This window comes from Nocardia sp. NPDC019219 (assembly GCF_040632645.1).
Classification (GTDB): domain Bacteria; phylum Actinomycetota; class Actinomycetes; order Mycobacteriales; family Mycobacteriaceae; genus Nocardia; species Nocardia sputorum.
The window spans coordinates 1-56,413 of record NZ_JBEYCG010000008.1 but is presented as its reverse complement, the minus strand read 5'-3'; the positions used below and the strand labels follow the sequence as shown (position 1 = coordinate 56,413).

General features: G+C 70.0%; 52 protein-coding genes and 1 pseudogene (1 of these 53 cut by a window edge). 29 read left to right on the top strand and 24 right to left on the bottom strand.

All coding sequences use genetic code 11. The features are described from left to right. Together ABZ552_RS16775 and ABZ552_RS16770 are read right to left on the bottom strand one after the other, a co-directional pair. Window positions 1-2,469, bottom strand: partial view of an SMC family ATPase gene (locus ABZ552_RS16775; protein ID WP_357438114.1) — the 5' portion only. The gene continues 732 nt to the left of window position 1, outside the view; the window shows 2,469 of its 3,201 coding nt (coding positions 1-2,469); the start codon lies at window positions 2,467-2,469; the stop codon falls past the left edge of the window. A 34-nt stretch (window positions 2,470-2,503) separates the two neighbouring features. Continuing rightward, a complete protein-coding gene (locus tag ABZ552_RS16770) occupies window positions 2,504-3,679 on the bottom strand; it encodes an exonuclease SbcCD subunit D (protein ID WP_357438111.1) in 1,176 nt (391 codons plus the stop codon). A 309-nt stretch (window positions 3,680-3,988) separates the two neighbouring features. Here ABZ552_RS16770 and ABZ552_RS16765 point away from each other — a divergent pair, with 309 nt between their 5' ends. Then, window positions 3,989-5,134 carry a DNA recombination protein RmuC gene (locus ABZ552_RS16765; RefSeq protein WP_357438108.1) on the top strand — a complete coding sequence of 382 codons (1,146 nt, stop codon included), beginning with the start codon at window positions 3,989-3,991 and terminating at the stop codon, window positions 5,132-5,134. Between the two features lie 58 nt (window positions 5,135-5,192). Further along, complete coding sequence (locus tag ABZ552_RS16760) at window positions 5,193-6,059, top strand: DUF6542 domain-containing protein (RefSeq protein WP_281917309.1); 867 nt, start codon at window positions 5,193-5,195, stop codon at window positions 6,057-6,059. A 469-nt stretch (window positions 6,060-6,528) separates the two neighbouring features. On the opposite strand, the gene ABZ552_RS16755 is transcribed toward ABZ552_RS16760, so the two are convergent. Continuing rightward, window positions 6,529-7,539: a 4-hydroxy-3-methylbut-2-enyl diphosphate reductase gene (locus ABZ552_RS16755; protein WP_281877666.1), complete on the bottom strand. Its 1,011-nt coding sequence runs from the start codon at window positions 7,537-7,539 to the stop codon at window positions 6,529-6,531. Between the two features lie 296 nt (window positions 7,540-7,835). Between ABZ552_RS16755 and ABZ552_RS16750 the strand changes: the two genes are divergently transcribed. The 4 genes from ABZ552_RS16750 to ABZ552_RS16735 all read left to right on the top strand — a co-directional run bounded on the left by ABZ552_RS16750 (window position 7,836) and on the right by ABZ552_RS16735 (window position 10,436). After that, window positions 7,836-8,504 (top strand): lipid droplet-associated protein, encoded by a 669-nt coding sequence (locus ABZ552_RS16750; RefSeq protein WP_281877665.1) that lies wholly within the window; start codon window positions 7,836-7,838, stop codon window positions 8,502-8,504. Continuing rightward, window positions 8,501-9,817, top strand: a complete 1,317-nt coding sequence (gene xseA, locus ABZ552_RS16745; RefSeq protein WP_281877664.1) for an exodeoxyribonuclease VII large subunit — start codon at window positions 8,501-8,503, stop codon at window positions 9,815-9,817. Before ABZ552_RS16750 ends, xseA begins: the two co-directional genes overlap by 4 nt. A 71-nt stretch (window positions 9,818-9,888) precedes the next feature. Next, window positions 9,889-10,095 carry an exodeoxyribonuclease VII small subunit gene (locus ABZ552_RS16740; protein ID WP_051175542.1) on the top strand — a complete coding sequence of 69 codons (207 nt, stop codon included), beginning with the start codon at window positions 9,889-9,891 and terminating at the stop codon, window positions 10,093-10,095. After that, window positions 10,092-10,436 (top strand): VOC family protein, encoded by a 345-nt coding sequence (locus ABZ552_RS16735; protein ID WP_159843221.1) that lies wholly within the window; start codon window positions 10,092-10,094, stop codon window positions 10,434-10,436. Before ABZ552_RS16740 ends, ABZ552_RS16735 begins: the two co-directional genes overlap by 4 nt. Window positions 10,437-10,457: 21 nt before the next feature. On the opposite strand, the gene ABZ552_RS16730 is transcribed toward ABZ552_RS16735, so the two are convergent. Continuing rightward, window positions 10,458-10,949, bottom strand: a complete 492-nt coding sequence (locus ABZ552_RS16730; protein WP_281877661.1) for a GNAT family N-acetyltransferase — start codon at window positions 10,947-10,949, stop codon at window positions 10,458-10,460. A 200-nt stretch (window positions 10,950-11,149) separates the two neighbouring features. Beyond that, on the bottom strand, window positions 11,150-11,716 hold the full coding sequence (locus tag ABZ552_RS16725) for a DUF4245 domain-containing protein (protein WP_357438101.1): 567 nt from the start codon (window positions 11,714-11,716) through the stop codon (window positions 11,150-11,152). A gap of 129 nt (window positions 11,717-11,845) precedes the next feature. On the opposite strand from ABZ552_RS16725, the gene glpX reads away from it, so the two are divergent. Beyond that, entirely contained in the window at window positions 11,846-12,889 is a 1,044-nt protein-coding gene (gene glpX, locus ABZ552_RS16720; protein WP_043731608.1) for a class II fructose-bisphosphatase, read from the top strand. 908 nt (window positions 12,890-13,797) lie between these two features. Beyond that, window positions 13,798-15,201 (top strand): class II fumarate hydratase, encoded by a 1,404-nt coding sequence (locus tag ABZ552_RS16715; protein WP_281877659.1) that lies wholly within the window; start codon window positions 13,798-13,800, stop codon window positions 15,199-15,201. Between the two features lie 155 nt (window positions 15,202-15,356). Here the strand turns inward: ABZ552_RS16715 and ABZ552_RS16710 are convergent, their stop codons facing one another. The 4 genes from ABZ552_RS16710 to ABZ552_RS16695 all read right to left on the bottom strand — a co-directional run bounded on the left by ABZ552_RS16710 (window position 15,357) and on the right by ABZ552_RS16695 (window position 19,128). Beyond that, window positions 15,357-16,214 (bottom strand): acyl-ACP desaturase, encoded by an 858-nt coding sequence (locus tag ABZ552_RS16710; RefSeq protein ID WP_281917306.1) that lies wholly within the window; start codon window positions 16,212-16,214, stop codon window positions 15,357-15,359. Between the two features lie 101 nt (window positions 16,215-16,315). Beyond that, window positions 16,316-16,918: an esterase gene (locus ABZ552_RS16705; protein WP_281877657.1), complete on the bottom strand. Its 603-nt coding sequence runs from the start codon at window positions 16,916-16,918 to the stop codon at window positions 16,316-16,318. A 189-nt stretch (window positions 16,919-17,107) separates the two neighbouring features. Further along, a complete protein-coding gene (locus ABZ552_RS16700; RefSeq protein ID WP_281877656.1) occupies window positions 17,108-18,493 on the bottom strand; it encodes a PhoH family protein in 1,386 nt (461 codons plus the stop codon). A gap of 266 nt (window positions 18,494-18,759) precedes the next feature. Continuing rightward, window positions 18,760-19,128, bottom strand: coding sequence for a DUF488 family protein (locus tag ABZ552_RS16695; RefSeq protein WP_281877655.1), 369 nt, complete (start codon window positions 19,126-19,128; stop codon window positions 18,760-18,762). Between the two features lie 86 nt (window positions 19,129-19,214). On the opposite strand from ABZ552_RS16695, the gene ABZ552_RS16690 reads away from it, so the two are divergent. Then, entirely contained in the window at window positions 19,215-19,487 is a 273-nt protein-coding gene (locus ABZ552_RS16690) for a hypothetical protein (protein ID WP_159843202.1), read from the top strand. A 3-nt stretch (window positions 19,488-19,490) separates the two neighbouring features. Here ABZ552_RS16690 and ABZ552_RS16685 read toward each other — a convergent pair whose 3' ends face one another. Then, on the bottom strand, window positions 19,491-19,913 hold the full coding sequence (locus ABZ552_RS16685) for a limonene-1,2-epoxide hydrolase family protein (RefSeq protein WP_281877654.1): 423 nt from the start codon (window positions 19,911-19,913) through the stop codon (window positions 19,491-19,493). A gap of 23 nt (window positions 19,914-19,936) precedes the next feature. Further along, a complete protein-coding gene (locus ABZ552_RS16680; protein WP_357438094.1) occupies window positions 19,937-20,653 on the bottom strand; it encodes a TetR/AcrR family transcriptional regulator in 717 nt (238 codons plus the stop codon). 112 nt (window positions 20,654-20,765) lie between these two features. Between ABZ552_RS16680 and ABZ552_RS16675 the strand changes: the two genes are divergently transcribed. The 5 genes from ABZ552_RS16675 to ABZ552_RS16655 all read left to right on the top strand — a co-directional run bounded on the left by ABZ552_RS16675 (window position 20,766) and on the right by ABZ552_RS16655 (window position 25,061). After that, window positions 20,766-21,962: an FAD-dependent monooxygenase gene (locus ABZ552_RS16675; RefSeq protein ID WP_281877652.1), complete on the top strand. Its 1,197-nt coding sequence runs from the start codon at window positions 20,766-20,768 to the stop codon at window positions 21,960-21,962. A gap of 189 nt (window positions 21,963-22,151) precedes the next feature. Continuing rightward, window positions 22,152-22,538, top strand: a complete 387-nt coding sequence (locus ABZ552_RS16670) for a hypothetical protein (RefSeq protein ID WP_281917303.1) — start codon at window positions 22,152-22,154, stop codon at window positions 22,536-22,538. Further along, window positions 22,535-23,113, top strand: coding sequence for a DUF3558 domain-containing protein (locus ABZ552_RS16665; protein WP_281917302.1), 579 nt, complete (start codon window positions 22,535-22,537; stop codon window positions 23,111-23,113). Before ABZ552_RS16670 ends, ABZ552_RS16665 begins: the two co-directional genes overlap by 4 nt. Window positions 23,114-23,133: 20 nt before the next feature. After that, window positions 23,134-24,324, top strand: coding sequence for a hypothetical protein (locus ABZ552_RS16660; protein ID WP_281917301.1), 1,191 nt, complete (start codon window positions 23,134-23,136; stop codon window positions 24,322-24,324). Then, window positions 24,321-25,061 carry an ESX secretion-associated protein EspG gene (locus ABZ552_RS16655; protein WP_281877646.1) on the top strand — a complete coding sequence of 247 codons (741 nt, stop codon included), beginning with the start codon at window positions 24,321-24,323 and terminating at the stop codon, window positions 25,059-25,061. Before ABZ552_RS16660 ends, ABZ552_RS16655 begins: the two co-directional genes overlap by 4 nt. A 21-nt stretch (window positions 25,062-25,082) precedes the next feature. Here the strand turns inward: ABZ552_RS16655 and glyA are convergent, their stop codons facing one another. Together glyA and ABZ552_RS16645 are read right to left on the bottom strand one after the other, a co-directional pair. Continuing rightward, window positions 25,083-26,378, bottom strand: a complete 1,296-nt coding sequence (glyA, locus tag ABZ552_RS16650; RefSeq protein WP_281877645.1) for a serine hydroxymethyltransferase — start codon at window positions 26,376-26,378, stop codon at window positions 25,083-25,085. Window positions 26,379-26,512: 134 nt separating this feature from the next. Beyond that, a complete protein-coding gene (locus ABZ552_RS16645; protein ID WP_281877644.1) occupies window positions 26,513-27,091 on the bottom strand; it encodes a TetR/AcrR family transcriptional regulator in 579 nt (192 codons plus the stop codon). A 93-nt stretch (window positions 27,092-27,184) separates the two neighbouring features. On the opposite strand from ABZ552_RS16645, the gene ABZ552_RS16640 reads away from it, so the two are divergent. Both ABZ552_RS16640 and ABZ552_RS16635 read left to right on the top strand, forming a co-directional pair. Continuing rightward, window positions 27,185-27,649 (top strand): PaaI family thioesterase, encoded by a 465-nt coding sequence (locus ABZ552_RS16640; RefSeq protein ID WP_281877643.1) that lies wholly within the window; start codon window positions 27,185-27,187, stop codon window positions 27,647-27,649. A gap of 11 nt (window positions 27,650-27,660) precedes the next feature. Next, window positions 27,661-28,110 (top strand): nitroreductase family deazaflavin-dependent oxidoreductase, encoded by a 450-nt coding sequence (locus tag ABZ552_RS16635; protein ID WP_281877642.1) that lies wholly within the window; start codon window positions 27,661-27,663, stop codon window positions 28,108-28,110. Between the two features lie 301 nt (window positions 28,111-28,411). Here ABZ552_RS16635 and ABZ552_RS16630 read toward each other — a convergent pair whose 3' ends face one another. After that, complete coding sequence (locus tag ABZ552_RS16630; protein ID WP_281917299.1) at window positions 28,412-29,611, bottom strand: DUF885 domain-containing protein; 1,200 nt, start codon at window positions 29,609-29,611, stop codon at window positions 28,412-28,414. A gap of 181 nt (window positions 29,612-29,792) precedes the next feature. Between ABZ552_RS16630 and coaA the strand changes: the two genes are divergently transcribed. Beyond that, the gene (coaA, locus tag ABZ552_RS16625; protein WP_039800785.1) at window positions 29,793-30,725 is read left to right on the top strand and encodes a type I pantothenate kinase; all 933 of its coding nucleotides are present in this window, start codon (window positions 29,793-29,795) and stop codon (window positions 30,723-30,725) included. Window positions 30,726-30,954: 229 nt separating this feature from the next. On the opposite strand, the gene ABZ552_RS16620 is transcribed toward coaA, so the two are convergent. Then, complete coding sequence (locus tag ABZ552_RS16620) at window positions 30,955-31,734, bottom strand: isoprenyl transferase (RefSeq protein ID WP_159843174.1); 780 nt, start codon at window positions 31,732-31,734, stop codon at window positions 30,955-30,957. Window positions 31,735-31,993: 259 nt separating this feature from the next. On the opposite strand from ABZ552_RS16620, the gene ABZ552_RS16615 reads away from it, so the two are divergent. Together ABZ552_RS16615 and ABZ552_RS16610 are read left to right on the top strand one after the other, a co-directional pair. Beyond that, window positions 31,994-32,632 (top strand): hemolysin III family protein, encoded by a 639-nt coding sequence (locus ABZ552_RS16615; protein ID WP_357438330.1) that lies wholly within the window; start codon window positions 31,994-31,996, stop codon window positions 32,630-32,632. Between the two features lie 673 nt (window positions 32,633-33,305). After that, window positions 33,306-34,928, top strand: a complete 1,623-nt coding sequence (locus ABZ552_RS16610; RefSeq protein ID WP_281877637.1) for an adenylate/guanylate cyclase domain-containing protein — start codon at window positions 33,306-33,308, stop codon at window positions 34,926-34,928. 105 nt (window positions 34,929-35,033) lie between these two features. Here ABZ552_RS16610 and ABZ552_RS16605 read toward each other — a convergent pair whose 3' ends face one another. Both ABZ552_RS16605 and ABZ552_RS16600 read right to left on the bottom strand, forming a co-directional pair. Beyond that, a complete protein-coding gene (locus tag ABZ552_RS16605; RefSeq protein WP_281877636.1) occupies window positions 35,034-37,088 on the bottom strand; it encodes a thioredoxin domain-containing protein in 2,055 nt (684 codons plus the stop codon). A gap of 101 nt (window positions 37,089-37,189) precedes the next feature. Continuing rightward, on the bottom strand, window positions 37,190-37,675 hold the full coding sequence (locus ABZ552_RS16600; RefSeq protein ID WP_281877635.1) for a MarR family transcriptional regulator: 486 nt from the start codon (window positions 37,673-37,675) through the stop codon (window positions 37,190-37,192). Window positions 37,676-37,769: 94 nt separating this feature from the next. Here ABZ552_RS16600 and ABZ552_RS16595 point away from each other — a divergent pair, with 94 nt between their 5' ends. After that, window positions 37,770-38,612, top strand: a complete 843-nt coding sequence (locus ABZ552_RS16595) for an NAD(P)H-binding protein (protein ID WP_281877632.1) — start codon at window positions 37,770-37,772, stop codon at window positions 38,610-38,612. 78 nt (window positions 38,613-38,690) lie between these two features. Here ABZ552_RS16595 and ABZ552_RS16590 read toward each other — a convergent pair. Further along, a pseudogene (locus tag ABZ552_RS16590) lies at window positions 38,691-38,827 on the bottom strand (cation transporter); the annotation flags it as partial. Window positions 38,828-39,246: 419 nt separating this feature from the next. Continuing rightward, window positions 39,247-39,825, bottom strand: coding sequence for a TIGR03086 family metal-binding protein (locus tag ABZ552_RS16585; protein ID WP_281877631.1), 579 nt, complete (start codon window positions 39,823-39,825; stop codon window positions 39,247-39,249). An 884-nt stretch (window positions 39,826-40,709) separates the two neighbouring features. On the opposite strand from ABZ552_RS16585, the gene ABZ552_RS16580 reads away from it, so the two are divergent. Further along, window positions 40,710-42,314 carry a TROVE domain-containing protein gene (locus ABZ552_RS16580; protein ID WP_281877629.1) on the top strand — a complete coding sequence of 535 codons (1,605 nt, stop codon included), beginning with the start codon at window positions 40,710-40,712 and terminating at the stop codon, window positions 42,312-42,314. 48 nt (window positions 42,315-42,362) lie between these two features. Here the strand turns inward: ABZ552_RS16580 and ABZ552_RS16575 are convergent, their stop codons facing one another. The 3 genes from ABZ552_RS16575 to mca all read right to left on the bottom strand — a co-directional run bounded on the left by ABZ552_RS16575 (window position 42,363) and on the right by mca (window position 44,990). After that, window positions 42,363-43,673 carry an FAD-binding oxidoreductase gene (locus ABZ552_RS16575; RefSeq protein ID WP_357438081.1) on the bottom strand — a complete coding sequence of 437 codons (1,311 nt, stop codon included), beginning with the start codon at window positions 43,671-43,673 and terminating at the stop codon, window positions 42,363-42,365. A 157-nt stretch (window positions 43,674-43,830) separates the two neighbouring features. Beyond that, on the bottom strand, window positions 43,831-44,109 hold the full coding sequence (locus ABZ552_RS16570; RefSeq protein ID WP_195085991.1) for a hypothetical protein: 279 nt from the start codon (window positions 44,107-44,109) through the stop codon (window positions 43,831-43,833). Then, window positions 44,106-44,990 (bottom strand): mycothiol conjugate amidase Mca, encoded by an 885-nt coding sequence (gene mca, locus ABZ552_RS16565; protein WP_236566950.1) that lies wholly within the window; start codon window positions 44,988-44,990, stop codon window positions 44,106-44,108. The genes ABZ552_RS16570 and mca overlap by 4 nt, the downstream gene beginning before the upstream one ends. 102 nt (window positions 44,991-45,092) lie before the next feature. Between mca and ABZ552_RS16560 the strand changes: the two genes are divergently transcribed. Both ABZ552_RS16560 and greA read left to right on the top strand, forming a co-directional pair. Further along, window positions 45,093-45,563 (top strand): DUF4307 domain-containing protein, encoded by a 471-nt coding sequence (locus ABZ552_RS16560; RefSeq protein ID WP_281877626.1) that lies wholly within the window; start codon window positions 45,093-45,095, stop codon window positions 45,561-45,563. Between the two features lie 297 nt (window positions 45,564-45,860). Beyond that, entirely contained in the window at window positions 45,861-46,355 is a 495-nt protein-coding gene (gene greA, locus ABZ552_RS16555) for a transcription elongation factor GreA (protein WP_043731660.1), read from the top strand. A 97-nt stretch (window positions 46,356-46,452) separates the two neighbouring features. On the opposite strand, the gene ABZ552_RS16550 is transcribed toward greA, so the two are convergent. Next, window positions 46,453-47,595: a cystathionine gamma-synthase gene (locus ABZ552_RS16550; protein ID WP_281877623.1), complete on the bottom strand. Its 1,143-nt coding sequence runs from the start codon at window positions 47,593-47,595 to the stop codon at window positions 46,453-46,455. 228 nt (window positions 47,596-47,823) lie between these two features. Between ABZ552_RS16550 and ABZ552_RS16545 the strand changes: the two genes are divergently transcribed. From ABZ552_RS16545 to ABZ552_RS16535, 3 genes are all read left to right on the top strand, one after another. Beyond that, window positions 47,824-48,999: an acyl-CoA dehydrogenase family protein gene (locus ABZ552_RS16545; RefSeq protein WP_357438076.1), complete on the top strand. Its 1,176-nt coding sequence runs from the start codon at window positions 47,824-47,826 to the stop codon at window positions 48,997-48,999. A 499-nt stretch (window positions 49,000-49,498) separates the two neighbouring features. Next, window positions 49,499-51,106 carry an HD domain-containing phosphohydrolase gene (locus tag ABZ552_RS16540; protein WP_357438073.1) on the top strand — a complete coding sequence of 536 codons (1,608 nt, stop codon included), beginning with the start codon at window positions 49,499-49,501 and terminating at the stop codon, window positions 51,104-51,106. Between the two features lie 290 nt (window positions 51,107-51,396). Beyond that, the gene (locus tag ABZ552_RS16535; protein WP_357438070.1) at window positions 51,397-51,876 is read left to right on the top strand and encodes a DUF4254 domain-containing protein; all 480 of its coding nucleotides are present in this window, start codon (window positions 51,397-51,399) and stop codon (window positions 51,874-51,876) included. Window positions 51,877-51,939: 63 nt separating this feature from the next. Here ABZ552_RS16535 and ABZ552_RS16530 read toward each other — a convergent pair whose 3' ends face one another. Further along, window positions 51,940-53,328 carry a cystathionine beta-synthase gene (locus tag ABZ552_RS16530; RefSeq protein WP_063021560.1) on the bottom strand — a complete coding sequence of 463 codons (1,389 nt, stop codon included), beginning with the start codon at window positions 53,326-53,328 and terminating at the stop codon, window positions 51,940-51,942. Window positions 53,329-53,431: 103 nt separating this feature from the next. Between ABZ552_RS16530 and ABZ552_RS16525 the strand changes: the two genes are divergently transcribed. From ABZ552_RS16525 to ABZ552_RS16515, 3 genes are all read left to right on the top strand, one after another. Further along, the gene (locus tag ABZ552_RS16525; protein WP_281877618.1) at window positions 53,432-53,893 is read left to right on the top strand and encodes a hypothetical protein; all 462 of its coding nucleotides are present in this window, start codon (window positions 53,432-53,434) and stop codon (window positions 53,891-53,893) included. A 304-nt stretch (window positions 53,894-54,197) separates the two neighbouring features. Next, a complete protein-coding gene (locus tag ABZ552_RS16520; RefSeq protein ID WP_357438327.1) occupies window positions 54,198-55,031 on the top strand; it encodes an SGNH/GDSL hydrolase family protein in 834 nt (277 codons plus the stop codon). 40 nt (window positions 55,032-55,071) lie between these two features. Next, window positions 55,072-56,292: an acetyl-CoA C-acetyltransferase gene (locus ABZ552_RS16515; RefSeq protein ID WP_357438066.1), complete on the top strand. Its 1,221-nt coding sequence runs from the start codon at window positions 55,072-55,074 to the stop codon at window positions 56,290-56,292. The last annotated feature ends 121 nt before the right edge of the window (window positions 56,293-56,413 follow it).

Here is a 56,413-nt window from a genome sequence, read left to right as displayed (position 1 = left end):
GCGGATCTCCGGTTCCGCCAGCACCGCTTCGGCCGCGGCACGGGCACGGTCGGCGGCCACCAGTTCCGCTTCTGTCTCGGCCTGCTGCTGCGGGCTGCGCGACGCGGCGGCGACCACCTTCGCGTAAGCGGTCAAGAGCGCGACATCGTCTCGGGCGGCGGTGACCTGAATGTCGGCCGTGCGGCGCACCGGATCCTTCGCGCCGGTGGCTCCGGATGCGGCGGCTTCCGTGTCGCCCGAACCCGAGATCGAACCTGTACTGGGCGCGTCCGCCACGCCGGCCGCTGCAGAAGCGGACAGCGGACCGCCGAACTCGCCCTCCGGTACGAAACCAGCTGCACTAGCCAGGTTTTCGACTCGGGCGGCGATCGCCGACACCTGCTCACGGGCCGCCACCGCTTCGGCGCGGGCATCGCGCAGGGCGGTCGCCTCCGTGACCAGCGCGGCCAGCCGGGCGCGGCGGCGGTCGATGGTCTGGTCGGCGCCCGCCGCGGTGCGCAGCCGTTCGGTGAGTTCGGCCAGGCGAGTCTCGCCGGAGACGATGGTTGCGGCCACCGCGCCGCGACGGGCTTCGGACGCGCGCAACTCCTCGTGCAGGCGTGCCTCGTCCTCGCGCAAGCGGGTCACTTCGGCTTCCAGTCCGTCGGCGCCGGCGGCCAGTTCCGAGGTGTCCTCGTAACGGTCGGTGGCGGCGCGCAGGGCGGCGGCGAGTTCGACTCGATCGGTATCGCCGCCGCGCGCGACCAGCGCTTCGATCTCGCGCTCGAGCTCGGTGATGCAAGCCAGCGCGCGGTCTCGGGTGTCCTCCGCGGCACGCTCGGCCGCGGCGGCGGCCTCCTCCTCGTCCTTGGACACCGCGGTGGCGGTGGGCCGGGCAGGTGCGGGGTGTTCGGCGGAACCGCAGACCGCGCAAGGGCTGCCGTCGACCAGCTCGCCTGCCAGTTCGGCCGCCATCCCGCTCAACCTGCGCTCACGCAGATCCAGGACGAGTTCTCGGGCGTCGAGATGCGCGATGCGGGCGGCGTCGAACTCGACGCGGGCGTGGTCGAGCGCGGTGCGGCGGGCGGCCAGTTCGACCGCGGCCGTCGCGGCGGCCTGCAGTCGTTCGGTCTCCGCGGTGATGCCCGGCAGGGCCGCCACGGCTTCGGCCGCTTCTCGCAACCTGGCCTCCGCCGCGGTGCGCGCGGCGGGCAGTTCGTCGCGCCGGGCGGTGAGCGCGGTGACGCGCCGGGCCAGCGTCGCGTCCTCGGTGCGCAGCGCGTCGATCTCGCCGCCGAGCCGGGTGGCGGTCGCGGCGTCGGCCCGCACTTCGTCCAGCGCGCCGATCTGCGCGCTCCAGCGCTGGATCGCCGCGTCGAGGTCGGCGTCGTCGCGCACCTGCGCGGCGTCGGAATCCAGCAGTTCCGCGCCGCCGAGTTCGGCGCTCGCCGGCTCGCGCAGCCGCGCGGCGAGATGCTCGGCCGCTGTGCGCTTTTCGCTGTCGAGCAGACGCTGGGTCTGCACCGCCGCACGCGCTTCGTCGATCGCCGCGGCGACCGGTGCGGCCCGGCGGGCGAGGTCGAGCTCGGCTTGCAGTGCGGCCCGGCGATCGGCGCCCGCGGCGTAGTCGTCGAGGTGCGCGCGTGCCGCGCTCATGCGACGGCGCAGCTCATGCAGGCGACGCTGCTGTTCGGCCTGCTCCCGGACGCGCGCCGACTCCCGCTGGCAACGTTCCATTTCCGTGCCGGCGGCGGCCAGATCCGTGCGAGCGGTGGCCAGCAGGTCCTGGGACCAAGCGACGCATTCCGTGGTACCGACCGAATCCGCCACGCCTGCCGCCATGCCCACCTGGGTGATCAGCCGCTTGATCCCCTCGGTGCGAGCATCCAGATCCGCTTCGGCGGCGCGGCGTTTGTCGGCCAGCCACTGTTCGGCGGCGCCGAAACGCCCGGTGTCGAAGAGCTTTTCGAGCAACTTCTCGCGGTCTTCGTTGTCGGCTCGCAGGAAGCGGGCGAAATCGCCCTGCGGCAGCAGCACCACCTGGAAGAACTGATCGGCGCTCATGCCCAGCAGGCGCAACACCTCCTCCCCGATATCCGGTATCCGGGACAGGTTTTCCCCACGGCCGTCCAGCCAGGTCAGCGTCGCCTTCGGGTTGATGGTGCGCATGCCCGTGCCGTCGCGCTTGGGACGCTGGAACTCGGGGCTGCGGGTCAGCCGCAGCCGCCGCCCGCCGAGGGTCGCCTCCAGCATCACCTGCGGCGGCGTGTGCTCCGGGGCATGATCGGAGTGCAGTCGCTTGCTCTCCCCGCGCGCGCCGGGGACCCGGCCGTAGAGGGCGAACGCGATGGCGTCCAGCACCGTGGTCTTTCCCGCCCCGGTCTGGCCGTGCAGCAGGAACAACCCGTCGGCGCCGAGCGCGTCGAAGTCGACGACCGTGGGCTCCGCGTACGGGCCGAAAGCGGTCATCTCCAGCTTGTGCAGCCTCATGCCGCCGCGCCTACGCCCGGCTTCGGCGGGACGCTCATGCGGTCAGTTCCTCGGCGGCGGCCACGGCGGACACCTGCTCCGGCTCGGCGACGGCGGCCGAGAGCGCCCGCTCCAGCCAGGTCATCTCGCTCGAGCTGGGTGCGCCACGGACGTCGCTGAGGAAACTGCGGGCTACTTCGATGTCGCGGCGGCCGTGCACTCGCTCACGGTAGCGCAGTTCCGGGCTCCCCTCGGGCCGCGCCCATTCGACGTGGACGGCGTAGGGGAACCGCTCGCGCAGTTTGCGCATGGCGTCGACCGGGCGGGCGACGTCGGTGAGCACGGCGGACACGTAGTGCTGTTCGGCCGCGCCGTACTCCGCGCCGTTCAACAGTTCGTCCAGGGTGCCGGTCAGTTTGCTCAAGCCCCGGACCGTCGGCAGGTCCCGGCGACGCACCGCCTGCAAGCCGGACGCGTCCAAGTCGACGATCCACACCGCTTTCCGATGCGCGTTCTCGCCGAACGAATACGGCAGCGGCGAGCCGGAGTAGCGGACCTGCTCGGCGAGGGTCTGCGGCGAATGCAAGTGGCCGAGCGCCACGTAGTCGATGCCGTCGAAGGCGGCCAGCGGGACCGTCTCCACACCGCCGACCGAAATGGAGCGCTCCGATCCGGTGGCCTCCCCGCCGACCACGAAGGCGTGCGCCAGCACCACCGTCCGCACCCCCGGACGCCGCGCGATGTCGGCACGCACCCGAGCCATGGCCGCGTCCAGGATCTCGGCATGCGAGCGCGCCTGCGGCACTTCGAGTTCGGCGCGGGTGATCTCCGGTTCCAGGTACGGGATGCCGTAGAACGCCACCAGACCGTGCGCGTCCGCCAGGAGGACGGGGCGATCGGCCTCGGCCACGGTGGTGCGCAGGTGCAGCCCGCCCGCGGCGGCGAAACTCGCGCCCGCGCCCAGACGGGCGGGCGAATCGTGATTGCCGGAGGTGGCGACGATCTGGGCGCCCGCGGCGCGGATCGCCTCGAATCCCCGGTTGCACACCGCGATCGCGTCGGCGCTGGGAATGGACCGGTCGTACACGTCACCGGGTAGCACCACCACGTCGACCGACTCCTCGGCCGCCAGCTCCGCGATCGCGGTCAGTGAACGAGCCTGGTCGGCAAGCAGATCGACCCCGTGGAACGTGCGCCCGATGTGCCAGTCCGAGGTGTGCAGCATCCGCATGCCGCGAAACCGTAGGGCAACCCACCGACAGACTTCAATCGCCCCGCCCGCTGTGTCGGGTTTCGCCCAGCCCGGCGCGGCGTGTCCGTCCGAGCGGGCGCACGTGTTCGGGGCGCCGGGCCGAACCAGCCGAAACCTCGCACAACCCTTGACCTCTACCCACGTCCCGACCTGGGAAGGCCCGGATGCCGGCAGCCGGACAGGTATGTGGAACAGACGGAGATCCGCTGGAAGGGACGGTGGACGACGTGATGCCGGACAGTTGCTCGGTGCTCGTTCTTGTCGGTGACGTACGGCACTATCTGCGCTATGACCGCACCGATGCTCGCCGCACTGCTGCTGGTGTTCGCCGCCGGTTCCGGCCTCGGCTGGCTGAGCCACGCGGCGCGGGCCGGGCAGCGCGCCGCGGCGGCGGAGGCGCGGCTGGCGGCGGCCGCGGACAACGAACGGCTGCTGCGGCAGTCGCTCACCGCGGCGAACGAGGATGCCGCGCGCAGGCATTCGCACGCCGTCGGCGCGATGGTGGAACCGCTGCGCGCGGCCGTCGGCGCGCTGAACGAGCAGATCCAGCAGGTGGAGCGGCAGCGGCTCACCGCGTATTCCGGCCTGCGCGAACAGGTCGCGAGCATGCAGCGCGCCTCCCACCAGCTCACCGGGCAGACCGGCCGGCTGGTCGCGGCGCTGCGCGCGCCGCAGGTACGGGGCCGGTGGGGTGAGATCCAGCTGGAGCGGGTGGTCGAGCTGGCCGGGATGACCAGGCACTGCGATTTCCAGACCCAGGTCAGCCGCACCGGCCGCGGCGCGGACGATCGCACGGTCCGGCCGGATCTGGTGGTGCGACTGGCGGGCGGACGGCACATCGTGGTGGACGTGAAGGTCCCGTTCGCCGCCTACCTGGACGCCTGCGACACCGACGACCCCGACGTGCGCGCCGAGCTGCTCGCCCGGCACGCCAAACATCTGCGCGCGCATGTCGACCAGCTGGCCGACAAGGCGTACTGGGCCGCCTTCGATCCCGCACCGGAGTTCGTGGTGCTGTTCGTGCCCGGCGACCCGTTCCTGGACGCCGCCGTGACCACCGATTCGGAGCTGCTGGAGTACGCGTTCGGCCGCAACGTGATCCTCGCTACTCCGACCACCCTCGTCGCGTTGCTGCGCACCATCGCCTTCGGGTGGCGGCAGGAGGCGCTGTCCAGGGACATGGCCACCGTGCAGCGGCTGGGCCGTGAGCTGTATCAGCGGCTCGGGACGACGGGCAAGCACCTGGACCGATTGGGCGTGCAACTCGGCAGGGCCGTGGAGGCTTTCAACTACACCGTGGCCTCGGTGGAGTCGCGGGTACTGGTCACCGCGCGCAAATTGCACGATCTGGAGATAGCCGAGCAGGAAGTGCCCGAGATCGGGCGGGTGGATTCCCGGCCGCGCGCGGTGGGCTTCGCCGACGCGGGCGAGTAACCAGGACTATGGCCGTGCCGCCACGCCGCCGCGAACGGCGGCAACTAGTGTGCATGTCGTGGCTGCTTCCGAACGTGTGCGATCCCGGGTGCCCGCGCCGCAACGCTCGATCCTGCCGTCGGTGCCGGGGATCCCGGTCGGCGCGGCGATCTCGATCGCGGTTGCCTGCACGTTCCTGGGATTCTTGATCGACGCCGTCGGCGGCGGTGCCGAGCTGACCGGCACGTTCGCCGCCCTGTACGTCCTCGGCTGTGTGGCGGCCGTCTCCGCCGTCCGCTACCGCGGCTTGTTCAGCACGATGGTGCTGCCGCCACTGCTGCTCTTCGTCGCCGTGCCGCTGGCCTATCAGCAGCTCACCGGCCGCGGCACGACGTCGCTGAAGGACATCCTGCTCAACCTGGCGATCCCGCTGGTGAACCGGTTCCCGACCATGGTGCTCGCCACGGTCGTCGTCCTGCTGATCGGTGGCGCCCGGATCTATCTGCACCGCCGTGAAGAGGAGAGTGACCGGCCGCGGACGCCACGCCGCGGCGACAGCTGGGGCAAGTCGCAGGCGAAGAAGAGCAGGCCCGGCCGTTCGTCCCCCGGCGCCGCCGACTCGGCGCGCCGCAAAGCCCGCCGCCCGAAGGACGAGCCGGACGAACCGGAGTCGGATGACCTGAACGAGCCCGCTCCGCGCCCGGCTCGCCGACCCGCCGCGCAGGTCGCCGACACCCCGCCGCGCGTCGCGCCCTCTCGTCCGCGGGAAGGACGAGCTCCCGCACGGGGCGCCCCGCGCCCGACGGCGGCCATGCCGCGTCCCGAAGGCGAACCACCGCGCGGCGCGAACCGACGCCGCGACATGCCGCCGCATCCCCAGCCCAATGTGCGTTACCGGGAACGCGATTCGGGCCGTCCGGAACGGCGCAGGCCGGAGAACTCGTAAGCGCGTTCACCGGTCCGCGAAGTCTGCCCGGCGCCGCCGGTCCGAGCGCAGCATGCCGACACCGTGCCGCCTGATCGGCGAGAACCGTGCTGATCACCACGCGGCGGAGTTCGCGACATCGCGCGAGTCGCCCCACGGCGGAGAGGACCACCGGGTCACGGCGGCCGGTCGCCCGCCTTCGGCGTCCCTGGACTTCTCCGGCACCGCGCTGCCGGATCGCCCGGAGACGGGTGAACACGTTCCGCTCTCCCGGATACGGATCCGAGCGACCCCGCCGGATCTGCACCGCAGTCCACGCGGACCGGCGACAGCCGACGACGAAGTGACCGGTGCAGCGAAGCCCCAGCGCACCTCTTCGCAGCATCTGGACGACCGACCCGTTACGGCCATGGCCCGTTCAGCAGTGTGACGCCGGATCCTCGGGCGGACGACCGGTAACCGGAGCCCGCGCCACCGGCGCGGCCCGGCGTCAGCGACGGGCGTCGCGCAACTCGCGGGGAAGGGCGAAGACGAGGGTCTCGTTGGCCGTGGTGACCGGCTGGACGTCGCCGTAGCCGTGCTCGGCCAGCATGTCCAGCACGCCGCGAACCAGGATCTCGGGCACCGAGGCGCCGGAGGTGATGCCGATCGTGCGGACGCCATCGAGCCAGGCCGGGTCGACCTCGCGGGCGAAGTCCACCAGGTAGGCGGCCTTGGCGCCGGCGCCGAGCGCCACTTCCACCAGGCGCACCGAGTTCGACGAGTTGCGCGAGCCGACCACGATCACCAGGTCGCATTCCGGCGCCATCGCCTTGACGGCCACCTGGCGGTTCTGCGTGGCGTAGCAGATGTCGTCGCTCGGCGGGTCCTGCAGGGCGGGAAAGCGCTCGCGCAGCCGCTGCACCGTCTCCATCGTCTCGTCCACGCTCAGCGTGGTCTGCGACAGCCAGATCACCTTCGACTCGTCGCGCACGCTGACCTTGTCCACCGCGTCGGGCCCGTCGACCAGCTGGACATGGTCGGGCGCCTCACCGGCGGTGCCTTCGACCTCTTCGTGGCCCTCGTGACCGATCAGCAGGATGTCGTAGTCGTCGCGGGCGAACCGCTTCGCCTCCTGGTGCACCTTGGTCACCAGCGGGCAGGTGGCGTCGATGGTGTGCAGATTGCGCGCGGCGGCCGTCGCGTGCACCGTGGGCGCCACACCGTGCGCGGAGAACACCACGACCGCACCCTCGGGGACCTGGTCGGTCTCGTCGACGAAGACCACGCCACGATCGCGCAGCGTCTCCACGACGTGCCGGTTGTGCACGATCTCCTTGCGCACGTAGATGGGCGCCCCGTGCTTCTCCAGCGCCTTCTCGACGGTTTCGACCGCACGGTCGACGCCGGCGCAGTATCCGCGCGGCTCCGCGAGCAGCACGCGTTTTCCGCCCTCGGCGACGGCGTTTCCGGCGCCTGCCGAGCGGGCGATTCCGACGTTCAAGGGAATGGCCGAAGACATGCCCACAGGATACGTGCGGACCGCGATCACGCCACGTCCGGGAGTTGCCCGTCACATCGCCGCGCGAGCCGCCGCGTACGGCCGCGAACTGCGGTGGAAAGCCCGGCCCGGCCGGGTGGCCGACCGGCCGCGGCGAATGTCTCGGACACTCCCGCCGGGACCTGGGTTTATTCTCCGCATTATGAGCACGCCTGCCGCGCAATTCCCGCCGATCGGCCGCGCGCCGGAACCGGCGAATATCCGAACCGCGCGCACCCCTCCTTTGCATAACACACCATTTCGGGCAGGCTAGGACCATGTTTCGACCACCCTTTCTGGCCCGGGTCGCCGCCGGAGCCGCCGTATACGCCCTCGAGGAATCCCGCCGCCTACCCACGGCGGCAATGAGTTTCCCGATCACGGCCATCAGTCAGGTGCTGCAGACGACGATGCACGTCCAGCAGTTCGTGACGAGTCTGGCCCTGAAGGGCGACGCGGTTTTCGACCGTTTGTCCCACCGCCCGGTCGAACAGCCGGAATGGGCCACGTTCGACGAGGACATCGCCGACGACCCGAGCCCCACCACGCTCCGCGCCAGTCGATTCGATCTCTACAGCGCCGACGATCCCGAACCGTTCCGCGCGCCGGAATCGTTCACCGACGACACCCGCACCGGTGCGACCAACGGTCATGTCGCGTCGGTGACGACGATCGCCGAGCCGCCGGCCGAAGATCCGGAACCGGCCGATCCGGAACCGGCCGACCCGGACACCGACCCCGTCGCCGACGCGCCCGCCATCGCCGAGCCGGAGGTCGCCGTCCGCTACGACTACGCCAACATGACCCTGGCCCAGCTGCGCGCCCGGCTGCGCCTGCTGACGATCGAAGACCTCACCGCGCTGCTGGAGTACGAGCAGCACACCCGCGCCAGGGCGCCGTTCGTGACCATGCTCACGAACCGGATCGCCACTGTGCAGGCCCAGTGACCGAACCCCGGACCCCCTCGTCGGCGGCTGGCCGGGAGACCTCCGGCCAACCCGCCGCACCGGCCAACTCCGCCGAGCACCCCTGGCCGGTGCGCTCGGTGTCCATGAAGGTCGCCCAGTGGATCGACCGGCTCGGCAGCATCTGGGTGGAGGGCCAGATCACCCAGATCAATCTCCGTCCGGGCACCCGCACCGCGTTCCTGGTGCTGCGCGACCCGTCCGCCGACATGTCGCTGTCGGTGACCTGCGACCCGGATCTCATCCGCAATTCCCCCGTTCCCCTGCAAGAGGGCAGCCGGGTGGTCGTCTACGGCAAGCTCTCGTTCTTCACCGGACGCGGCACGATCTCGTTGCGCGTCTTGGAGATCCGGCCCGTCGGCATCGGTGAGCTGCTGGCCCGCATCGAACGGCTGAAATCGCTGCTGGCCGCCGAGGGCCTGTTCGATCCCCGGCTCAAGCGCCCGATCCCGTTCCTGCCCGGCACCATCGGCCTGATCACCGGACGCGCGAGCGCCGCGGAGCGCGACGTGCTCAGCGTCGCCCGGAACCGTTGGCCCGCTGTGCGTTTCGAAATTCGCAACACAGCCGTGCAAGGACCCACCGCGGTGGCGCAGATGCTCACGGCGCTCGCCGAGCTCGATCGGCATCCGGCCGTCGAGGTCATCGTGCTGGCGCGCGGCGGCGGCAGCGTGGAAGACCTGCTGCCGTTCTCCGACGAGGCACTGTGCCGTGCCATCGTGGCCGCCACCACGCCGATCGTCAGCGCGATCGGCCACGAGCCGGACAACCCGCTCAGCGACTTCGTCGCCGATCTGCGCGCGGCCACCCCCACCGACGCCGCCAAGCGGATCGTCCCGGACGCCGCCGCCGAATTGGCCTGCATCCGCGAACTGCGCGAACGCACCGCCGCCGCGCTGCGCGGCTGGGTTGACCGGGAGACCAAGGCGCTCGCCCAGCTGCGGTCGCGGCCCGTCCTGGCCGACCCTCTGCGCGAGATCGATCGCCGTCAAGAAGAGATCGAACGCCTGCGCACGGCCGCACACCGCTCCACCGAGCAGCTGATCCGCACCGAGGCGACGGCCACCCGGCACCTGCGCGAGAAACTCACCGCCGTGGGCCCCGCCGCCACGCTGGCCCGTGGCTACGCTGTCGTACAGCGCGTCACCGGCCGGGAACGGCAGGTGGTGCGCTCGATCGAGGACGCCCCCGCGGGCAGCCAGTTGCGCATCCGGGTCGCCGACGGGGCCGTCACCGCCGCCGCGCTCGGCACCCAGGCGCTCGGCGCGCGGCACACCGACACAGGGAGGAACTGATCTTGGCCGAATCCGGCAAGTCCACGGACAAGAACGGGACAGGAGCCGATCCGGCCGACGACGCGGCCGAGATCGCCGGTTTCGGCTACGAACGCGCGCGCGACGAACTGGTCAACGTGGTCAAGATCCTCGAGCAAGGCGGCCTCGACCTGGACGAATCGCTGGCTCTGTGGGAGCGCGGCGAGGCGCTGGCCACTCGCTGCGAAGAGCACCTGGCGGGCGCCCGCAAGCGCGTCGAGGACGCGCTGCACCGCACCGACCTGGAGCGGCAGGAATGACGATCCGCCGGGCCACGCCCGACATCCGCACCACCGACCTGGCCGCGAGCCGTGCGTTCTACCGGCTGCTCGGCTTCCAGGAGGCGATGGACCTGGGCTGGGTCGTGGCGATGGCCTCCCCGTCCAACCCGACCGCCCAGGTCCTGCTCGTCGGTCCCGACGCCGAACAACTCCAGCCGGACATGAGTGTGGAGGTGGACGACGTCGACGCCGTGCACGCGGCGGTGACCGCCGCCGGAGCCGAGGTCGTCTACCCCTTGCGCGACGAGCCCTGGGGTGTGCGCCGCTTCTTCGTGCGCGACCCGAGCGGGACCGTCGTCAACGTGGTCAGCCATCGCTGACGACAGTCCCCATGGTCACCGTCAGCGCAGTGTGATGCGGAACCGCGCGACGCCGTCCACGTCGCTCACCTGCTCGAACCCGGCTTTCTCCAGCACGCGTACCGACGACGGATTGGACAGTTCCACGTCGGCGCGCACCGCGTGGACGCCGGGCGCGGTGCGCGCGTGCGCCGTCAACGCGACGGTGGCCTCGGTGGCGTAGCCGCGGCCGCGACGCGAGGCGACGATGCCGTAGCCGATCTCCAGCTCACCGTCGGCGGGCGGCCAGAACAGCCCGATCGATCCGACGACGAGCCCACTGGCTCGCTCCACGACGAGCCGGTGCCCGAACGGCCCGAACCAGTCCGGATGGGCGGTGAGCAGACCGGCGATGACGCGATCGCCCGCGGCGGGGAAATCCGCCGCCCACGCGGCATGACGCTCGTCGCCGAGCACGGCGGCGGCCGCTGTGGCGGTCCACGACCGCAGGATCAGGCGGTCGGAGAGCAGATCGGCGGAAAGAGAAACAGACACGTGACACTCCTGGTCATCGAGGAAAAGACCGGTTCGCGCCGACGCGTCTGCGGGAAGAAATCAGTGGCGCGCGAACCGGCGAAGGACATGCGGAATACAGCTGGTGACAGCCATATTCATCGACCTCCGAGATCCGGTTCGGCACGTGTCTCGTACCGCGGCCAACCTAACGGCAGCGCGCGGCCGAAGGCAAGCGTGTTTCAGGGCTTCAGTGGTTGGGCGGCGGCGATCGCCTGCGCGAGCGTGGTGAACGCCGCTTGGTTGCCCGCGCCGGTGATCAGCACACGGGACTGGCCGAGGTCGGTGATCCACGCGGTCTCCGAGCCATGCTCGGCGTAGACGACCCACTTCTGCGCGCCGACCTGCTCGGTGCCGCTGGCGTACCGGGACCCGAGCACGAAGCGGGCCAGCGCCTCCTCGGTCGCGTTGCTCTGGCTGAAACGCATGTAGGTGCCTTGCGGCGTGATGTAGCCGACCGTGCTGACCGGTCCGCCGCCGTTGCCGCCGATGGACTCGCGACTACCCGAATTCGGCGTCCAGTCCGCGGGCAGGTCCGGGTTGCGGATCGGGAACGGCAGGGAACGCGCGTCGGCGGTGAGCGCCGCCCGCGCGTCGAAGTGCGGGATCTGACCCTGCGTCGGACCGTTCGCGGCGAAACTGCACTGGCTGGCCAGCCCCGCGAACACCAGCGCGATCAGGACCAACGGGATCAGCGACCAGAACAGATCCCGGTAGTCGTTCAGGATGCGCGGCTTTTGGTACGACACGCTCCCAGTATCCACTCGCGCGGCGACGCCGCCCCGCGCACCCCGACACCTCGAGCAGGGGTGTACGCCCGTGCCACATCGAATGAGACAATTGACCGGTACGTACCGACGCACAGGAGGCACCCCGCAATGACGGCAACTTCTCCCACACCTAGCCGCCGCGAGGCGCCCGACCGCAACCTCGCACTCGAGCTGGTCCGCGTGACCGAGGCCGGGGCGATGGCCGCGGGCCGGTGGGTCGGACGCGGCGACAAGGAGGGGGGCGACGGCGCCGCCGTCGACGCCATGCGGCAGCTGGTCAGCTCGGTGTCCATGCGCGGCATCGTCGTCATCGGCGAGGGCGAGAAGGACGAAGCGCCCATGCTGTACAACGGCGAGGCCGTCGGCGACGGAACCGGCCCCGAAGTGGACTTCGCGGTGGACCCGATCGACGGCACCACGCTGATGTCCAAGGGCGTGCCCGGCGCGATCTCGGTGCTCGCGGTCGCCGAGCGCGGCGCCATGTTCGACCCCTCCGCGGTCTTCTACATGCACAAGATCGCCGTCGGCCCCGACGCCGCCGACGTGATCGATATCTCGGCCCCGATCGGCGAGAACATCAGCCGGGTCGCCAAGGCGAAGAACTCCGCGAAGTCCGACCTGACCGTCTGCATCCTGGACCGGCCCCGGCACGCCGAGCTGATCCAGCAGGTGCGCGACGCGGGCGCCCGCATCCGCCTGATCTCCGACGGCGACGTCGCGGGCGCGATCGCCGCGGCCCGCCCCGACTCCGGCACCGACATTCTGGTCGGCATCGGCGGCACCCCCGAGGGCATCATCGCCGCCGCCGCGATGCGCTGTATGGGCGGTGAGCTCCAGGGCATGCTCGCGCCGAAGGACGACGAAGAACGGCAGAAGGCCATCGACGCGGGCCACGACCTGGACCGCGTGCTGACCACCGAAGACCTCGTCTCCGGCGAGAACGTCTTCTTCTGCGCCACCGGCGTCACCGACGGCGACCTGCTGCGCGGCGTGCGCTACTACGGCGGCGGCGCGTCCACGCAGTCGATCGTCATGCGCTCGAAGTCCGGCACGGTCCGCATGATCGACGCCTACCACCGCCTGACCAAGCTGCGCGAATACTCCTCGGTCGATTTCATCGGCGACGAACACGCGGTCCCGCCGCTGCCGTGACATTTGGCCGCGACTTCGTCGCGGCGTGTTCGCGGCCCCCTTTTGGCTCGCGTCTGCGCAACCACCGCTGGCGACTTCGTCGCGGACGCGGCGGCCACGCAAACGCGAGCCGGGCTGTGTTGGTTTTTCCAGCGCCTGCGGCGCTGGGTGTTCGCGGCCCCCTTTTGGCTCGCGTTTGCGCGACCGCCGCTTGCTCCTTCGTCGCGGACGCGACGGCCACGCAAACGCGAGCCGGGCCGCGAACGGCGGATGCTCGGTCTCGCTTCGCTCGAAATCGGGAGCTGGGGTCAGTGGTTCCGCAGTGTGGTGACCGCGCCCCGAAGTGCACCGTTCGTCATGCCTCGGTCGGTTTCTACTGATGGGCGATCGGATAGCGGGGCAGGGACCGTTCACCCGCTGGCGCGCGGGGTGCGCGGCCCGGGCTCGACGATCCGGGAGCCAGGACCGCCGCGCACGGGAAACGGCTTGTCCACAGTGCCCGATTCAGAGATCGCGTGCCGCGCGGCTGACAAAGCAGCCATGTCTCCGACGTGGACACATCGCGTAAGCAGAGCCGCTTCGACTGCGCCGGTCGACGTCCACCGACGGCGTGCTGAGCGCGCCGTTGTGCACCGTCGGCCGGAAGGTGCGGCTTTCCGCAGCCAGTGCGGACTCGGGGCGCGGCGGTGCGCTTCATGCTCGGCCGTCACCCGCTTCGAGCTTCTCCTCGCCGTGTGCCGCTCTTGCGGACCGGTTGTCTGCTTCTCGCATGTACCCCGTACGGGGTTGGTAGGCCGGCGCGGCTCCGGGCCGTATGGCGGCGACATCGAGCGAACGGTGCGTATTCCCCGGCGGGGCCTGCCGAGGTGTGCGAATGACCTCAGGCGTGGCTGCCCCATGGGAGGCGGGTGCGGCATAGGGTCGGGATCATGAGCGAGGAGACGCAGTACCGCATCGAGCACGACACCATGGGCGAGGTCCGGGTTCCGGTGGACGCTTTGTGGCGGGCGCAGACCCAGCGGGCCGTGGAGAACTTCCCGATCAGCGGACGCGGCTTGGAGCGGGCGCAGATTCGCGCGCTCGGCCTGCTGAAGGCCGCGTGCGCCACGGTGAACCGCGACCTGGGTCTGCTCGATCCCGCGAAGGCCGATGCCATCATCGCCGCGGCGAACGAGATCGCCGACGGCAGGCATGACGACCAGTTCCCGATCGACGTCTTCCAAACCGGTTCCGGCACCAGCTCGAACATGAACGCCAACGAGGTGATCGCCTCGCTGGCCAAGGCCAACGGCGTCACCGTGCACCCGAACGACGACGTGAACATGTCCCAGTCGTCCAACGACACCTTCCCCACCGCAACGCATCTCGCCGCCACCGAAGCGGTCATCACCGATCTCGTTCCCGCGCTGGAGCATCTGCGGCTGGCGCTGCTGGACAAGTCGGTGGAATGGCGGACCGTGGTGAAGTCCGGCCGCACCCACCTGATGGACGCGGTCCCGGTGACGCTGGGCCAGGAATTCGGCGGCTACACCCGTCAGGTCGCCGCCGGTATCGACCGCATCATGGCGACGCTGCCGCGGCTGGGCGAACTGCCGATCGGCGGAACGGCGGTCGGCACCGGCCTGAACGCACCGGAGGGCTTCGGCGCGAAGGTCGTCGCGGAGCTCGTGCGGGCCACCGACATCGACGCGCTGCGCGAGGCCGAGGATCACTTCGAGGCACAGGCCGCGCGCGACGGCCTGGTCGAGGCGTCCGGCGCGCTGCGCACCATCGCGGTGAGCCTGACCAAGATCGCCAACGACATCCGCTGGATGGGCTCGGGTCCGCTCACCGGCCTGGCCGAGATCCAGCTGCCGGATCTGCAGCCGGGCAGCTCGATCATGCCCGGCAAGGTGAACCCGGTGCTCCCCGAGGCGGTGACCCAGGTCGGCGCGCAGGTGATCGGCAACGACGCCGCGGTCGCCTTCGCGGGCGCGAACGGCGCCTTCGAACTGAACGTGTACATCCCGGTGATGGCGCGCAACTTGCTGGAGTCGATTCGCCTGCTGGCCAACGTCTCCCGCCTGTTCGCCGACAAGTGCGTGCGCGGCCTGGTCGCCAATGTCGAGCATTTGCGCACGCTCGCCGAGTCCTCGCCGTCGATCGTGACGCCGCTGAACTCGGCGATCGGCTACGAGGAGGCGGCCGCGGTGGCGAAGGAAGCGCTGAAGGAGAAGAAGACCATCCGGCAGACCGTCATCGACCGCGGTCTGCTGGGCGAGAAGCTGACCGAGGAGGAACTCGACCGCCGCCTCGACGTCCTGGCCATGGCGAAGGTGGCGGACCAGGACTGACGAGACCGCCCTCGTCCGCCACAGGCCCGACCGTCACCACAGCGTCATCGGCCACCGGCAAGCCGTGCCGAAACGAACGCCACCTGGGTAACCGTGCGGCTACCGAGGTGGCGTTCGCGGGACGCGTCCGTCGCGACGGACCCGAGGACGGCAGGTCAGTCGCGCAAGTGCGCGAGCTCCTCGCGCGCCAGCTCCCCGTCCGGACCGAAATCGGTCCGAGTGAAGATGTTCCACCGCCGCAGCAAGGGGGCGAAGACCAGCTCCCCCTCCTTGGCGCGGTCGTAGATGCCCGCCTCGGCGAGCACCGCGTCGCTGCTGCGGCCGTCCGAGAGCGTCACCGTGGGGACCTCGAAGCCGGCGACCCGGTCGGCGATGGCCCGCACGGCCTGGTCGGGCGCCAGATCGAGCGCGGCGGCGATCAGGTCGGCGAAGAACACCGACTGCAGTTCGTCATCCAGCGCGATCCGCTCGGCGATGGCGGTGACCAGGGGATTCTCACCGAGCGCGGCGGTGTTGCGATGCCGAACGGCGCTGGCGGCCTCCTCGAACGCGCAGTTGGCCAGCACGTCGAGCAGGTGCATCGCCGGGCGACGGAAGCCCTTGGTCATGTGCTCCATGCGCAACCGCTCCAACTCCACCGGGTCGACGGCCCTGGTGACCATGAGGTAGTTGCGGATGGTGATCTCGTGGCGGTTCTCCTCGGCCGTCCAGCGGCCCACCCAGCGCCACCACGCGCCGGTGCGCAGGTATTTGCCGATCTCGCGGTGATACGAGGGCAGGTTGTCGGCGATCAGCACCGAGACGGTCAACGCCAGTTTGGCGGTGTCGCTGAGCTCGGACTGCTCCGGCGTCCAGTCGTCACCGCCGAGGAAGGCGAAGTTGCGCCCGTCGTCCCACGGCACGAAGTCGTGGGGCTGCCACCCGTCGGCGACATCGACGTGCTTACGCAGCAGCAGTTCTACGTCCACCGCGAGCGATTCGAGCAGTTCGCGGTCGGTCAGGAGAGTTTGCACCGAGATAACCTAGCGGCTTGGCCCGCGGAGCGGGAGCGGATGGATGGGATTCACAGGCAACCGGGACCACACCGCGACCCCGGACGCCGAATATCTGGCTCCTACTTCGGCGTGACCGTGATAGTACCGTTCACCCAGGTGATGGTGCCGCCGGTGAAGTCGCTCTGCTTGCCGCCGGGGATGTCCTTCTCGTCGCTGATCGGGTAGCCGAGCTGTCCCTGCGCGCCGCCGTTGTCTTCCCATGCCTTGCGGATCTCGCCCCAGACGACGTGCGGGTCGCCGTCCTTGGCCTCGTAGATCGTGCCGCCCGCGAAGTCCTGATATTCCCCGTCGTCGGGGCCCTTCTCCTCGGCTTCCAACGGGAGGCCGAGCGTGCCGGTCGGGCCACCGAGCTGCACGTACTTCTCGTAGATGTCGCCGTCGACGCTGATCTCGCCGCCCGGCGTGGCGATCTTGGTGCCCTCCGCGCTCGCCCCCGTGGTGGCCGTGGCGCCCGTGGTGCCTGTCGGCTCTTCCCCGGTGCGCGTGGGGCTGCCGGTGGCGGTGCCGGGGCTGATCATCGAGGTGACCATGCCGGTCATGCTGGCCATCCCGGTTTTGGCGCTGTCGCCGGCGTTGTCATCGCCGCCGCAGCCGGCCGAGACCAGCCCTGCCGCGACGAGCACCGCGGTGAATCCAGCCGTTCGTCGAGCGAAGTGGTGCATGTCCATCCTCTCGCTGTGGGCTACCGGCACACCGCGGACTCCGTGACGGCGCCACGAGTAGCCTCGGCCGATTGTCAGGCGATGACCCGGTGACCGACGGGCGGTCACCGGGTCATACCGAACAGCTATCGCGGCGGATGATACCCACCGGACATGCCGTGAAACACAGCGTTGAACAGCACCGCGGGATCAGGCGTTGGGGCCGTACTCCTCCAGCATCTCGGTGACCAGCGCCGCGATCGGCGAGCGCTCGCTACGGGTCAGCGTGATGTGCGCGAAAAGCGGGTGGCCTTTGAGCTTCTCGACCACCGCCGCGACACCGTCGTGCCTGCCGACGCGCAGATTGTCGCGCTGAGCCACGTCGTGGGTGAGCACCACCCGCGAGCCGGTTCCCAGCCGGCTGAGCACCGTGAGCAGCACATTCCGCTCCAACGACTGGGCTTCGTCCACGATCACGAAGGAGTCGTGCAGCGACCGCCCGCGAATGTGGGTCAGCGGCAGCACCTCGAGCATGTCGCGGCTGAGCACCTCCTCCATCACCTCGCGGCTGGCCAGCCCGTCGAGCGTGTCGAAGACCGCCTGGGCCCACGGGCCCATCTTCTCGCTCTCGGTGCCGGGCAGGTAGCCCAGCTCCTGGCCGCCCACCGCGTAGAGCGGACGGAAGACCACCACCTTGCGCTGCGTCCGCCGTTCCAGCACCGCCTCCAGGCCCGCGGTCAACGCGAGCGCCGACTTGCCGGTACCCGCCCGGCCACCCAGCGAGACGATGCCGACGCTCTCGTCCAGCAGCAGGTCGAGCGCGATGCGCTGCTCGGCGGAACGGCCGTGCAGCCCGAACGCCTCGCGCTCGCGCACCAGTTGCACCCGCTTGTCCGGGGTAACCCGGCCCAGCGCGCTCGAACTGACGCCGAGCAGCCGAATGCCGGTGTGGCAGGGCAGCTCTCGTGCTTCGTCGAGATCGATCACCGACTCGGCGTAGAGCTGATCGATGCGCGCCGTGCTGACATCGAGTTCCACCATGCCGGACCAGCCCGAGGTGACCACGTCCTGGGCGTGGTACTCGTCGGCGTGCAAGCCCACCGCGCTCGCCTTGACCCGCAGCGGAATGTCCTTGGACACCAACACCACTTCGCGGCCCTCGGCCGCGAGGTTGAGCGCACAGGCCAGGATCCGGGAGTCGTTGGTGTCGGTGCGGAAGCCGACCGGAAGGACCGCGGGATCGGTGTGGTTCAATTCCACCTGCAACGTTCCGCCCTCGGTGCCGATCGGCACCTGCTGATCCAGCCTGCCGTACTGCAGGCGCAGATCGTCCAGGTTACGCAGGGCTTCGCGCGCGAACCAGCCCAGCTCGTGATGGTGCCGTTTGGCTTCGAGTTCACTGATGACCACCAGGGGTAACACCACGTCGTGTTCGCCGAACCGCGTGAAGGACCAGGGATCCGACAGCAGGACGGACGTGTCGATGACGAAGGTTTTGCCGGCTGATTGCGAGGGGCGGGCCCCCTTCGCGGCGGCTCCGCCTTTCGCGGAGCTGGAGTTCGCCGAGGGAGCGGAAACGGAGCGTGCAGCAGTCACGGTGGGCTCCTCTGTGTTCGCGCGGCAGTCGCACGAACGATCTCGCTGGACCGGTCCGTCCTGATGGACCCGACGTTGCCGTCAGGCGCCACGAGGGCCGGGTGCCGGCCCCCTCGTACTGAGTAGCTCAGTCACGGTCAGGACCTCCCGTACGAGCCACACCGCCGCGGCCCGCACACCCGACGCTACCTCCGGTTCCCGGTTCCGCGCTCGGGGACGGCGAGGCGTGTCCGTGAATTTGTGGTAAACCCGCACGTCACGAACGCTCAGCGGAGCAGCTCGAGCAACACCGGAACATGGCTGTGTGCCGGATCCTGTACGGCCGTGAGCAATGTGACCGGACCTTCGGCGGCCAGAGCGCGCAAATCCCGCAAATCTTGTTGAACCTCCGGAACAGCCAGTTCGGCGCGGTAGCGCCGGGCGAATTCCGGGCCCCGCGCGTCCCGGTCGGCGTGGAACCAGCGCCGCAACTCGGTGGACGGAGTGAGCGCTTTGGGCCAGCGATCGACCCGCGCTTGCGCTTTGGTGATGCCCCGCGGCCAGAGCCGGTCGACGAGCACCCGGGTGCCGTCGTCGGGGTCTGGTTCGTCGTAGACGCGCTTGACGCGGAAGCCGGACTGCGGTTGCTGGGTCATGGCAGTCATCGCAGCACGGCGTGCGAGCGGCCACGGGATTCGCCACGCCGTCGCTGTCGGCCGATTCGGCGGATAGAGTCGCTGGTATGTCCGGTAACGAGGATTTGGAGAAGCTGTCGTCGAAGGAACTGCACGACCGGGCGATGAGGCTGGCCGTGCGACGCGGTGACGTGAAGTTCCTGTGGCGGCTGCTCACGTCGATCCCGGCCGCGGAGGCCGCCGCGGGCAATGTCGGCGAAAGCGAGGCGGACATCAAGTACGTGCTGCCCATGCTCGACGACTACGTGCACGCGGGCGACGGCGCGGTCGCCGAGGTGTTGCGGCCGGTCTATCTGGACTACCTGGCCAAGCACTCCTGAGGGTCAGCGCCGGGTCAGCGCCGCGCGCCACAGGCCGGCGGCCGTGCCGCGCAAGAAGTTCTCCCAGCTGAAATGGTCGTGCCACAGGATGATTCGGCCGTCGCGCAGCTCGAACGTGCCCGTCACCCAGAACCCGACGCGCACCGGCCCGAAGCGCAGGTAGTCGGTGCGATCGGTCAGCACGACGTCGCCGTCGGCGGCGATATGGTGCAGATCCACTCCGAAGCCGAGCCAGTCACGACGCAGCCCGCGCAGCACGCCGCCGACCCGCCGGATGCCGCGAACATCGGGCAGTGAAGTGTTCTTCCAGACGATGTCCGGGTGCAGCAGGTCGATCGCCTCCTCGGAGGCGCCCATCCCGAGCGCGGCGAAGAACTCCCGCACGGTGGTGATCGAATCCTGTTTCAGGTCGGGTTCGTCGGTCATGGTCCGAGCGTAGGCCGAGCCGGTCACCCGCGGCGCGCGATGAGCACGGCCAGTCCGTCGAGAATGCGCTCGATACCGAATTCCAGCGCACCCACCCCTCCCTCGACCGCGCCTTCCTCCGCGAAGGCCGCCGCCGAAGCCGGGTATCGATCGGCCGCGGCGGCCACCATTTCGGCGAACTGCCCCGCGACCTGTCGCTCGAACTCGTCGGCGGCCACCATCCGCACCTGCTGCGCCAGGCTACGGGCGTGGCCGGTCAGCAGGACGATGGTGTCCAGGCGTTCGGCGGTGGTGAGCCCGGTCCCGGCCAGCGCGCCGAGCGCGGCTTCCATCCAGGCCAGTTCGTTCGGGCCGACCGGCCGCCTGCCCACCGACACCTCCAGCGACCAGGGATGGGCGCAGAAGCGTTCGTAGATCGTCTCGCACCACACGCCCAGCAGCTCGCGCCAGCCGTCCTCCGAGCGCTCCTGACCGGCGCGCAGTTCCGGCGGCGCGCCCAGCGCCGTGTCCAGCATCAGCGCGACGAGCTCGGCCTTGCCCGGCACGTAGCGGTACAGCGACATCTTCGTGAAACCCAGCCGCTCGGCCACCCGCTGCATGGACAGGTGCGCCAGCCCTTCGGCGTCGGCGAGGGCGATGGCCTCACCCACGATCCGCTCGAGTGACAGCGCTGGTTTCGGACCCCGTTTCGGGCGCTGACCGGTGCCCCAGAGCAACTCGAGTGCGGTCGGTGTCGGCATGCCCGCATCCTTCCGGAGAACGTCTTGACGTGAAACTGTGTCTACCATACGCTGATCTGCGTCCGATGGATACAGTTTCCTTCGGACGCAGATCAATGTCGAGGAGATTTCCGTGCGCAACACCACCGTTCTCATCTCCGGCGCGAGCATCGCCGGTCCCGCGCTGGCTTACTGGCTGCACCGTTACGGATTCGCGGTCACCGTCGTGGAGCGCGCTCCGGCACTGCGCGCCGGCGGTCAGGCGGTCGACTTCAAGGGCCGCACCCACCGCACCGTGCTGGAGCGGATGAACATCCTCGATGACATCGAGCAGCACAGGACCGGCACCACCGACACCGTCTTCGTGGACGAGCGGGGCGCACGACTGGCGGTGATGTCGGGGGAATTCACCGGTGGCGACGTCGAGATCCTGCGCGGCGACTTGTCCGAGATCATCTACCGGCGCACCGCCGACCACTGCGAATACCTGTTCGGCGATTCGATCACCGCGCTCACGGACACCGCTGCCGGCGTGCACGTCGAGTTCGAGCACGCGCCCGCCCGCACCTTCGATCTCGTCTTCGGCGCCGACGGCATCCACTCCCGGGTCCGCAGGCTGGCCTTCGGTCCCGAGCGTGACTTCGTGAAACATCTGGGTTACTACTACGCCGTCGCGGGCGCCAGCCCGTGGAACGGCTCGACCGCCGGGCCGCGCGAACGGGTGGTCGCGCACGGTCACAACGCGCCGGGACGACTCGCGATCAGCGGCGGCCCGAAGGCGCAGCAGATGTACATGTTCGCCGCCCCCGAGCTGGACTACGCCCGCGACGACAGCCCGGCACAGCGGCGCATCGTCGCCGAGACCTTTGCCGGCGTCGGGTGGGAGGTGCCGCGAATGCTCGCCGAACTCGGCGAATTCGATGATTTCTACCTGGACTCGATCAGTCAGGTCACGATGCCGGACGGTTACACCAAGGGACGAGTCGCGCTGGTGGGTGACTCCGGGTACGGGAACACGCTGGGTGGCTTCGGCACCGGGCTCGCCGTGGTCGGCGCGTACGTCATCGCGGGCGAACTGGCCTCGGCCGACGGGGATCACACCGTCGCCTTCGCCCGCTACGACGCGATGATGAAGCGCTACTCGAAGATCGCGGGCAACAGCAACGCCGGCCGCTTCCTGGCGCCGAAGACCGCGCGCGGCATCAGGATGCGCAACTGGTTCCTCGAATCCCGGATGTTCGCGCTGATGACGAAATACGGCGACAGCGCGGCCAACGACATCGATTTGCAGGACTACCCCGCGCTGGTCGGCGCTACGGATCCGCGCTGACCGTTCGTCAGCCGCCTTGACAGCCCACTGACCGCCGGGACTCGGCACATCATCCCAGCTCTGGACCGTCACACCGGCGAAGACGACCGGCGCGACGAGATTCCCCGTGGAACCCGTTGTGTTTCGATGGAACCGGAGCGAGACGGGGCGCGTCTATAAGGTCAGACGGCACTGACGGAAGGGGCGGCGATGGCGGACAGCCCGTTTCCCGGGTACATCGAGGCTGCGAAAACCGGGGCCTTGCGGGTGCGGATGGACCCGCAAGGGTTCGTGGAGATCGACCAGGCGTGCGGGGAGCTGATCGACGCGCTGGTAGCGGCGCAGACCGACGCGCGTGAACTGGGTGAGCGGCAGGACTGGGGTCTGGGCGAGGACAATCCGAAGTTGACCTCCGCAGTCGAACTTGTGCGTCTGTTCCGGGAGAAAGCCTTCGGCGGTCCGAACAACGCATTCGACACGCTGACGGAGTACATCTCCGTCGCGCAGGAAATCCGCTCCCTGTTCCAAGCCATTCGCGATGGCTACGTTCGTACAGATACGGAATTCGCGGCGGCGATGCGGGAGCTCGGCGTATGAAGGCGGGCACAGGCTTTCGGACAACAGGTTTCGTCACCGGAACGATAGGACTCGTCCTGCTCGCCGGATGCGGCGAAGATACGACACCGAACGTACCGGCGACCTCGTCGCACACCGCGACCAGCGGCCCGAGCATATCGTCAGGGCCGAACGCGCAGTCCGCGTTCGATCCCTGTACCGCACTGACACCCCAGTTCCTCACAGAGCGCCAGTGGGACTCGAGACCCCCGGAACCCCGGCAGGACAGTCAAGGCGGCGTCAGCTGGAAAGGCTGCCGTTACGTCGCGCGGGCTGGGTACGGATTCGTCATCGAGACCACTGACGGCACACTCGACCAGGTACGCAGCAGATACCCATCTGCCGTGGAAATTCCGGCAGGTGATCGGAAAGCCGTACGCTACGAAGCCCGTCCGGATGTCCCCGGTGGCTGCACGATCAACATCGAGATGGGGTCCGGCTCGCTCTACATCCTGACCAACGTGCCGCAGACATCGATGAGCAAGCACCTCGTCGCCTGCGATATCGCCACCGATATCGCCCGAGCAGTCGCACCGCTGCTGCCCGCGGGCAGCTGAATACCCGGGGGAAGCGAATCATGAGACAAACCGACGGCCGTGCGATAACCAATCCGGAGAATGCTCAAAGCTTCTCGCATGCCGAGATCAAGCAGGCGGCCGACGCCATGAATCCGGCCGGGCTCGACGGCGCGTTCGCCGCATGGTCGGCCATCGCGGCGGCGGTCACGAACGCGGGGCAGCGCTTCGAGGACGCCGTCAAGAAGGCGGTGGAACAACATTGGGAGGGTGCGGCGGCCGAGAGCGCGGTCCGTGGCGTACGGGACTACGCCGGGCGGGTGGGCGAACTCGGTGAGGCCCTGAGCGCGCAGAGTCTGCCGCTGTCGGCGGCGGCGAACGCGGCGTCGAAGTTCAAATCGTCGGTGCCCGACCTGGTGGACGCGTCGGCCGGCGCGACGAATCCGGAACAGCGCAACTCGCGGGAGGAGCAGGCGCGCGACGAGATGAACACCCAGTACATCCAGCCGTACGGAGCCACCGCCCCGGCCATCCCGACGCTGCCGCCTCCGGTCAGCCCCGCCGCCACGACGCCGACGGGTGTCGAAACGAGCACCGGGACGGAAGTGAACCCGAGCGCCGGTTCGCAACCGGTGGACAGCGGCCGCCCTGCCTCCGGCAATTCCTCCGCCGACGACAAGCCTGCACCCGAAGGCACCGCCGCGCCCGGCGAGGTGGAGGGGGAAGGCACGCCGGACGAGCCGACACAGCCGACGGCGGAAAGCGCCGCGGAAACAACCACGTCACAGGCTGTTTCGCAGAGTCAGGACACCGCGGCGACCACGCCGGCGTCCACCACCAGGACGCAGACGTCTCCGGCTACACCCTTCGTCCCTACGACGGCACCCGCCGCCACACCCACCGCCGTTGTCCCGACGTCGTTCGACGGCAGACCGAACGGCACGCGGTCTCGGCCGGGCACGCCCGGGGCGGCCGGCTCCCCCGGCGTCGCGGACAACCAGGCGCGGTCGGGCACGTCGCGTCCCGCTCAACCCACCGCCCCGGCGGCGGCGAATCCGCAGTCCAACGCGCTGGGACGCGCGTCGACGCCCGTCGGCTCGGGCTACTCGGGCATGGTCCCACCGGGCCTGCGCGGCAGGCGCGCGGAGGACGAGGAGCACAAGTCGCCGAAATACCTGCGCACCGAGGAACACGCGAAGGAGTTGCTCGGCGAGGTGCAGCCGACCGTGCCGCCCGCACTGGGCGAGAAATGACCGCGCAGTGGTCGCTGTCGGCCGAACAGTTCGCCGCGGCGTGGTTCGGGACCGGACAGGATCGCATGCCGTTCCCATTCCGGTTCACCAGCCGGTTCCCCGGTTTGCACGAGTACCAGGAGTATCAACGACAGTTCCGCGCCGAGCTGGGCCGGGACGAGCGGCTGCCGCTGCGCGGCGCGATCACCACGCTGGCCGGTCCCGACTGGCGCGTGGAACTGTTCGGCTACGACAACACGCGCGAGGGCGTCGAACTGCGCGTCGTCGCCTGCGGCACGCGCGGCGGCTCCGGTGTGCTCGCCGTGCAATCGCCCGCACCCGACGGCGGGCGAGTGCTGTTGCGGCGCTGTCGAACCGACCAGCTCGCCACCGAAGTGGTGCGCTCGCTGCCGGACACCCCCGCCGGGACCGTCGGCGAGAGGAGTTTCCTGCTGGACGATCTCAACGACGACCGCCCCGACTTGTTCGGGAACGCGCCGGCCAGCCAGGCCAAGGAACGCTACCGGCGTTTCTGGCGGCAGTCGTGCACCACCCGCGGCACCGCGGTCGTGCTCCTCGGCCCGCGCAACGCCGAACCGTTGCGCACCGGCCGCCTCCGCTGGATCGACACGCCCGACGGCCGCTACTGCGAGGTCCCCGCGAACCGAGCGCTGATGATCCGCCCCGGGACCAGCGCCGATATCGCTCGCTACCTGGACGAGTCGATCGTGCGAGCCAAGGCGCGCATGGATCGTTGAGCCGCCGCGCGAAACCCCCCGTCAGCCCAGCAGGCGCCAGTCCTCCAGGCCGTCGTACAGCGGGACGTCCTTGGCCAGCTTGCTCACCCGGGCCCGCAGCGCGTCCAGGTCGGCGCCACCGGCCAGCGCGCCCGCGATGATGTCGGCGACCTCGGCGAACTCGGTGTCGCCGAAGCCGCGGGTGGCCAGGGCGGCGGTGCCGATGCGCAGGCCGGAGGTGACCATCGGGGGACGCGGGTCGAACGGAACGGCATTGCGGTTCACGGTGATACCGATCTCGTGCAGCAAGTCCTCGCCCTGCTGGCCGTCGAGTTCGGAGTTGCGCAGGTCGACCAGCACCAAATGCACGTCGGTGCCGCCGGTGAGCACGCTGATGCCCTTGTCTTTGACGTCGGCGGCGGTGAGCCGCTCGGCCAGGATCTTCGCGCCGGACAGGGTGCGCTCCTGCCGGTTGCGGAACTCCTCGCTCGCGGCGATCTTGAACGCGACGGCCTTGGCGGCGATGGCGTGCATGAGCGGGCCGCCCTGCTGGCCCGGGAACACCGAGCTGTTCAGCTTCTTCGCGTACTCCTGCTTGGCCAGGATGAGGCCGGAGCGCGGACCGCCGAGGGTCTTGTGCACGGTCGAGGACACCACGTCGGCGTAGGGCACCGGCGAGGGGTGCAGACCGGCGGCGACCAGACCGGCGAAGTGGGCCATGTCCACCCACAGGTAGGCGCCGACCTCGTCGGCGATCGAGCGGAACGCCGCGAAGTCCTGGTGGCGCGGGTAGGCCGACCAGCCCGCCACGATCACCTTCGGGCGCGCCCGCAGGGCGATGTCACGCACCTCGTCCATGTCGACGCGGTGGTCTTCCTTGCTCACCCCGTAGGAGTGCACTTCGTAGAGCTTGCCGGAGAAGTTCAGGCGCATGCCGTGGGTCAGGTGACCGCCGTGCGCGAGGTCGAGACCGAGCAGCTTGTCGCCCGGGTCCATCAGCGACATCAGCACCGCGGCGTTGGCCTGCGCGCCGGAATGCGGCTGCACGTTGGCGAATTCGGCGCCGAACAGCTCCTTGGCGCGGTCGCGCGCCAGCGTCTCCACCACGTCGACGTGCTCGCAGCCGCCGTAGTAGCGCCGCCCCGGGTAGCCCTCGGCGTACTTGTTGGTCAGCACGCTGCCCTGCGCCTGCAGCACCGCGCGCGGCACGAAGTTCTCCGAGGCGATCATCTCGAGCGTGTCGCGTTCGCGGGCGAGCTCGCCTGCCATCGCGGCAGCGAGCTCCGGATCGAGCTCACCGAGAGACTGGGAATTGACAGAGGCGGTCGTCTGCGTCACGACCTCAGTCTATGGGCCGTGTGCCCGGCCCTCGAGCAGGGGGTTCATCCCTCCCGGTGGGCGCTGGCGCGTCGCACGGTCCTTTCGTGACGTGCGACACGCTCCGCGCCTACGTCGACCCCGGCGACGGACGTTCAGCGGGATTCGCCGTCCTCCGGCAGGTAGTTCGCCAGCAACGCCGCGAGATGCCGCTGCGCGTCTTCCAGCGGCCGCGTGGATTTCATGGCCCGCGCCTGCACGATGGCTCCCTCCATCGCGCTGAACGCGAAGCTGCTGAAGGAGCGCGCCTCCTCGGCGGACATGCCCGCGGCCACCAGCGCCGCGCCGAGCCGCTCGTGCCAGGCGGCGAAGACCTCGCCCGCGGCGGCCTGCACCCGGGGCTCCCCCTCGGCCAGCGCGGCCCCGACGACCGGGCATCCGGCGCGATAGCCGGTCCGCTCGAGCGCGGTGACCCACCAATCGAGCAGCGCGTCGAACCAGCGACGTGGCGGCGCGGCGGTGACCTTGTCGATCACCTCGCCGATCCGCGCGCCCGCGACCCGGGTGGCGGTCTCGACGAGCTCGCCCTTGCCCGCGGGGAAGTGCTGGTAGAGCGAGTTGCGCGAGGCGTTGCCGCGTTCCAGCAAGGCGGCCAGCCCCGCGGCGTGCACGCCCTGCTCGCGGACCAGTTCGATGGCGCTTTCGATCAGCCTGGTGCGCGGCCCTGCCGTCATGCGAACTCCTTGCCCGAGGGTTGCGTGAACCGATCGGTCCATGTTGCAATCATGTCAGATGTGGACCGATCGGTTCATCGAAAGGATGGACAAATGTCCGAAGCCACCGTGGACCTGGCTCAGCTGTCCGGTCTTGAACTCCTGCGCACCGCGATGACCAGGACGGATCGCCCGCCGTTCATCGGCGACCTGCTCGGCATCGAGGTCGGCGAACTCGAACACGGCAAGGTGGTCTTCAGCCTGCGCACCAGGCCCGACTTCGCCAACCCGCTCGGCACCACGCACGGCGGCATCTGCGCCACCCTGCTCGACTCGGTGATGGGCTGCGCGGTGCACACCACGCTGGAGGCCGGGGTCGGGTACACGACACTGGAACTGAAGATCAACTACATCCGCGCCGTGCCCACCGACGGACAGCGCCTCACCGCGACCGGCACCACCATCCACGTCGGACGCACCACCGCGACCGCCGAGGGACGCGTGGTCGACGAGCAGGGCCGCCTGGTCGCGCACGCCACCACCACCTGCGCCATCTTCCGGCCGCACCATCGACCCTGAGGAGCACTGCCATGGCGGGACGAACACCGAGCGCCGCGGTACGCAAGTTCCGGCGCGAACGCCTGATCGGCCGCTACCTGGTCAACCCGGCCGTCGGCCTGCTCGACCGGCTCGGCGTCCGGTCGTCGCTGATCGCCGAACTGGAGACGATCGGCGCGAGATCGGGCCGGCCGCGGCGGGTGCCGGTCACCGCGTCGATCGACGCGACGGGCGCGTGGCTGATCTCGCAGCACGGCTATCGGTCCGGGTGGGCCCGCAACATCGCCGCCGACCCGCACGTCCGGCTCCGGCAGGGCAGCCACTGGCGCACCGGCACGGCGGCGTTCGTTCCGCAGGACGACGTGGTGGCTCGCTCACGCACGTTCGCCAAGGGCCGCGTCGCCGCCGCGGTCGCCGAGCGCACCATGAAAGCGCTGGAGAGCGACCCGATCTCGGTGCGCATCACCTTCGCGGGCGCCTGACCGCCGCGCCCCGGGAACCCGCGACCGCGTGGTCCCGGCGACGACGGACGCGGCGGCCGTGCGCGCCGAGGCGAAGCGTCTGACCGGGCCACCGATTCATGGGGCTCCACAAGCGGTAACGAGCGCTGGTGGGCGACCGGTTTCCTCGGGTGACAGTCCACGAACACCTGACGAAGGAACGAACATGGTCGGCTTGGTCTCGGTGCCCGCCTCTCCGGTCGAGGCGCTGCTGCGCACCCTCTCGCTGCTGCTGTGCAGCATCTCGGCGGGCGGACAGGGCTGCGCGGTGATCCAGTAGCCCTCACGCCGCGGCGCGCACCGCGCCCGGTGTCAGCGGCTCGTCGAGCAGTCTGCGGAAACGATCGGCGCGGTCCTCGGCGTCGACCGCGCGATCGAGCCAGCCGCCCAGCAGCCGGTATCCCTCGACGTAGGTGGAGATGTAGGCGCGCCACAGCGGCGAGGACAGGAATCGCAGCGACTGGCGCGCCCGCTCCGGCGTCGTCAGGCTCCAGGTCTGCAAGAACTCCGCCACCTCGTCGGCCGACCGCCCGCGGTCGTGCAGCAGCAGCGCGGCGTCCTGGCGCACGCTCAGCAGCTTGGCCGAGGCGGTCGAAAGACGTTCGGCTCGTTCGCCGTCGAAGCGCAGGCCCAGATCCGCGTAGATCTCCTGCGCCCACTTGCCCCAGCCGGGCCCGACGATCGAACGCAGCGCCAGATCGGCGAGCCCCTCGGCCATCAGGCACTGCGGCGTGTTCACCAGGAACAGCGTCTGCTCGGCCTGCCCGGCGGCGACCAGCCCGGCCTCCTTGCGGCAGTGCTCCGTGTGGTGCCCCGGGTAGGACTCGTGCGCGATCAGCTGTGGCAGATGCGCCATGTGCTGCTTCAGGTCGGAATTGATCGCCACTCGGGAGTGGTAGTTGCCCAGGTAGTAGTTGAACCCGGACCACGGCTTGTCGCCGACCACCTCGTAGGTCACGTGCTCGTGGTCCGGCAGCGGATACCGGGCGCGGACCAGTTCGCGCAGCGCGCTGGAGAACGCCTCGACGCACACCGCCAGGCGCTCCGACGGGATCTCGTCGGCCTTGCGATGCGCGGCCACCCGTTCGGCCAGCGGACCGTCTCCGGCGAGCACCTCGTCCATCTGCCGGTGCGCGTCGCGGTAGTCGTCCACGTCGCCGGGCGCGATGTCGACGTCGAAGTAGGCGCGGACCTCCTCGACGAACCCGATGTCGTCGCCGGCGAACTTCCGTCCGGAACACTCCAGCGCGCGCAGGTGCACATCGAGGAATTCGGCGCGCTCCGGCGCCAACCCGGCCTCCGGCACCGCGGCGCGCAACTCGGCGGCGCGACGAGCCAGCTCGCGCGGCTGCGGCGCGGGCGCGTTCTGCACCTCGCGGCGCAGCGCGGGGTCGCCGGTGTAGGCGTCGACGAAGCCTTCCTCCAGCCGGTCGAAGGCGAGGCCGAGCCGCAGGTATTCGGTCACGAGCGGATGCGCTTCCATGCCAGCCGACATTAGCGGCTCGCACCTGGCTCATCGAGCGGGTTACCAACGGGTAGTGGTACCCCGCTCATCCCACTCGTGTGACGCGGAGCAGAATTCGGCTATGCGGCGACAGCTAGACCGAATCTCACCGGATCCGCACCCTGACTGTGCGTGTTTGCCGAAACGGAGTGTCGGGTAAGTGGCACGAATGAGCGAGCCGAGTCCATACGTGGAATTCGACCGGAAACAGTGGCGGACCCTGCGTAAATCGACTCCTCTGGTGCTCACCGAGGAAGAACTCATCGGCTTGCGCGGTCTCGGGGAACAGATCGATCTCGAGGAAGTCGCGGAGGTCTATCTTCCGCTCGCTCGTCTCATCCATCTGCAAGTGGCCGCGCGTCAGCGGCTGTTCGCCGCGACCGCGACCTTTCTCGGCGAAACTCATCCCGACCAGCAGGTACCGTTCGTGATCGGGGTGGCGGGCAGCGTCGCGGTGGGCAAGTCCACCACCGCCCGCGTGCTGCAAGCGCTGCTGGCCCGCTGGGATCACCACCCGCGGGTCGACCTGGTCACCACCGACGGATTCCTCTATCCCACCGCGGAACTCACCCGGCGCGGCATCATGCACCGCAAGGGGTTTCCGGAGAGTTACGACCGCCGCAAGCTGCTGCGATTCGTCACCGAGGTGAAATCCGGCGCGGCCGAGGTCTGCGCCCCGGTGTATTCGCACATCTCCTACGACATCGTGCCGAGCAAGCTGCACTGCGTACGCCAGCCCGACATTCTGATCGTGGAAGGTTTGAACGTCCTGCAGACCGGCCCGCGCCTGATGGTCTCGGATCTGTTCGACTTCTCGATCTACGTCGACGCTCGCATCGAGGACATCGAGAAGTGGTATGTGCAACGGTTTCTCACCTTGCGCAAGACCGCTTTCGCCGACCCGAACGCGCATTTCCACCACTACTCCGGATTCACCGACGAGCAGGCGACCGCCGCCGCGCAAGAGATCTGGAACAACACCAACCGGCCGAATCTGGTGGAGAACATTCTGCCGACCCGTCCGCGCGCGACCCTGGTGCTGCGCAAGGACGCCGACCACAGCATCAATCGGCTGCGACTGCGGAAATTGTGATTCCCCTTACAATTTCCACGCCTCGTCCAGCCGGTGGGCGACGTCGATATCGCAACCGCGGCGATGTGCGGCGTAGTCGAGGAAACGCCTACCGAACTCCGCGTAGCTGATCGAGTCATCCGGTTCGCGCGGTAGGGCTTCGGCGGACTGGTGGTCGAACGAACTCAGGTGACCGCATGGTACGCGAGACCGGCACCGGGAATGCCGGATTCCGCAGACCAAGATCGAATCAGACGCCGAAACGGCGGTGACGTGCGGCGAAGTCGCGCAACGCACGCAGAAAATCCACCCGGCGGAACTCCGGCCAGTACGCCTCGGTGAACCATATCTCCGAGTATGCGCTCTGCCAGAGCAGGAACCCGGACAGCCGCTGCTCGCCGGAGGTGCGGATGACCAGGTCGGGGTCCGGCTGACCGGAGGTGTAGAGGTGCTGGCCGATCGCGTTCACGGTGATCGACTGGACCAGGTCCTCGCCGGTCTCGCCCGCGGCGATCTCCTGGCGGACCAGCGAGCGCACCGCGTCGGTGATCTCCTGCCTGCCGCCGTAGCCGACCGCGACGTTGACGTGCACCCCGTTGCGGCCGTCGGTGCGTTCGGCCGCGGTGCGCAGCCGTTTGGCGATCAGCTCGGGAAAGCCGTCGAGCGAGCCGACGATGCGCACGCTCCAGTTCTGCTCCGGCGCCGACAACTCCTCTACCACGTCGGTGATCACCTCGAACAGCGTCTCCAGCTCGTCCGGATCGCGCTGGAGGTTCTCGGTGGACAGCAGGTAGACGGTCACCATCTCGATGCCCTCGGCCTCGCACCAGCCGACCAGCTCGGCGATCTTCAGCGCGCCCACCCGGTGGCCGTGACTGACATCGGTGAAACCGTTCTCCCGCGCCCACCGGCGATTGCCGTCACACATCACCGCGACGTGCCGGGGATGCTGCTTGCCCGCCAGCTGCCTGGACAGCCGGGCCTCGTAGATGCGATACGGCAGACCCCGCACCTGACTCGGAAGTTCCACGCGGGCAACCCTACGCCTCGGGGACACGATCTCGGCATCGACCGCGATACGCCGGTACAGTAGCCGAGAGCACGCAAGTTACGGCTGCGTAGGTTACTGACGGGTTCAGTCGCTCGGTCCCGACCCGCCGTTTCCGGGGCGCACGGTGATCGTTCGGCTGCCCTTCGAGGAGGTACTCGTGTCCGAATCGGTCGGCACCGCCGACACGGGAGCGGTTGCACCGGTCCCCCGTTCGGCGGGCGAAGCGCTCGCGGAGGCGCTGGTCAAGCCGCGCATGCGGGGCTGGATCCACACCTGGGCCGTCGGCGTCGCGGCGATCGCGGCCGTCGTGCTGATCGCCACCGCCGCCACGGTCTCGGCGACCGCGGGATGGTCGACGCTGGTCTACGGGATCACCGTGTGCGGACTGTTCGGCGTCAGCGCCGTCTACCACCGGGTGACCTGGCCCACCGCGCGCGCCCGCACCCGGATGAAACGAGCCGACCACTCGATGATCTTCCTGTTCATCGCGGGCAGCTATACCCCCTTCGCCCTGCTCGGCCTGCCCGGACGCACCGGGCAGACGCTGCTGGTGGTGGTCTGGGCGGGCGCGCTGGCCGGAGTGGCGCTCAAGCTGCTGTGGCCCGGCGCTCCCCGCTGGGTCGGTGTTCCGCTGTATCTGCTGCTGGGCTGGGCGATCGTTCCGGTGGCCGGACAGCTCAACGGCCAGATCGGCATCGCGCCGTTGATCCTGCTGCTGATCGGCGGCCTCTTCTACAGCGGCGGCGCGATCCTCTATGCCACCAAGTGGCCGAATCCGTGGCCGACGGTCTTCGGTCACCACGAGTTCTTCCACGCGGCCACGGTGCTCGCGGCATTGACCCACTACGCGGCGGTCTGGCTCGTCGTCTTGCGCTGAGCGCATAGAGTCGACAGGGAGGTCGGACGAGAGGGGCGGGGCAGGCGATGCAACAGCGTGCGTCCGAGGGCCGCGCGGCGATGCGGGGCCGAGCGCGCCGATGCGCGCGCGGGCCCGAGTTCTGCCGGGCGGTGCTCGCCGGACTCGTCTCCTCGGCGGTACGCGGCACGACCTCCCGAGCACGGTCCACGGCCCGCCGGCGGCTGGATGTGCCACGACCGGAGCAGATCGATGCCGGTGAACGCGACCTTGGCCGCGAGCCGTACCCGCCCGTCCATCCCATCGCCTACTCCACGCGGCCGGATGGCGAGTGCCACACGGCGCTCCGGGATGGCCGGTCGCCGCGCCTGCCCGGCGAGCCGACCGGGAAACCGCCTGTACCGCTCGTCATGGCTCTATGCTGCTCGTTCGTGTTCCTCCTCGCCGCCGCGCGCGGCATCGCCGTGCCGCACCCCGGACGTGCGCGCGGCCGCGAGAGACCGCTCGGAATCATGCCTTCCAGGCCCGAATCGGCGCGAACGGACACCCGGACCAGAGCGGCCACCGGAGTCGCTGCCGCCATCCTCTCCGGAACCCGCGAGCTCGCTCGAGCGGGCGTTGGAATCCCGGCACAGCCGACCGCATCGGAGCCGGCGGCCACCGATCAGCGCCGGCCATCGGGATCGCGACTGCGATGATCTCGAAGTTCGTCGTCTGGGCGCTCAAAGCGCGAGGTGGGTTGGCCGTCTTGGTCACCACGGCGAACCTCAGCGGTCTCGCGGTGATCGTCACCCAGCTGTGGCTCAACGGATTCCTGGGCAGGCTGGGCCCGGATTGGCCGCGGGCGCTGGCCTTCGTCGGCATCTATCCGGCGGTCGGGTTCCTGGCGGGCATCGTGCTGGCGGTGCGCGACCGGAAGCTGTATTTCGGCTGGCTCGACGCCGCGCGCAAGCCGACCGAGGTGGAGGCGCGACGCCTGCTGCACCTGCCCGTCGCGATCAGCATGCGCGCGCTGGCGCTGTGGATTCCCGGCGTGATCGTGGCGACCGTGATCTTCGCGCGGCTGAGCCCGGACAACGACCCCGGCGTGACGGCGTCGCTGTTCACGATCGGCGCTTTCGAGTCCGCGGCGGTCACCTTCCTGATCGTGGACCGGCTGATCCGGCCGACCATTCCGGTGGTCGCCGGGGTGCTCGGGTGGACCATGCACTGGAGTGCCTCGGTGCTGGTCCGGGTCGTCCTGACCTGGGCGGTCGCGGCGGCGCTTCCGCTGCTCATGCTGATCGTCGTGCTGGCCGACCCGGCGGCGGCCGCACCGGACCGGGTCCGCACCGCCATCTACCTGTCCGCGGTCGGTCTCGGCGTCGGCGCCCTGGCCACGGCGTTCCTCGCCCGCGCGGTCGCCGCGCCGATGCGCACCCTGCGCCGCGCGCTGGACCGGATCGCGCAAGGCGACCTCGGCGCCCGGGTGCCGATCGGCAGTACCAGCGAGATCGGCAGGTTGGAGCATTCGGTCAACGAGCTGGCGGCGAATCTGCGCGAACGGGAGCGGATGCGCGAGGTGTTCGGCAGGCATGTCGGCACCGAGGTGGCCGAGCGCGCGCTCGCCCGCGGCGCGGATCTCACCGGCGACGTGCGCGAGGTATCGGCGCTGTTCGTCGACGTGACCGGGTCGGTGGAACTGTCCACCGGGCTGCCGCCGCAGGAGTTCGTGGCCAAGCTCAACCGATTGCTCGCGATCGTCGTCGCGGCGACCGAGGAGAACAACGGCCTGGTCAACAAGTTCGAGGGCGACGCCGCACTGTGCGTCTTCGGAGCGCCGATCGCGTTGGGCGACAACGCCACCCCGGCCCTGCGGGCGGCGCGGCGCATCCGGGACGAGGTGATCGCCACCGGAGAGCTCGACATCGGGATCGGCGTCGCACGCGGACCGGTCTTCGCAGGCGACGTCGGATCCGACACCCGGCTCGAGTTCACGGTGATCGGCGACGCCGTCAACGAGGCCGCCCGGCTCACCACGGCGGCCAAGGAGGTACCGCGGCGAATCCTGGTGAGCCAAGCCGTGATCGAGGCGGGTGCGGAGCACGAACGCGCCAAATGGACGTGTTACGACACCATTGTGCTGCGCGGCATGAAGGAACCGACGGTCTGCTGGACCGACATCGACACCTCCGGCGCCCAGCCCGAGTCCACCGACACCGACCAGCCCGATCTGCCGGCGGACACCAACCCGGTCATCGAAATCCACACCGCCGAACCCCCGGCCGATGGCACCCGGACGCCGGATGCCGAAGTCGACGCCCCGCCTCGGCGCTAGGCCCCTGCCGCGAGATCGAAAGTCAGTGTGCCGCCGACCGGCAGGAAGTACTCGGGTATCGGCGCGCAATACGTCATGGCCGTGGCGGCGGATCGCCCGTGTCCGCTAGTTCCGTTGCAGTGCCGCCCGGAGCTCGTCCGGAGTGGAGACCGGAAGGTCGCAGACGGAGCCGCGGCAGACGTAGGCGGCGGCTGCGTCGCGAACCAAAGGCCGGTCGGCCAGAAGGGGGACGGCGTCCGGGGCGGCGGCGAGGACGACCGAACCACCCGGAGCGGCCGACCGAGCCGCGGCGAGCAATTCGGTCGGGTGGGCGGCCGGCTCGGTGGTGGCGATGGCGACCTGCAGCGGACCCCGGAGTGCCGCCTCGGCGACAGCGAGCCACTGCCCCGCCGAACGGGGCGCACGCGCGAGCACGATCGCGCCGCGCTCGAGGGTGCGGTCGGCGAGTTCGCGGTAGCGGACGGCCCGTGCGGGGTCGCTCGCGGCCGCGGCGGTGAGCAGCGCTTCGGCCAGGGCGGAGGCGCCCGCGGGCGTGGCGCCGTCGATCGGGTCGCGGGGACGGGCGACGAGGGTTTCGGCGTCGTCGGCGGTGTCGAACCAGCCGCCCGGCTGGTCCGGGTCGGCGAAATGCTCGATCGTGAGGTCCAGCAAGCGTTGCGCGTCCGCCAGCCAGCCCAGTTCGCCGGTGGCTTGGTGCAGCGCGAGCAGCCCGGTGACCAGCCAGGCGTGGTCCTCCAGGATCCCGGGCGCGGCACCGGCGACGCCGCCGAGCGAGGCGCGCCGCAGCCGCCCGTCCACCACGTGCTCGGTCAGCAGGAATCGCGCGCACCGGACGGCGGCGGCGGTCCACTCCGGCTCGTCCAGCGCCGCCGCGGCCTCGGCGAGCGCGGTGATCGCCATGCCGTTCCAGGCGGTCACCACTTTGTCGTCCCGCTCCGGCTGGGGGCGGCGGTCGCGCGCGGCGATCAACGCCGCGCGGACACGGTCCAAACGCGCGGCGTCCTCCGCCGTGGCGGGCTCGGTGTACCTGGTCAGCACCGAGGTGCCCTGTTCGAAGTTCCCCGCGGTGGAGACGCCGAAGAATTCGGCCGCCCATGCCCCCTCGATCGGACCGAGCGCACCGGCCAATTCGGCGGGCGTCCACACGTACGTCGCGCCTTCGACGCCGGGTTTGCCAGGCTCCAAGTGGGTGTCGGCGTCCAGCGCCGAGGCGAAGCCGCCCTCGGCGGTCCCGAGGTCATCGAGCAGGAACCGCACGACCTCCCGGGTGACCCGGTGCGACAACGACTCGGGAAGCACCGATGTGCTGCGCCGGGCCAGGTGCGCATAGGCGCGCAGCAGCTGCGCGTTGTCGTAGAGCATCTTCTCGAAATGCGGCACCAGCCACGCGGCGTCGACCGAATACCGCGCGAATCCGCCGCGCAGCTGGTCGTAGATGCCGCCGCGCGCCATCGCCTCCGCGGTGCGGGCCACCACCTCGAACACCGCCGGGTCACCGGTCCGCTCCCAGTGCCGCAGCAAGCCCTCCAGCAGCGCCGACGGCGGGAACTTCGGGGCGCCGCCGAATCCACCGTGCTCGGCGTCCTCGTCACGCAGCACGGCGGCGACGGCGTGGGCGAGCAACTCCGGGCTGATCGTCAGGTCCGCGTCGGGCAATCCGCTCGCCTGGTCCCGCAGCGCCGCCGCCACCTGCGCGGAAGCCTGGTTCACCTCGTCCCGCCGGGTGCGCCAGGTCTCGGTGATCGCGGTGAGCAGCTGGGTGAACGACGGCATGCCGCCGCGCGGCAGTTTCGGGTAGTAGGTGCCGCAGTAGAACGGTTCGCCGTCGGGTGTCAAGAAGCAGGTCATCGGCCAGCCGCCCTGCCCCGTCATGGCGACCGTGGCGTTCATGTAGACCGCGTCCAGGTCCGGTCGCTCCTCCCGGTCGACCTTCACGCAGACGAAATTCTCGTTCATCTGGTCGGCGGTGGCCTGATCCTCGAACGACTCGTGCGCCATCACATGGCACCAGTGACAGGACGCGTATCCGACCGAGAGCAGAATCGGCACGTCGCGCGCGGCCGCCTCCGCCAGCGCATCGGCATCCCACTGCCGCCAATCGACCGGGTTGTCGGCGTGCTGACGCAGATAAGGCGATGTGGCACCGACCAACTGGTTCATACCGCCAGCCTTCCACATCCGGCGAGCAGGCGACACGACCCACGCGTTGCCCGCTCGAGTCCGCACGACAGCACGAACACCACATCACCGCCTCGATGAGTTCACCCCGCTACGAGGTGGTCGGCGGCCGCGCGGCCGGCAACGGTGACCCGATGGAGGAAATCGGCCAATAGTTCGAGTTGCTCGGGGGTGTAGTCGGCGCACAGGTCCTCGACGGCCGCGTTCATCCCGGACAGCAGGTCGTAGACCTCGCCGAGCCGCTCGGGGAGAGCACGGACGAGTACCGCGCGGCGGTCGCCGGTCGCGCGTTCGCGCACGATCCAGCCCGCACGTTCGAGACGGTCCAGGATGCCGGTGAGGGTCGCGGGATGGAGACCGGCCTGTTTCGCCAATGCGCTGGGGCTCAGCGGGCCATGGCTGTTGATCAGGTCCAGGCAGTCGAAGTCGATGTCCCTGAGTTCGAGGCGGGTGCCGACCTGCCGGTTGAGCAGCGCCAACTGGCTGCGCACATCGCGCAGCGAGCCCTTGATGCGGGTGGTCAGGCGTCGCCGGTGGCGGACATCACTGTAATTTTCTATTGAATCCATATCATATCCGTCTCAAAGTAAATAATATGACTTTCATATCGTACGACGTCCAGCAGATTCAGATGGGCGCTCACCAGGGAAGAAGGAATCGACTATGTACGTCATCATCGGAGCCACCGGTACGGTCGGCCGGGAAGTGGTCGCGCAACTCCGCGCGACCGACACGGCCGTCACCGCCGTGACCCGGGACGCCGGACGGGCGCAGATGCCGCCGGGAACCGTTGTGGTGCAGGCGGATCCCGCGGTGCCGAGCATTCCCGCCAAGACCTGGAACGGCGTCGAGGGGGTGCTGTTGAGCTCCCGCGCCGTCACCGCCTCGGCCGCGGACATACTCTCCGCGGCCTCCGATCACGGGGTGCGGCGCGTGGTGGTGATCTCGGCGTCGACGGTGGAATACCCCGCCGGGGAGCCGCGGTTCATGGCCGGTTTCCGGGCACTGGAGGCCGCGGCCGAAGCATCGGGCCTGGCCTGGACCGCTCTGCGCTGCGCGGACTTCGACGCCAACACCTTGGCCTGGGTACCGCAATTACAAACCGGGGACGTGGTACGCGGCGCATACGGCAAGGCCGCCACCTCACCGATTCACGAGAGCGATATCGCCGCCGTCGCGGTGCGCGCACTGACCGAGGACGGCCACGAGGGCCGCCGCTACCTGCTCACCGGCCCCGAGTCGCTGACCCAGTACGACAAGGTCCGCATACTGGGCGAGATCACCGGCCGCGACCTGTCGTTCCTCGAGCTCACCCCCGAACAGGTGCGCGCCGGGATGACGGCACAGGGCCTGCCCGCAGAGGTCCCGGACCGGCTGCTCGGCTCACTGTCCGATTACGCCCGCGTCCCGGGTCCCACCACCGGCACCGTCGGCGAGCTGCTCGGCCGCCCCGCCCTCGATTTCGCCGCCTGGGCCGCCGAACACACGGTCGCCTTCACACGCTGACAGGCCGGTCATGTCCCTCCCCGGCGTCCACGCGGCTCCACCGCCAACTGCACGTGAATTGTCGTTCAGCCGCGCCGACACGAAACCGGCCAGCGCGGTGGCCAGCACGAGACCGGCGGTTCCAGCAGGCGGCGCACGGCCTCGTAGGTCAGCCAACCCACGAGCACCATCAGCGTGACGCCGTTGGCCCGCGCGGAGATTGTCTCGGCGCGCTTGATAAGAGCTTGCCACCGCGGGCCGAAATGATTGGCAACCCTTCGAATCAGCCGCTACAGTCCTATCCGCGTCCGGTGCGCAGGCAACGGTTACTTCTGTTTTCGGTGGATGGGTTGCGGGTTCGAATCCCGTCCGGGTTGCGAGCGATCCGGTAGCTCAATTGGCAGAGCTATCCAAAGGCAGGGTCTTCGGGCCCGTTGGGCTCGATTCGTCGAGCCGGTATTCCGTCGCCGCCCTGATCTCGGGCGCTCCACCGTCCCGTGTGGGAGCGGCAACGCCAGTTCGGCCGCTCCCGCACGGGAGGGCGAGTCGCCGATCTCCCGGCTACGTGTTCCTCGAATGCGGCTTCGACAAGAGTTTCGGCAGCAGAGCTGATTACGTGAGTCCCATGCCGCGCCGTTTTCGGCTCTTCCGCCGACTATGCCGTCCGGGCCAGCACTTCGCGTCCGACATAGGCCAACAACCGGCGGTGCGCCGGTTCGTCCTCGGCGACGGCGATCTCTGGCCCGAAAATGCCGGGCGCGCGGAAAGAATCGATGCCGCCCATGGCTTGCATGGTGGCGAGCAGTTCGCCACACAGTTGGTCGTCGGCCAGATCCGGCCGGTCGATGGCCACCGCGATGTCGACACCGTGCACGAGAACCTCGGTGAGATGGACCAGCGCCGCCGCGGGGCCGGGCAGTTCCCCGAGCGAGATGCCCACCGTGCCGTCGAGCGCGTCAGGCCGGTGCCAAGCGGCGCGGTCGACCTCCGCCGCCGCCGCGTAGGCGCCCTGTGGATCGCCGCCGAGCCAGTCGGACTCGTGTTCGGCGCCCGCGTCCGTGCCGCTCAGGGCCGCCGCGAAGATGTGCATCCCGCCCACGGTGTGGTTGAGGACGGTGCGGACATCCCAATCCCGGCACGGCGTGGGCGCTGCCAGACCCGCTCCTCCCACGGCGGCGACGATCGCTCCGGTCGCATCGAGTGCACGGTCGATCTGTCCGATCACGTTGTCCATGAGCATCCTCCGGTCGAGCGGTTTGGCTGAATTGGTAACACAGGACACCGACAAGCGCGCGGCAATGCGAACTCCACCTTGCGCCGAAATAGTTGCCGGGGATGTGCTTCTCGTGACCACGGCGGGAAAAGGAGATGCGCGGGATCGGACGGTCCCGCTACCCTCGGTGCAGCACCCGGTGCGCAGGCAACGGATACTTCCACTTCTAATGGACAGGTTGCGGGTTCGAGTCCCGCCCGGACCTCATGGTCCGGTAGCTCAACGGCAGAGCGGTACGTTCCGTGGCCGATTTCGATCTCGGGTGCACTGCAACTCACGCATGTGTGAACCAGCCCGGTGCCGGGAACCACGGTTACTTCGGACCCGAAAGATCCGGTTCGATTCCGGACCGCCCCGCGGCGGTAGTTCAACGGCGAGCACGGAGGGCATGATCCGTGATCTCGGGCCGGTTCACACGGACGACTTCGCGGCGCGTGTCCGGTGCGCAGGCAACGGCTACTTCGGGTTCGATTCCTGCCGAATCCATTTCGGTCGCTCGATACGGCGAGCATGCCGTCGCCGCCTCTTCTCGGACACCCCGTAAAAATAAGATGCGGCATGCGGATTCGTCTCGCTACAGTTTCGGAGCACCCGGATGAAACCGGGTGCGCCACAATTCCATCGCACCTCCCGGTGCGAAGTCGGCGGCTACTTCTCCACCACAAACCTCGGGGAATTTCCGTCGACGAACAACTATCTCGGGGGGCATCGCGCGCACCGGCCCGGTGCGACTTCTCGGCGACTTCCACACTCGGGCAGACCGTGCCCGCGTTGATCGGTGCGCCGCCGAGGATTCCTCTCGGGCTGAAGTCCGCGCCTGTCCCCGTGCAGAACTGGGGGAATCCATGAGCAAGTTCAACCTGGCGCGCCCCGGCGCGACTTCACCGGTCACCAGCGAGACCCGGCCGACCGGCCGCACCTTCGAAGGCGGCGCGGGATACGCGCGCACTCCGCAGAGCGAGCTGTTCCTGTTGGCCGTCACGAACATGGTCGGCGAGCACACCTTCTACGAGTCCGCCGGTCAGCGCGACGACCGCTACGCCGCGCTGGTGCGCCGGACGACGCTCGCCGACCCGGAGTGGACCGCCCGCTTCCTGCGCTGGCTGCGTACCGAGGCGAACATGCGCAGCGCCGCGCTCGTCGGCGCCGCCGAGTTCGCCAAGGCGCGGCTGGACGCGGACGCGCCGGGAATGTCGCGGCAGGTGATCGACTCGGTGCTGCAGCGCGCCGACGAGCCCGGGGAACTGCTCGCGTACTGGACCTCCGTGCACGGGCGCGCGGTGCCCAAGCCGGTCAAGCGCGGCATCGCCGACGCCGTGCGCCGTCTGTACGACGAGCGCGCTGTGCTCAAGTGGGACAGCACCGCGCGCGCGTTCCGCTTCGCCGACGTGCTCCAGCTCACCCATCCCGCACCCGCGGCCGAAAAGCCCTGGCAGGGAGCGTTGTTCGCACATGCGCTGGATCGGCGATACGGACGCGAGACCGACCTGCCCGCCACCTTGGCGGTGCTGCGTGCCCGCGCTGAGCTGATGGCACGTCCGCTCGAGCACCGCCGTGCGCTGTTCGACGACCCCGAGCGAGCCCGTGCCACGCTGCGCGCGGCGGGCATGACCTGGGAGGCGGTCGCCGGCTGGCTGCAGGGTCCGATGGACGCGCCGGTGTGGGAGGCGTTGATCCCAAGCATGGGCTACATGGCCAAGCTGCGTAACCTGCGCAACTTCGACCAGGCCGGGGTGAGCGACGCCGTGGCCGCGGAGGTGGCCGCCGAACTCGCCGACCCGAACCAGGTGGCCCGCTCGCGGCAGCTGCCGATGCGGTTCCTGTCGGCGTACCGGGCCGCGCCGTCGCTGCGCTGGGGCCACGCGCTCGAGCAGGCGCTCGGTCATTCGCTCGCGGCCGTGCCCGCGCTGCCCGGGCGCACGCTGGTGCTGGTGGACACCTCGGGCTCGATGCAGGCCGGGTTCGCCAAGGACGGCTCGCTGGCGCGCTGGGACGCCGCGGCGCTGTTCGGCCTCGCGCTCGCCCGGCGCTGCGCGCAGGCGGACGTCGTGTCGTACTCCAGCCCCGGCGGCAGCTGGAAGGGCCACGCTCGGCCGGCCAGCCTGGTGTTTCCGCAGCGGCGCGCCGAGCCGGTGCTCGCGGCGGTGCGGCGGTGGCGCGAGGAGGGCTACTTCCTCGGCTGGGGCACCGACACGGCGGGCGCGGTGCGTGAGCACTACGCGGGTCACGACCGGGTCGTGATCCTGACCGACGAGCAGGCGCACGACGGCGACGTCGGCCGGGCGCTGCCAGGCCGGGTACCGCTCTACACCTGGAACCTGGCGGGATACCGCTACGGGCACGCCCCCGGCGGCACACCGTACCGGCACACCTTCGGCGGCCTGACCGACGCCGCGTTCCGGATGATCCCGCTGCTGGAAGCGGGGCGCGACGCCGACTGGCCCTTCTGACCGGAGGCGGGGCCGAGACCACTCGCTGCTCTCGGCCCCACCGCCGGTCTACCCCAGCACCGGATAGTTGGCCCGGATGACACCGTGCGGGTCCCGGGCGCGCTTGATCGCGCGCAGCCGGGTCAGCGTCGCGGTGTCGAAAGCCGCGGAAGCGTCTTCGCCGGGCGTGAGGAAGGTATACGGCTTGCCGCCGCTGATCTGCCCGCTCACCGCGTCGACGATGGCGGTGCGCCGCGCGTGGACCGCGTCGGCGAGGTGCGGCAACCCGAGCCCCAGGCAGTAGAGCAGGTACGGCTGCGCGATCGGCCCCCGGGCGCCCCCGTCCGGCCTGGTCTCGGCCAGCGCGCCGCCCAGGTGGCGGATCTGCACGTTCGCCAGCGGCGCGACCGGTTCGTCGATCAGCGTCTTGACCACGGCATCGCCGAGTTCGGTCAGCTGCTCGGCGCGCGAGAGCGACGGGCTCGGCGTCGTGGGTTCGCCGGTGACGGCGCCGATGTCGGCGGGCCCGAAAACGCCGCGCTTGTCGAGAATCGGCGCACCGATCGCGTCCAGCCGAGCGAGCATCGCGCGTCCTCGATCCGGGTCACCGAGGTAGACGGCGTCGATGCCGACCATCGGCGGCGCGTCCGGGATCTGCAGGCGCTGGAACCACACGCTCAGCTCGTCGGGCGCGTCGGCGGTGATCTCCTGGAAGACGTCGAACACCTCGCGGATCCGGGCTTCCGGCCACAGCATGCGGCCGCCGAACAATTCCGGCGCGGGGAACAGATCGAACTCCAGCGCCGTGACCACCGCGAAGTCGCCGCCGCCACCGCGCAGGGCCCAGAACAGATCCGGATCGTCCTCGGCCGTGACCCGGCGGCGGGCGCCCGCCGCGTCGACGACCTCGAACGCGCGCACCGCGTCGCCGGCCCAGCCGTGCTTGCGGCCGAACCAGCTCATGCCGCCGCCGAGGGTGTATCCGGTCACGCCGACGACCGGGTTGCTGCCCGCCAGGCCCGTCAACCCGTGCCGGGCAGCGGCGGACTGCACCCGGCCCCACGCCACCCCGGCGCCGACGCGCGCCACTCGGCGCTCGGCGTCGATCTCGATGCCGTCCAAGTGCCCGGTGCGCAGCAGAATCGCGTCCGGCACCCCGCCGGAGGCGCCGTGCCCGGTCGGCTGGGTGACCACCGGTACGCCTGCGCCGCCCGCGTACCGCACCACGGTCGCGACGTCAGCCGCATCGCCTGCGTGCACCACGGCGGCCACCGGCTGCGCGACTGTCGTCGTCCACGGCCGGGCCGCGTTCTCGAATCCCTCGTCACCCGCCACCAGCACACGGCCGGGCAGCGCAGCGCGCAGTTCGTCGAATGTCATCGCTCTTTCCTGACTGTCAGCGGTCGATAGGAGACGCGGGCAACGAGTCCTGGGCGGCTGTCCGGGAGGACGAGCCGTGGTTCGTGCCGCGACTACCGCTTTGACGAAAGAGCGGGCGGAAAGGTAACAAATAGCAGGTCAGAAGGGCTCTTGCCCATCAGCCGGATTCGGCGCGCCCTTCGGGGTCGGCGCCCTTCGGCTCCTCGGCCCGCCGCGTGATGCCGTGCTCGGTCCCTTCGTCGGCCTCCTGGTCCGGTTCGGGATGCTCGGGCTCGAAGGTCGCGGGCAGACCCTTGATGTGCCGGTTCATCGATCGAATCAGCAGGAACGTGCCCGCCAGCAGGAGCAGCACGATGACCAGACCCAGCGGCGACGCCTTGCCGAACTCGGGCCCGGTCGGCGTGCCGGGCGTCTGGGCGAGCAGGACCAGCGTCACGACCGCTCGTCCTCGATGCCCGCGAACAGGTCGGTCTCCGGTAGCTCCGTGCGCACCCGGGTCTTGGCCAGCTCGAACTCCTCGGTCGGCCACAACCGCTGCTGCATCTCCATCGGAATGGCGAAGAACGCGCCGTTCGGGTCGATCTGCGTCGCGTGCGCGCGCAAGGCGTCGTCGCGCTGCGGGAAGTACTTGGCACAGTCGATCTGGGTGGTGATCCGGGCGAACATGTCACCGCGCTCGGCGGCGTACTTGCGCATCCGGTCCAGCCATTCCTGCAGCGGGAACGGCTCGCCGAGACGCTCGTACTCCGCGGCGAAGATCTCCATCCGCTTCATGCTGAAGCCGTGGTCGTAGTACAGCTTGAGCGGCGTCCACGGCTCCCCCGCGTCCGGGAAACGCTCGGGGTCGCCCGCCGCCTCGAACGCCGCCATCGACACCTCGTGGCAGCGGATGTGGTCGGGGTGCGGGTAGCCGCCGGTCTCGTCGTAGGTGGTCATCACGTGCGGCTTGAACTCGCGCACCACGCGGACCAGGGCCTCGGTGGCCTCCTCGAGCGGAACCAGTGCGAAGCTGCCCTCCGGCAGCGGCGGCAGCGGGTCGCCCTCCGGCAGACCCGAGTCGACGAAACCGAGCCAGTGCTGGCGCACGCCGAGCGCGCGGGCCGCGGCGGCCATCTCCTCGCGGCGGATCTCGTGGATGCGCTCCAGGACGCCTGGGGTGTCCATGGCCGGGTTCAGGATGCTTCCGCGCTCTCCGCCGGTCAGCGTCACGACGAGGACGTCGTGTCCTTCGTCGGCGTAACGGGCGGTCGTCGCGGCACCCTTGCTGGATTCGTCGTCTGGGTGGGCGTGCACCGCCATGAGGCGAAGGCCACTCACGTCTCGTTCTCCGTCGCTCTCGGTCGCGGGTGTCGGGGCTTCGTTACCTATAGTTCCATTCGACCCGCATTTGTTCCGACGTACCCCCCGGGAGCGACCACCATGAGCCAGCCCGCGCCGGAGAGCGGCGGCGACGCCGAAGCCGCGGCGGCGCCCCCCAGCGGCCCCCCGGCCGACCGGTACGGCACGCGGCCACGCAAGCCGCGCCGCTGGGTCGTGCCGGTGCTCGGTGTGTTGGTGGTGCTCGCCGGGCTCGGCGTGGCCTACCTCGGATATCAGAAGTACGGTCCGGAGGACATCGAGGCCGAGCAGCTCGGCTACGTCGTCGTCGACGACTCGACCATGACCATCCGGCTCAAGGTGACCCGGGCCGATCCGGAGCGGCCCGTGGTGTGTTTCGTCCGCGCGATGGCGCGCGACGGCTCCGAACTCGGTCGTCGCGAGGTGCTGATCGAACCGTCGAGCAGCGGGACGGTCGAGCTGACCACCGTGGTGCGCTCGTCCGCGCGGCCCGCGTCGGGCAGCGTGTACGCGTGCAGTGATCGGGTACCCGGCTACCTACGGGTTGGCTGATTTCCGCGCATCCACCGGCGACCTGCCCAGGAAATCAACTCCGACCAGCACATTTGTGAATCATGCTAAAATGGCGTGATACACGGTTCCGGGGCTCGGAGCCGTGTTTGCTGCATTGGCGGCCAGCGCTGACGGTTCGGGCTTGCGAGCTTGCCCGCGACCAGGGCCTGTCGGGGTTCGATGAACTTCCCAGGATCGCTCTAGCCGTCGACTGGTGCGTGCCCGCCTCCGGGTGGGCGCACGCCGGTGCTCAGGGAATCCCGGCCTGCCGGGAACAACTACTAGGGAGTGATCGAGATGACTGAGACGCAAGTGACCTGGCTGACCCCGGAGTCGCACGACAGGCTCAAGAGCGAACTCGACGCGCTCATCGCCAATCGTCCGGTCATCGCCGCCGAGATCAACGAACGCCGGGAAGAGGGCGACCTCAAGGAGAACGGCGGATACCACGCCGCCCGCGAGGAGCAGGGTCAGCAGGAGGCGCGCATTCGCCAGCTGCAGGAGCTGCTGAACAACGCCAAGGTCGGCGTCGCACCGACCAAGTCCGGCGTCGCGCTTCCCGGGTCGGTCGTCAAGGTCTACTACGACGGCGACGAGACGGACACCGAGACCTTCCTGATCGCCACGCGCGAGGAGGGCCTCAACGATTCCAAGCTGGAGACCTACTCGCCGAACTCCCCGCTCGGTGGCGCGCTCATCGATGCCAAAGTGGGCGAGACCAGGGAGTACACGCTGCCGAACGGCAATACGATGAAGGTCACGCTGATCAGCGCCGAGCCCTACCACAGCTGATGATTCAGGCCGCGGCATCGCGCCCGGCCGATACCCCCGCGGACACGAGCGGCCGCGCCCGATCATCGGGTGCGGCCGCTTCCTCATGTCCGTGAACCTAGCTCAACGCCTGCTCGATGTCCGCGAGCAGGTCGCTGACATCCTCGATCCCGACCGACAGCCGCACCAGATCCGCGGGCACCTCCAGCTCGGATCCCTCGGTGGAGGCGTGCGTCATCGCGGCCGGATGCTCGATCAGCGACTCGATACCGCCCAGGGATTCGGCGAGGGTGAACACCTCGGTCCGCGCGCAGAACTTGCGCGCCGCCTCCACGTCGCCGCCCAGGCGCACCGAGATCATCCCGCCGAAACGCCGCATCTGCCCGGCCGCGACCGCATGGCCGGGGTGCTCCGGCAGGCCGGGATAGATCACCTGGGAGATCGACGGGTGCCCGGACAGGAACTCCGCGATGGTCTCGGCGTTGTCGCAGTGCCGGTCCATCCGCAGGGCCAGGGTCTTGATGCCACGCAGCGTGAGGAACGCGTCGAACGGGCCGGGCACCGCGCCCGCACCGTTCTGCAGGAACGCGAACGCCGCGTCGAGCTCCGGATCGTCGGTGATCAGCGCACCGCCGATGACGTCGGAGTGGCCGCCGAGGTACTTGGTGGTGGAGTGCACCACGATGTCCGCGCCGAGCCGCAGGGGCTGCTGCAGGTAGGGGGTCGCGAAGGTGTTGTCCACGACGAGCTTCGCGCCCGCCGCGTGCGCGACGTCGGCCAGCGCCGGGATGTCGCCGATGCTCAGCAGCGGGTTTGTCGGGGTCTCGATCCAGACCAGCTTGGTGTTCGGCCGGATCGCGGCGCGCATCTCGTCCACGTTGAATACGTGCGCGGGCGAATGCTCGATACCCCACTGGCTGAAAACCTTGTCGATCAGCCGGAAGGTGCCGCCGTAGGCGTCGTCGGGGATCACGATGTGATCGCCCGGTCGCAGCGTGGCGCGCAGCGCACAGTCGGTCGCGGCCATGCCGGACGCGAACGCCCGGCCGTAGCGGCCCGATTCCAGCGCGGCGAGGTTCGCCTCCAGGACCGACCGCGTCGGGTTGCCGGTACGCGCGTACTCGAAACCGCCGCGCAACCCGCCCACGCCGTCCTGGGCGAACGTCGAACTCGCGTAGATGGGCACATTCACCGCGCCGGTCTGCGGATCGGGTTCGTACCCGGCGTGCACGGCCCGTGTGGAGAATCCCAGCTCGCTCATGAGGGCCAGCCTAATCGGGGCGATTCCAGGGCAACTTCCCGGTGCGGGCATATCGCGGCGGTGCGCGCAGGCGAATCGGGCAAATCCCACAACGGCGTCGGCACACCGGGATCCCGACCCGCGATTCGGTCGAATTACGCGGATGTCCGGCCCGCGCCGAAAATAATGCGCCGATGCGTCGTGCGTGAGTTCAGTCTCACCGAAACCGCCCCCTCTAGGCTGAAGCTCATGGTCACCGTGGAAGAACTGTTCGCCACCGATGCACTGCTGTCCGAGGACGAGCGCGAGATCCGGGACACGGTCGCGGCCTTCGCGGCTCGGCGGTTGCGCCCGCATGTCGCCGAGTGGTTCGAGGCGGGCACCTTCCCGGCCCGCGAACTCGCCCCCGAACTCGGCGAGCTCGGACTGCTCGGCATGCATCTGGAGGGCTACGGCTGCGCGGGCATGTCGGCGACCGCGTACGGCCTGGCCTGCCAGGAGCTGGAGGCGGTGGACTCCGGCATCCGCAGCATGGTCTCGGTCCAGGGTTCGCTGGCGATGACCGCGATCCACAAATTCGGCTCGGAGGACCAGAAGCAGCGCTGGCTGCCGGAACTCGCCGCCGGGCGCGCGATCGGCTGCTTCGGGTTGACCGAACCGGACTTCGGCTCGAACCCGGGCGGCATGCGGACCTGGGCGAAGCGCGACGGCTCCGATTGGGTGCTCAACGGCTCGAAGATGTGGATCACCAACGGGTCGGTGAGCGACGTGGCGGTGGTCTGGGCGCAGACCGAGGACGAGGGCAGGCAGGTGATCCGCGGGTTCCTGGTGCCCGCCGGGACGCCCGGCTTCACCGCGCGGGAGATGCACCGCAAACTGTCGCTGCGCGCGTCGGTCACCGCGGAGCTGGGCTTCGACGACGTTCGCCTGCCCGCCGACGCGGTGCTGCCGGGTTCGCGGGGACTGGCCGCGCCGCTGGCGTGCCTGAGCGAGGCGCGTTTCGGCATCGTCTTCGGCGCGCTCGGCGCGGCGCGCGAATGCCTGGCGGCCACCATCGAGTACGCCAGGACCCGCGAGGTGTTCGACAAGCCGCTGGCCGCCTACCAGCTCACCCAGGCCAAGCTGGCCGACATGGCGCTGGAGTTCGGCAAAGGTCAGCTGCTCGCGCTGCACATCGGACGGCTGAAGGACCGCGGCGTGGTCACGCCGGAGCAGGTGAGCGCGGGCAAGCTGAACAGCACGCGGGAGGCCATCGCGATCGCCCGTGAGTGCCGAACCATCCTCGGTGCCAACGGGATCACGCTGGACTACCCGGTGCTGCGGCACGCGAACAACCTGGAGTCGGTGCTCACCTACGAAGGCACGGCGGAGGTGCACCAGCTGGTGCTCGGGCGGGCTTTGACCGACGCGAACGCTTTCCGCTGACCAGCCTTTCACGCCCAGGCCGGTCAGCCGCCGGGGGCGCCGGAGGTTCGCTGTCCTCCTCGAGGGACAGGCGGCATTGATAATGCCTGTCGTAACGACCTGCCGTTCGTGGTCGGCGCGCACCACCCGCACTTTCGGCACCGCACTCCTGCGTCAGCCCGGCTGATCGGCGTCGAGCCGGTCGGCTCGATCGCCTTGCGGCGGGCCGGGCGGCCCGTACCGGCAGCCGGACACGGGGGGCCGCTCGCCGACCGCCCTGGCCCACGATCGTGGCGGCGATCCGGCCGTCGGCGGATGACGAGGAACCGGCAAGGGGCACGAACGGTGCTGATGAATTGCCGAATCCCGTCCCATGCCCGCATCCCGCCGGATATGCCCAGCCGGAGCCGGACGACCGCCCGGCAGCCGACCGGACGCCGGTCCGTTCCGGGCGCGGATCATGCTCGCGCAGAACCGATTCGAGCCTGCGCGAGCAACGGACGGACACTACTGTCGGTGCATGTCGTCGATCCGCGCCGCCGAGGTTTTCGCGGCACTGTCGCTGACCACCGATCTCGCCACCGGGATGCCGTTCGAGAAAGGGCTGGCCACCTGTCTGGTCGCCACCGGCCTCGCCGAGCGGATCGGGCTGCCGGACGCCGAGCGCCGCGCGGTCTTCCACGCCGCACTCCTCGCCGACCTCGGGTGTACCGGCCGCGCCTCGGAGAACGCGGAGTGGTACGCCGACGACATCGCGTTCCAGCGCGCGTGCCGGGTGCTCGATCCGGGTGATCCCGCCGTCTTCACCGCGCAGCTGCGCCGATTCGGCAGTTGGTCGCCCGCCGCCCAATCGGCGCTGCGCAATCGGTTCGTCGCGCAGTCGCAGATCGCGCCGCCGCAGGCGCTGCGGTCCTCGGGCGAGATCGTCCGGGCGCTCGGACCGCGACTGGGCTTGCCGGATGCCGCCGTTCGCGCGCTGACCGAGGTGGAGGAACGCTGGGACGGGCTCGGTGCGCCGAACCGGCTGCGTGGGGAAACCATCTCGCTCCCGGGCCGGATTCTGCACGTGGCCGAACAGGCGGTACTCGCGCTCGGCACGGCCGGTCCGGAACCCGCGCCGGTCGCCCCGCGCGACCGCGACCCGGCGGACAAGGCCGAGCACGAACAGGCACGTCCCGCCCTGGGCCGCATGGCGAGGCGGCCGGACGTCGTCGAGGAGCTGCGGCGACGGTCCGGCGGGCACCTCGACCCCGATCTGGTCGCCGTCTGCGACGCCGACGCCATCCGGGCGGCGCTCGACGTCCCCGACCTGCTCACCGCCGTCCTCGCCGCGGAACCCGGAACGCCGTCGACGCTTCCTGCCGCCGAACTCGACCGCCCCGGCCTGGCGCTGGCGATGGTCGTCGACTTGAAAGGCCGTTACCTGCTGGGGCACTCGGCGCACGTGGCCGGATTGGCCGACGCCGCTGCGGCCGGAATGGGCCTGCCCGCCGACGACCGGGCGGCACTGCGCGCCGCCGCCCTGCTGCACGACCTGGGCCGCGCCGCGGTGTCCAGCGCGGTCTGGGACCGCGGCGGCCCACTCGGTCCGCGAGAGTGGGAACATGTGCGGCTGCACAGTTATTGGACCGAACGCATCCTGCGCCGCTGCCCGGGCCTGGCGAGTCTGGCCGATGTCGCCGCAGGGCACCACGAACGCCTCGACGGCAGCGGCTATCCCCGGCGCAGGAGGGACACCTCGCCGGGGGCGCGATTACTGGCGGCGGCGGACGTTTTCGCGGCCTGCACCGAAGCGCGGCCCTATCGGCCGGCCGCCCGCCCCGCGGAAGCCGCCGCCCACCTCGGCGCCGAAGTCGCCGCGGGCCGACTCGACGGTGCGGCCTGCGCCGCCGTCATCGCGGCCGCCGAGGACCGCCCCGGCCCCGCGGGGCACGACCTCTCGGAGATCGAGATCGACGTGCTGCGCCGGTCGGCTCGTGGCCGCTGCGGCCGGGAGATCGCCGCCGAATTGCTCCTGCCGGAACGCACTGTCGCGCACCACCTCACCGAACTGCGTGCCAAGACCGGCCACCGCACCCGGGCGGGCGCCGCCGTCTTCGCGATGTCGCACCGCCTGCTGCCCGGCTGAGCCGGTTCTCTCCGGACTCCTCTTCTTGCCGAGGGGGATTCGCCTGCCTGCGGGCCTACGGAGACGTCCTCACACGACTCGGCGCGGGGGCGGGTAGAGGATTGTTACCTCTTGTCATTCACATGCCATATAAGTGTCACCGTCAGGCCAAGGGGCACGCGGATGATATTGGGGGAACCGGGCATTGGGGCGATGCCTCCACCGTCACACCACTGGAGGTGCGAAGATGCACACGTCGACGATAGACCCTCACGCGCTGCGTTCGGTTCCGGATGCGCTGGGAGCCGGCCATGTTCGTGCGTGACCATCTGCCCCGGCGCTCGCACGGCGGCGTCCGGCCGCTGCCGGACCAGCGCGAATTGGTGGCCGCCTTCGGTGGTCATCGGAGCGAGCCGGAGGATGACCACCCGCTGCTCGTGTGGGCCGGGACCCTGGCGGCGCTGCACCGAAGGCGTCACCTGGAACCGCTGGCCGCGGCCGGAATAGATTGCCGCCGATCCGAACTCGTCGCGGCCATCGACGCGTGGGTGATCGACCAGCTGCCGAGGAAGCGGGCGACCGACCACCTGCGCGCCGAATCCGTCGGCGCCACGGTCGACCGCATGGCCGCCGCCCACGTCCACGCCAGCCACCTGCTGCACACCGCCGACAAGGTGTCCGACGCCCGGGTGCACGCCGCCTGGTACCGGCTTGCCCTGCTGGCCGACGAATGGACCGACCTGATCACCGGCGGCGTGCGCGAGACGGTGCGCGGGAGGCGCCCGGCGTAGGCCACGGCTCGCACTCGCCGCCCTACCCGGTGCGGCGAGTGGGCTCCGGCAATCGGTGTCCGGCTACTTCCCGATGCTGCCCGTGCTGAGGAAGCCGAGCAGGTCGTGGCGGGTGATCACGCCGACGGGCTTGCCGTCCTCGACGACCATCAGCGCGTCGGTGTCCGACAGCGCCTTCGTCGCGGCGGAGATGGGCTCGCCCGAACCGATCAGCGGGAACGACGGGCTCATATGCTGGGCCACCGAGTCGGTCAGGTGCGCCCGGCCCTCGAAGACCGCCGACAGCAGATCGCGTTCGGACACGCTGCCCGCGACCTCGCCCGCCATGACCGGCGGCTCGGCGCCGACCACGGGCATCTGCGACACGCCGTACTCGCGCAGGATCTCGATCGCGTCGCGCAGCGTCTCCGACGGGTGCGTGTGCACCAGGTCCGGCAGCTCGCCGGACTTGCCGCGCAGCACGTCGCCCACCAGTGGTTCGGCTGTGCCGTCCAGCCGCTCGCGCAGGAAGCCGTAGGAGCTCATCCACTCGTCGTTGAAGATCTTCGACAGGTAGCCGCGGCCGCCGTCGGGCAGCAGCACCACGACCACCGCGTCGGGATCGCGCCGCGCCACCTCGACGGCGGCGACGACGGCCATGCCGCAGGAACCGCCGACCAGCAGGCCCTCCTCGCGGGCCAGCCTGCGGGTCATGTCGAAGGAATCCGCGTCGGAGACCGCGATGATCTCGTCCGGCACGGCGGGGTCGTAGGCGGACGGCCAGAAGTCCTCGCCGACGCCCTCGACCAGGTAGGGCCGCCCGGTGCCGCCGGAGTACACCGATCCCTCCGGGTCGGCGCCGATGATCTGCACCTTCCCGCCGGAGACCTCCTTGAGGTAGCGGCCGGTGCCGGTGATGGTGCCGCCGGTGCCGACGCCCGCCACGAAGTGGGTGACCTTGCCGTCGGTGTCGCGCCAGATCTCCGGGCCGGTGGTCTCGTAGTGGCTGGCCGGACCGCCGGGGTTGGAGTACTGGTCGGGCTTCCACGCACCGTCGATCTCCCGCACCAGGCGGTCGGAAACGCTGTAGTAGCTGTCCGGGTGATCCGGCGGCACCGCGGTGGGGCAGACCACGACCTCGGCGCCGTAGGCGCGCAGCACGTTGCGCTTGTCCTCGCTGACCTTGTCGGGGCAGACGAACACGCAGTTGTAGCCGCGCTGCTGCGCGACCAGGGCGAGGCCGACGCCGGTGTTGCCGGAGGTGGGCTCGACGATGGTGCCGCCGGGGCGCAGCTTCCCGGACTGCTCGGCGGCATCGATCATCTTCACCGCGATCCGGTCCTTCGAGCTGCCGCCCGGGTTCAGGTATTCGACCTTGGCCGCGACCAGTCCCGCGTTCGGTCCGACGACCGAGTTCAACCGGACCAGCGGCGTGTTGCCGATGAGATCCACGACATGATCCGCGATGCGCATGGACCCCATAGTTGCAGACGCACTAACTGTGAGTTCGCGCACGCCACGTGCAGTGGGCGCGGACTACCGGCGAACCGCCGCCCGCGGCCTTAGGATCGCTGCCATGAGGCAGCCGAACATCGCCCGCGCCGCAACGATTCTGGCTGGATCGGCGGTGGCCCTGGTGGTCGGATCCGGCGCGCACGCGCACGCGGCGACGGTCGAATTCCCGCAAGTGCCCACGCTCGCGCGCGGTGGTCTGTGCTGGACCAGCATCCGCACCTGGGCCGACACCGGTCCCGAATGGCCGGGGCGCGCCATCCTGAACGTCCGGGCGCTGCCGGTCAGCGGCATCGGGCCCGGCATCTACCCCCTGGCGCCCCTGTGCGAGGTCCGCACCACCGTGGCGTGGCGCAACGTCACCACCGGCGCGACGGGTAGCTACGACAACCTCGTGGTCACCGGCATCTACGGCAGCATCCAGTACGCGCTGTTCCAGGACACCGGCCCCGGCCTGGTGGAGGTCACCGTCTCCACCGACGCGGCGAGCATCCCCGCTCGCGGCAGCTTCGTGGTCCCTGGCTGACGTCGGCCGGTTCGACGGACTCGGCGCGCACCGTGACAGCGCCACGGCGTGGCACCGCATGGTCCTCGGCCGACGTCAGCCCGGCCACCCGGACTCGGCACCGACACCCACGTCAGACGCCCGCGGCCATGCCCGGTGATCCCGAGCCCGTCACACCGGCCAGCAGCCGGCGCCCGGGCGAGGCGGGCGCCCGACGAGCGCCGATTCGTCGTCACTGGTCGTCCGGACGGGATTTCGTAAAATCGCTGGCGTGAGCGCACCTCGGTCTCGCCGGCGCGCCGCGGCGATCACCGGTGCGGCGGCCATGCTCGCCGGTTCCGGAGCAGGAACCGCATGGTGGGCGACCTACCGCCTGCTCATGGCGCAAGCGGGCGTCGCGCGCGGGATGATCGGCCGGGACACCTCGAAGCCGCCGGAGGCCGACGGCATCTACACCGCGGGCTGCGCGGAGCCCGAGCCCTGGCGCACCGGCAAGCACACCGACCTGCACCTGATGATCTTCGGCGACTCCACCGCGGCGGGCCTCGGCTGCACGGTGGCCGACGAGGTGCCGGGCGTGCGCCTGGCCCGTGGTCTCGCCGAGGCGACCGGGCAGCGGGTCCGCCTGAGCACCAAGGCGATCTCCGGCGCCACGTCCAAGGGCCTGGCCGGCCAGGTGGACGCGATGTTCGTCGCGGGGCCGCCGCCGGATGCCGCGGTCATCCTCGTCGGCGCCAACGACGTCACCAAGAAGCACTCGATCCGCGCGTCCGCGCGCAGGCTCGCCGCCGCCGTCGCCCGGCTGCGCCGCGCCGACGCGGTGGTGGTGGTCGGCACCTGTCCGAATCTCGGCACGGTGGCGGCCATTCCCCAGCCGCTGCGCACCGTCGTGCAGAACTGGAGCGTGCGACTGGCCAAGGCGCAGCATGTGGCGACGACGATCGCGGGCGGGCACCCGGTGCGCATGGGCTACCTGCTCGCGCCCGAGTTCCGCGCCGCACCAGAGCGTCTGTTCGCCGCCGACGGATTCCACCCGTCGGCCGCCGGCTACGAACTGGCCGCCGCGCAATTGCTCCCGGTGCTGCTGGAGGCACTGGGCGGGACAGGCGCTTCCGGTACCCGACGGCGAGACGTAGATTCGGTACGAACCCGCGAGTAACGCTCCGGTTCGTCAGAACCGTCCGACCCAAGGAGTCCTCATGCCTGAGGCCGTCATCGTTTCGACCGCACGCTCCCCGATCGGCCGGGCCCGTAAGGGTTCGCTGGTCGACCTGCGGCCCGACGATCTGACCACGCAGATTGTGCGGGCAGCGCTCGACAAGGTGCCTGCCCTGGACCCCGCCCAGATCGACGACCTGATCCTGGGCTGCGGCTCGCCGGGCGGTGAGCAGGGCTTCAACATCGCCCGCGTCGTCGCCGTCCAGCTGGGCTACGACTTCGTGCCGGGTACCACCGTGCACCGCTACTGCGCGTCGTCGCTGCAGTCCACCCGGATGGCCTTCCACGCGATCAAGGCGGGCGAGGGCGACGTGTTCATCTCCGCGGGCGTGGAGACCGTGTCGCGGTATGTGAACGGTTCGGCCGACAGCTGGCCGAACACGCAGAACCCGCTGTTCGCCGAGGCGCAGCAGCGTACCGCGAAGACCGCCGAGGGCGGCGCGGGCATCTGGCACGACCCGCGCGAGGACGGCCTGATCCCGGATGTCTACATCGCGATGGGGCAGACCGCCGAGAACGTGGCGACCTCCACCGGAATCACTCGCGAGGACCAGGACCGCTGGGGCGTGCGCTCGCAGAACCGCGCCGAGGAAGCGATCAAGAACGGCTTCTTCGAGCGGGAGATCACCCCGGTCACGCTGCCGGACGGCACCGTGGTGAGCAAGGACGACGGCCCCCGCGCCGGGGTCACCTACGAGGCGGTCTCGGCGCTGAAGCCGGTGTTCCGCCCGGACGGCACCGTCACCGCGGGCAACTGCTGCCCGCTCAACGACGGCGCCGCGGCGCTGGTCGTCATGAGCGACACCAAGGCCAAGGAACTCGGGCTGACGCCGCTGGCGCGGATCGTGTCCACCGGCGTGTCCGGCCTGTCGCCGGAGATCATGGGCCTGGGCCCGATCGAGGCGTGTAAGCGCGCGCTGGCGCTGGCGGGCAAGACCATCGATGACATCGATCTGGTCGAGATCAACGAGGCGTTCGCGGTGCAGGTGCTCGGCTCGGCCCGGGAGTTGAAGATCGACGAGGACAAGCTGAACGTCTCCGGCGGCGCGATCGCGCTGGGCCACCCGTTCGGCATGACCGGCGCCCGGATCACGACCACGCTGATCAACAACCTGCAGACCTACGACAAGCAGTTCGGTCTGGAGACGATGTGCGTCGGCGGCGGCCAGGGCATGGCGATGGTCATCGAACGCCTCAGCTGATCCGCAGACGAGAAGGGGGGGGGGGGGGGGGGGGGGCGGGGGGGGGGGGGGGGTGGGGGTGGGGGGGGTGGGGTGGTGAGAGTGGAGGTAGGAGCAGCGATCGACGTCTAACAATGCGTCG

Bases quoted from the DNA above. Each gene is read 5' to 3' on its own strand.
- ABZ552_RS16685 (WP_281877654.1), bottom strand. From the start codon at position 19,913: ATGACCGACGAACCCGACCTGAAACAGGATTCGATCACCACCGTGCGG.
- ABZ552_RS16630 (WP_281917299.1), bottom strand. From the start codon at position 29,611: ATGGAAGCGCATCCGCTCGTGACCGAATACCTGCGGCTCGGCCTCGCC.
- ABZ552_RS16585 (WP_281877631.1), bottom strand. From the start codon at position 39,825: ATGGACAACGTGATCGGACAGATCGACCGTGCACTCGATGCGACCGGA.
- ABZ552_RS16750 (WP_281877665.1), top strand. From the start codon at position 7,836: ATGTTTCGACCACCCTTTCTGGCCCGGGTCGCCGCCGGAGCCGCCGTA.
- ABZ552_RS16605 (WP_281877636.1), bottom strand. From the start codon at position 37,088: ATGAACCAGTTGGTCGGTGCCACATCGCCTTATCTGCGTCAGCACGCC.
- ABZ552_RS16735 (WP_159843221.1), top strand. From the start codon at position 10,092: ATGACGATCCGCCGGGCCACGCCCGACATCCGCACCACCGACCTGGCC.
- ABZ552_RS16665 (WP_281917302.1), top strand. From the start codon at position 22,535: ATGAAGGCGGGCACAGGCTTTCGGACAACAGGTTTCGTCACCGGAACG.
- ABZ552_RS16535 (WP_357438070.1), top strand. From the start codon at position 51,397: ATGTTCGTGCGTGACCATCTGCCCCGGCGCTCGCACGGCGGCGTCCGG.
- ABZ552_RS16515 (WP_357438066.1), top strand. From the start codon at position 55,072: ATGCCTGAGGCCGTCATCGTTTCGACCGCACGCTCCCCGATCGGCCGG.
- ABZ552_RS16560 (WP_281877626.1), top strand. From the start codon at position 45,093: ATGAGCCAGCCCGCGCCGGAGAGCGGCGGCGACGCCGAAGCCGCGGCG.
- ABZ552_RS16525 (WP_281877618.1), top strand. From the start codon at position 53,432: ATGAGGCAGCCGAACATCGCCCGCGCCGCAACGATTCTGGCTGGATCG.
- ABZ552_RS16715 (WP_281877659.1), top strand. From the start codon at position 13,798: ATGAGCGAGGAGACGCAGTACCGCATCGAGCACGACACCATGGGCGAG.
- ABZ552_RS16530 (WP_063021560.1), bottom strand. From the start codon at position 53,328: ATGCGCATCGCGGATCATGTCGTGGATCTCATCGGCAACACGCCGCTG.
- ABZ552_RS16595 (WP_281877632.1), top strand. From the start codon at position 37,770: ATGTACGTCATCATCGGAGCCACCGGTACGGTCGGCCGGGAAGTGGTC.
- ABZ552_RS16645 (WP_281877644.1), bottom strand. From the start codon at position 27,091: ATGACGGCAGGGCCGCGCACCAGGCTGATCGAAAGCGCCATCGAACTG.
- ABZ552_RS16550 (WP_281877623.1), bottom strand. From the start codon at position 47,595: ATGAGCGAGCTGGGATTCTCCACACGGGCCGTGCACGCCGGGTACGAA.
- ABZ552_RS16670 (WP_281917303.1), top strand. From the start codon at position 22,152: ATGGCGGACAGCCCGTTTCCCGGGTACATCGAGGCTGCGAAAACCGGG.
- ABZ552_RS16575 (WP_357438081.1), bottom strand. From the start codon at position 43,673: ATGACATTCGACGAACTGCGCGCTGCGCTGCCCGGCCGTGTGCTGGTG.
- ABZ552_RS16770 (WP_357438111.1), bottom strand. From the start codon at position 3,679: ATGCGGATGCTGCACACCTCGGACTGGCACATCGGGCGCACGTTCCAC.
- ABZ552_RS16690 (WP_159843202.1), top strand. From the start codon at position 19,215: ATGTCCGGTAACGAGGATTTGGAGAAGCTGTCGTCGAAGGAACTGCAC.
- ABZ552_RS16765 (WP_357438108.1), top strand. From the start codon at position 3,989: ATGACCGCACCGATGCTCGCCGCACTGCTGCTGGTGTTCGCCGCCGGT.
- glpX (WP_043731608.1), top strand. From the start codon at position 11,846: ATGACGGCAACTTCTCCCACACCTAGCCGCCGCGAGGCGCCCGACCGC.
- ABZ552_RS16635 (WP_281877642.1), top strand. From the start codon at position 27,661: ATGGCGGGACGAACACCGAGCGCCGCGGTACGCAAGTTCCGGCGCGAA.
- ABZ552_RS16580 (WP_281877629.1), top strand. From the start codon at position 40,710: ATGAGCAAGTTCAACCTGGCGCGCCCCGGCGCGACTTCACCGGTCACC.
- ABZ552_RS16600 (WP_281877635.1), bottom strand. From the start codon at position 37,675: ATGGATTCAATAGAAAATTACAGTGATGTCCGCCACCGGCGACGCCTG.
- ABZ552_RS16655 (WP_281877646.1), top strand. From the start codon at position 24,321: ATGACCGCGCAGTGGTCGCTGTCGGCCGAACAGTTCGCCGCGGCGTGG.
- ABZ552_RS16695 (WP_281877655.1), bottom strand. From the start codon at position 19,128: ATGACCCAGCAACCGCAGTCCGGCTTCCGCGTCAAGCGCGTCTACGAC.
- ABZ552_RS16545 (WP_357438076.1), top strand. From the start codon at position 47,824: ATGGTCACCGTGGAAGAACTGTTCGCCACCGATGCACTGCTGTCCGAG.
- ABZ552_RS16610 (WP_281877637.1), top strand. From the start codon at position 33,306: ATGATCTCGAAGTTCGTCGTCTGGGCGCTCAAAGCGCGAGGTGGGTTG.
- ABZ552_RS16755 (WP_281877666.1), bottom strand. From the start codon at position 7,539: ATGTCTTCGGCCATTCCCTTGAACGTCGGAATCGCCCGCTCGGCAGGC.
- ABZ552_RS16640 (WP_281877643.1), top strand. From the start codon at position 27,185: ATGTCCGAAGCCACCGTGGACCTGGCTCAGCTGTCCGGTCTTGAACTC.
- ABZ552_RS16705 (WP_281877657.1), bottom strand. From the start codon at position 16,918: ATGCACCACTTCGCTCGACGAACGGCTGGATTCACCGCGGTGCTCGTC.
- ABZ552_RS16680 (WP_357438094.1), bottom strand. From the start codon at position 20,653: ATGCCGACACCGACCGCACTCGAGTTGCTCTGGGGCACCGGTCAGCGC.
- ABZ552_RS16540 (WP_357438073.1), top strand. From the start codon at position 49,499: ATGTCGTCGATCCGCGCCGCCGAGGTTTTCGCGGCACTGTCGCTGACC.
- greA (WP_043731660.1), top strand. From the start codon at position 45,861: ATGACTGAGACGCAAGTGACCTGGCTGACCCCGGAGTCGCACGACAGG.
- ABZ552_RS16520 (WP_357438327.1), top strand. From the start codon at position 54,198: ATGCTCGCCGGTTCCGGAGCAGGAACCGCATGGTGGGCGACCTACCGC.
- ABZ552_RS16660 (WP_281917301.1), top strand. From the start codon at position 23,134: ATGAGACAAACCGACGGCCGTGCGATAACCAATCCGGAGAATGCTCAA.